Here is a 54,884-nt window from a genome sequence, read left to right as displayed (position 1 = left end):
GTGCAGAAGGCCACCGCACTGGTACCGCTGGCCCTGCTCTCAGCAGCCTGGACCGCCAGCCTCGCGAGTGTCGGGGGCATCAGCACCGCGTCCGCGGGCTTCCAGGCCGACCCCCACCTGCCGGACGGCACGAGCGTGCCCACCGAGGCGATCGAGGCGCCCGCCAGCGTCTCGCTGCCCGGCGTGGTCGCGCCGGCGGTGCCCACCGGCAAGGCCACCTCCGTGGTCGCGACGGCCTCGACCAACGGCATCCCGGCCGCCGCCCTGGCGGCCTACCAGCGCGCCGAGACCGTGATCAACTCCGCCGACAAGAGCTGCAAGATCAACTGGCAGCTGGTCGCGGCGATCGGCCGGGTGGAGTCCGACCACGGGCGCTACGGCGGCAACCGGCTCGACGACGACGGCATCGCCCAGCCCGGCATCTTCGGCATCGCGCTCGACGGCACCCGCAACACCGCCCAGATCGCCGACACCGACGCCGGCCAGCTCGACAACGATCTGAAGTTCGACCGTGCGGTCGGCCCGATGCAGTTCATCCCCTCGACCTGGTCGGTGGTCGGGGTGGACGCCGACGGCGACGGCAAGCGCAACCCCCAGGACATCGACGACGCGGCGCTGGCCACGGCGGTCTACCTGTGCTCGGGCAACGACGACCTCTCCAAGGAGGCCGGTCAGCGCAAGGCGGTCCACCGCTACAACCACAGCGACGAGTACGTCGACCTGGTGCTGTCGATCATGCAGGCCTACGCCGAGGGCGACTTCACCTCGGTCCCCAACAGCACCACCTCGGCGGCCATGTTCGTGCCGGAGGTGACCGCCCCGACCCGCCCCGCGCGCGGCGCCGCACCGGCACGTCAGCCCGGGCGAGGCGGCGACAACCTCGTCGCCCAGCCGCCGAGTCAGTCCTCGGAGACGCCGCAGACGTCGCCGCAGCCTCAGCAGCCGAGCCGCCCGCAGCAGCCGGCGCCCTCGCAGCCCGCGCCGAGCAAGCCGCCGAAGGCGGGTCTCCCCCCGATCGTGAAGAACCCCGGCCAGGTCATCACCGACCCCGGCCAGGCGATCGAGGACACGCTGACCTGGACCGAGGCCCGCGCCCAGTGCATCGCACGGGGGCTGACCACGCTCGACCTGGGCGCGCTGACCCGCTGCATCACCGAGATCCTGGCGCCCTGAGCGCGCTGTGCCTCACCCCGGCCCGGAGGCCGGGGTGAGGCAGGCTCAGCGGCGGCTGAGCAGGCGCGCGGCCTCGGCGGCCCAGTAGGTGAGCACCACGTCGGCGCCGGCTCGGCGGATCGAGGTGAGCGTCTCCAGGATCGCCGCCTCGCGGTCGATCCAGCCGTGGGCGGCGGCCGCCTCGACCATCGCGTACTCGCCGGAGATGTTGTACGCCGCGACGGGGACCGGTACCGCGTCGCGCACCCGGCGCAGCACGTCGAGGTAGGCCAGGGCCGGCTTGACCATCACCATGTCGGCCCCCTCCTCGACGTCGAGCAGGGCCTCGCGCACGCCTTCGAGGGCGTTGGCCGGGTCCTGCTGGTAGGTGCGCCGGTCCCCCTCGAGGCACGAGTCGACGGCCTCGCGGAAGGGGCCGTAGAAGGCGGAGGCGTACTTCGCGGAGTAGGCCAGGATCGAGACGTCGCTGGCACCGGAGGCGTCCAAGGCGGAGCGGATCACCCGGACCTGCCCGTCCATCATCCCGCTGGGGCCGACCATGTCGACACCGGCCGCGGCCTGCGCGAGCGCCATCTGCGCGTAGATCTCGAGCGTGCGGTCGTTGTCGACGGCCCCCTCGGAGTCCAGCACGCCGCAGTGGCCGTGGTCGGTGAACTCGTCGAGGCACAGGTCGCTCATCACGGTGAGCGCGTCCCCGACCTCGGCCACCACGTCGGTGATCGCCAGGTTGAGGACGCCGGCCGGGTCGAGGGCACCCGAGCCGGTTGCGTCACGGGTGGCCGGGATCCCGAACAGCATCACCCCGCCCAGGCCCAGCTCGGCGGCCTCGTGGGCGGCGGCGAGGAGGCTGGAGCGGGTGTGCTGGACGACGCCGGGCATCGAGCTGATCGGACGCGGCTCGTCGGCGTCCTCGCGCACGAACAGCGGCAGCACCAGCTGACGCGCCTCGAGGCTCGTCTCGGCCACCATCCGGCGCAACGACGACGTCCGGCGCAGGCGGCGCGGGCGCAGGACCGGGCCCTCGACGGGGCCCGGTCCGGTGGGGTACTCGACGACCATCAGCGATCAGCCCCCGTACGTACCCCCGCGCTCACGAGGAGGTCGCCTTGCGCCGCGTCGAGGGCTTGCGCTCCGAGGGGCGCGTGACCGGCTGGTCGGACTCCAGCAGCGCGGCCCGGCGGGTGGCGCCGAAGTCGGCCAGTGCGTCGGCCAGCACCTCGACCGAGGGCGAGGGGGCCAGCACGTCGACGCGCAGGCCGTGCTCCTCGGCGGTCTTGGCCGTGGCCGGGCCGATCACCGCGATGACCGTCGAGGGGTGCGGCTTGCCGGCGATGCCGACCAGGTTGCGCACCGTCGAGGACGAGGTGAACACGACCGCGTCGAACTTGCCGGTCTTGATGGCGTCGCGGGTCGGCGCCGGCGGCGGCGTGGCGCGCACGGTCCGGTACGCCGTGACGTCGTCACACTCCCAGCCGAGGTCGACCAGGCCGGCGACGAGGTTCTCGGTGGCGATGTCCGCGCGCGGCAGGAAGACCCGGTTGATCGGGTCGAGCAGCTCGTCGTAGGGCGGCCAGTCGGCCAGCAGCCCGGCCGCGGACTGCTCGCCGGAGGGCACCAGGTCCGCGCGCAGACCCCACGCCGCGATGGCGGCGGCGGTCTTGTCGCCGACGGCCGCGATCTTCAGCCCGGAGAACGCCCGCGCGTCGAGGCCGTACTCCTCGAACTTCTCGCGCACCGCGCGCACCGCGTTGACCGAGGTGAAGGCGATCCACTCGTAGCGGCCCTCGACCAGGCCGCGCACGGCCTTGTCCATCTGCTGGGGGTTGCGCGGCGGCTCGACCGAGATCGTCGGGACCTCCTCGGGCACCGAGCCGTAGCTGCGCAGCCGCTGGGAGAGCGTGCCGGCCTGCTCCTTGGTGCGCGGGACGAGGACCCGCCAGCCGAAGAGCGGCTTGGTCTCGAACCACGACAGCGTCTCGCGCAGGTTGACCACGTCGCCGATCACCGTGACCGCCGGCGGCGCGATCCGCGCGGTCCGCGCGTCGACGCCGATCCGCTCGAGCGTCGAGGTGACGGTCGCCTGGTTGGTGGTGGTGCCGACCCGGGTCATCGCGACCGGGGTGCGCGGGGAGCGTCCGGCCTCGATGAGCGCCTGGGCGACCTCGGCGATGGAGCCGACCGCCGAGAGCAGCACCAGGGTGCGGTCGTCGGCGTACTGGCGCCAGTCGACCTTCTCCCCGCAGGTCACCACCGCCACCTCGCGGTGGTTGCGGGTGGTGAGCGGGATGCCGGCGTAGGCCGGGACCGCGCTGACCGACGAGACGCCGGGGACGATCTCGAAGCCGATGCCGGCCTTGACGCAGGCCTGGGCCTCCTCCGGGCCGGAGGCGTAGACGAACGGGTCGCCCGCCATCAGCCGGACCACGCGGGCGCCGGTCTTGGCCCGCTTGACCACGACCTTGGCCCGGGCCGCGTGGGTCAGCGGCTGGCCGTCCTCGCCGAAGCCGCCGTCCACCAGGACGGGGCCCTGCGGGTCGACCTCGTTGCCGTCCTCGTCCAGCACGGGCTCGGGCAGCCCGAGCACGGTGCGGACAAGCGCGGCGTGCTCGGGGACCTCGGTGACGACGACCTCTGCCTCACGCAGCAGCTCGACCGCACGCACCGTGAGCAGCCCGGGGTCGCCGGGGCCGCTGCCCACGAACGACACCCAGCCGCGCAGCGCCGAAGGGGACCCCGGGGCGGGGTTGTGTCCTCCGGTCGTGCCAGGGGCCGACCCGTCGGTGGACGGGACGGAACTGGTGATCTTGCCTCGAGTCATGCGTGCTGCTTTCTCGCTGGTGTGTCGATCAGTTCGGCTGCGCCTTCGGCGAGCATGTCGGTGGCCAGCCGTCTTCCGAGAGCCACTGCCTCGGCCGGGGACCCGGTCGCGGACATTCGAACGGCGAGGCCGCCGTCGGCGGAGAGCGCCACGGCGCGGATCCAGAGCTCGTCGCCGTCCTCACCCTCGACGACCTCGGCCAGGGCACCCACCGGAGCCGAGCATCCGGCCTCCAGGGTGGCGAGCACGGCGCGCTCCGCGTCTACTGCCGTGCGGGTGGCCCGGTCCTCCAGCTGCCCGAGGGCGGCCAGCAGGTCCGTGTCGTCCGCGCGGCACTCGATGGCGAGCGCTCCCTGCCCGGGGGCCGGGAGCATCTGCAGTGGGTCGAGCGACTCGGTGACGACACCGAGGCGGCCGATCCGCGAGAGCCCGGCCCGAGCCAGCAGCACCGCGTCCACCTCCCCCGAGGTGACCTTGCCGATCCTGGTATCCACATTGCCACGGATTCCGACGATCTCCACACCGAGGCCGAGGGCCGCCAGCTGGGCGACCCGGCGCGGCGAGCCGGTGGCGACCTTGGCGCCCGCGGGCAGCTCACCCAGGGTCAGGCCGTCGCGGGCGACGACCACGTCGCGGGGGTCCTCGCGCAGCGGCACCGCGGCCAGCGCGATCCCGGCCTCGCTGCCGGTGGGCAGGTCCTTGAGGGAGTGCACCGCCACGTCGACCTCGCCGCGCAGCAGGGCGTCGCGCAGGGCGCTGACGAAGACCCCGGTGCCGCCCAGCTGGGCCAGCGGGGCGCGGTTGACGTCGCCCTCGGTGGAGACGTGCACCAGCTCGACCTCACGCCCGAGCCGATCGCGGATCAGGTCGGCGACCATCCCGGACTGGGTGGTGGCCAGCAGGGAGGCGCGGGTGCCCAGCCGGACGGGCGGCAGGGTGTCGCGGGATTCGGTGGTGCCGGATTCGGTGCTGCTCATTCCAGTCCCTCCGCTCGGGTGACGGCGTCGACGGCCTCGGGGTCGAGGGCGAAGAGCTCGGCCAGGGCCGCGGCGTAGGACACCGCACCGGTCTCGTTGGCCAATTCCTTGACGCGCACCGTGGGCTCGTGCAGGAGCTTGTCGGCCACCCGCCGTACGGCGTGCAGGACCTCGGCGCGCAGGGCCGGGTCGAGGTCGGGCAGGCGCCCGTCGAGGCGGGCGATCTCGGCGTCGACCACCGAGGTGGCCATCGTCCGCAGCGCCACCACGGTGGGCGTCACGCTGGCCTGGCGGCGGGCCGAGACGAAGGCGGAGACCTCCTGCTGCACGATCCGCCGGACACCGGCGACCTCGCGGCCGGCCTCGGTGTCGTGGAGCTCCTCGGCGAGCTGGCGCAGTCCGATCAGGCTCACCCCGGGCAGCTCGGTGACCAACGGGTCCACGTCGTGGGGCAGGGCGAGGTCGACGAGCACCAGCTCGCGCGCGGAGTCGCCGCGCGCCTGCTCGAGCATCGGGCGGGTGACGATGACGCCGGCGGCGCCGGTGCAGGAGATGACCAGGTCGGCGCCGGCGAGCTCGCCGGCGAGCTCGGCCAGCGGCCGGGTGCGCGCGCCGTACTGCTCGGCGAGGCGCTCGGCCTTGTCGGGCGTCCGGTTGACCACGGCGATGTCGCTGGCCCCCATCCGGGAGACGGTCGAGGTCGCCAGCGCGGCCATGGAGCCGGCGCCGACCACCACGACCCGCTTGCCGACCACGGTGCCGATCCGCACGGTGGCGCGCTCGAGGCCGGCGGTCACCAGCGAGGGCGCGGCGCGATCGATGTCGGTCTCAGCATGCGAACGCTTGCCCACGCGCAGCGCCTGCTGGAAGAGCACGTTGAGGGCCGGTCCGACCGTGCCCAGCTCCTGGCCCAGGCGCAGCGCGTCGCGGGTCTGGCCGAGGATCTGGCTCTCCCCGACGACCATCGAGTCGAGGCCGGCGGCCACCTGGAAGAGGTGGGAGACGGCTCCGTCGTCGTAGTGCACGTACAGGTGCGGCAGCATCGACTCGGTGCTCTCGCCGGCCCGCTCGATCAGCAGCCGGGAGACGTCCTCGACGCTGCCGTGGAAGCGCTCGACGTCGGCGTAGATCTCGAGTCGGTTGCAGGTGGAGATCACCGTCGCCTCGGTGACGTGCTCGCAGCTGGTGAGGTCGTGGATCAGCTTGGCCACGCCGTCGCCGTCGAGGGCGAGGCGCTCCAGCACGGCGACCGGGGCCGACCGGTGGGAGACGCCCACCACCAGGACGCTCATGCGGGCTCCCCGTGGATCGCGGGCTGCATCGACGGCTCAGCCGCGCTCGGCTGGTCCGGCTGGATGGGGGGCTGCATGTCGTGCGGCATTCCTGACTGAAGCGAGGGGGACTTGCGCTGCTGGTGGTAGGCCAGGATCTGCAGTTCCATGGACAGATCCACCTTGCGGACGTCGACGCCGGCCGGCACCGACAGCACGGTGGGGGCGAAGTTGAGGATGCTGGTGATGCCCACGGCGACCATCCGGTCGGCGACCGCCTGCGAGGCGGCGGCCGGCGTCGCGATGACCCCGATCGCCACGCCCTGCTCCACGACGACCCGCTCGAGGTCCTGCAGCGGGCGCACCTCGAGGCCGGCGACGACCTCCTCGTACTGCCCGGGGTCGGCGTCGAGCAGCGCGACCACGCGGAAGCCGCGGGTGCGGAAGCCGGAGTAGTTGGCCAGGGCGTGACCGAGGTTCCCGATCCCGACGATCACCACGGGCCAGTCCTGGGTCAGGCCGATCGCCCGGGCGATCTGGTAGCGCAGGTAGGCGACGTCGTAGCCCACGCCGCGGGTGCCGTAGCTGCCGAGGTGGGAGAGGTCCTTGCGGAGCTTGGCGCTGTTCACGCCGGCCGCCGTGGCGAGGTCCTCACTGGAACAGGTGGCGGTGCCCTGGTCGGCGAGGGCCGCCAGCGCCCGCAGATAGATCGGCAGACGAGCGACGGTCGCCTCGGGGATGTCCCGTGCGTCTGGGGAGGTCGGTGGGGTCACTGCTCTCGTCTCCAGCCGCACGAGACCGGCCTGGCAGTTTCCGGTCGTGGCGCCGTGCAGCCAGATCACTGTAGGAGTTTGTGAACGTGAGAACAAACCGAGCGGCGCTCAGGCCTAGCACATGTGAGATGACCCACCCGAAGTGGGTCCCCGTCTCAGCTGATGGGCGCCGCGCCCGCCGAACTCACCCGCGCAGAGCCGCCCGGAGCCGGTCGGCGCTGACCCGCCAGAAGTCGTGCTGACGCCCGTCGACGAGCGTCACCGGGACCTCCTCGCCGTAGCGGTGCTCCAGCGCGGGGTCGTCGTCGACGTCGATCTCCACGAAGCTCTCGCCCAGCTCGGCACAGACCTGCTGCACCACGGCTCTGGCCTCGTCGCACAGGTGGCAGTCCTGGCGGGTGTAGAAGGTGACGCGGGGCTGACCCGCGGGAGCGTCCGGCTCGGTCATGACACCAGCCTGACACAGCCGCGACGCTCGGCGCGCGAAGGTCGATCCCGCTACGCTCCCCCACGTGACACCCCCGCCCGGCGACAAGCACAAGCACCCGCTCCCGCGGGACCTGCGCCTGCGCTCGACCCTGGCCGGCGAGGCCGCCGCCTCGGCGGCGGAGGTGGAGAGCGCGCTGCTCACCCCGGCCGACCCGGGCGCCGCGGCGTTCTTCGACGTCGACAACACGATCATGCAGGGCGCGAGCATCTTCCACCTCGCCCGCGGCCTGCACCGTCGGCAGTTCTTCACGACGCGCGAGATCCTCGGCGCGGCATGGAAGCAGACCTACTTCCGCCTGGTCGGGGTCGAGGACCCCGTGCACGTCGCCCAGGCACGCGCCTCCGCGCTCTCCTTCATCGCCGGCCACACCGTCGAGGAGCTCGAGTCGCTGGGCGAGGAGATCTTCGACGAGGGGATGTCGCACCGGATCTGGCCCGGCACCCGGGCGCTGGCCCAGATGCACCTCGACCAGGGCCAGCGGGTCTGGCTGGTCACCGCGGCCCCGATCGAGATCGCCTCGATCATCGCGCGGCGCCTGGGCCTGACCGGCGCGATGGGCACGGTCTCCGAGCACGCCGACGGCGTCTACACCGGCCGCCTGGTGGGCGACCTGCTGCACGGCCCCGCCAAGGCCGAGGCGATCCGGGCGCTGGCCGAGCGCGAGAGCCTCGACCTGAGCCGGTGCTCGGCGTACAGCGACTCCGCCAACGACCTGCCGATGCTCGACCTGGTCGGCCACCCGGTGGCCATCAACCCCGACGCCCGCCTGCGCAGCCACGCCCGCGCGAACGGGTGGCGGATCCGCGACTACCGCACCGGCCGCAAGGCCGCCCGCCTCGGGCTGCTGGCGGGCGGCCTGGCGGGCGCCACCAGCGGGGCCGTCGCGGCCGGACTGACCCTGCGCGCACGCCACCGTCTCCTGCGCTGACCTGCACAGACGCGGCCCGGAGCCCGGCTCCCCCGGGGGCTGGACAATTGCCGTCGCTCGGTTCCCAACCGGACCTGCGCGACCTACCCTGTAGGCGGGCTTCCGGGGAGGGGCCTCAGGGGGAGGGTTCCACCATGCAGGCACGAGGCGACCTGGCTCGCGGGCTCGAGTCCCTGCGCGCCGCCGTGGCCGCGGCCCTGTGCGACCCCGTGCCGGTACCGGCCGGGCAGCCGGGCGGCGGGCCGCGCGGCCCGCGCGCGTCGCTGGCCTGGACCGCGCTGCTCTCCGAGGCCGCCGCCCGCGACGTCGAGATGCACTCCCCCGACTCGGCTCCGGGCTCGTCGGACTACGACGACGCCGAGCTGGCCGCGTCCTCGGAGGACGACGCCGCCGAGCGCAGCCGGCTGATCGCCCTGGTGGAGCTGGCCCGGCAGGGCGACAAGGACGCCTTCGGGCTGCTCTACGACCACTACCACGGCTCGGTCTACCGTTTCCTGTTCTACCGGACCCGCTCGGTGGCCCTGGCCGAGGACCTCACCTCCGAGACCTTCTTCCGCGCGCTGCGCAGCATGAGCAGCTTCCGTTGGCAGGGCCGCGACTTCGGCGCCTGGCTGATGACGATCGCCCGCAACCTCACCACCGACCACTTCAAGGCCGGGCGCACCCGTCTCGAGCTGACCACCGATGACATGGGCCAGCACGACGACGCGACCGAGGGGCCGGAGACCGCCGTGCTGGCCAGCCTCACCAACGAGGCGCTGCTCCTCGCGCTCAAGAAGCTCCCAGGCGAGCAGCAGGACTGCCTGGTGATGCGCTTCCTGCAGGGCATGAGCATCGCCGAGACGGCCGCGGTCCTCGGCCGCAGCGACGGCGCGGTGAAGCAGCTGCAGCTGCGCGGCGTCCGCAACCTCGCCAAGCTGATGCGCGAGGGGATGCGCGACTGATGGGCGCCCCGGTCGAGACCCCGCTCACAGCCCGCGCGCGCCGCGTAACCTCGCGCCGGCGCGCGTCGTTGAGGTGCACGTGGACGACCGCGGATCCCGGCACCTGTGCCGGGCCCCGGCCGGGGAGCACCACTGCAACGACAGGACTGACGGCATGACACCCGCGTGGACGACGCGCCGACGCGCCGACGAGTTCGAGGCCTCGCTCGAGGGGCGCCCGAGCGACCGCCCCGACGACGCCCGCTATGCCGAGCTGCTCGAGGTCGTCTCGGCCGTGCGCTCGCTGCCCCGCCCCGAGCCCCGCCCCGAGTTCTCGGCGTCCCTGCGCGAGCGACTGATGGCTGAGGCCGACACCGTGCTGGTGCCCCGCGACCGCTCGGTCGAGGAGCGCCTCGCCCTGCCGGTGCGCGACCGCAGCCGGCGCGACCGGCGCCTGGCCGTCGCCGCCGGGGCGTTCGTGCTGGTCGGGGCGACGAGCTCGATGGCCGTGGCGTCGCAGGACGCGCTTCCGGGCGAGACCCTCTACCCGGTGAAGCGGGCGATCGAGGAGGTGCGCACCGACATCACCCTCGACGACACGTCCCGGGCGCACGCGCTGCTCGACCGGGCCACCGACCGGCTCGCCGAGACCACGAGGCTGGCCGCGCAGAACCCGGACGCCCTTGACTCGGCCACGCCCCTGACCGACTTCACCGACCAGGCACGCCGCGGCTCCGCCCTCCTGCTCGAGCAGTACGACGAGACCGGCGACGAGCAGCTGATCACCGACTTGCGGGACTTCACCGCCACCAGCATGTCGTCCCTGGAGCTGCTGGAGGCCAGCCTCCCGCGAGAGGCCGCCCCGGCGCTGCGCGCCGCGGCGCAGGCCGTGCAACAGATCGACGCCCAGGCCCTGTCCGCGTGCCCCACCTGCGGCCAGGCCGTGGTGGTGATCCCCCAGGACCTCTACGACGCCGGCCAGGACCCGGCCGAGGACCCGCGGCCGAGCGCCGAGGCCACGCCGAGCGACGCGCCGCGACCGCCCAAGGCCTCTCCCACGGTGCGGGTGCCGGACTTCGCCCCCGAGGCACTGCCTCCGGGGAGCATGACCGGCCCCTCCGGCGCCCCGGCACCCACCGGCGCTCCGGGCCCCCAGCCGGCGCCCCCGTCGGCGGGGACGACCGAGCGCCCGGGCCCGCTCACCAGCCTCCTGGGCGGTGGCGCCGACCCCTCGAAGAGTCCGCTGGGCGGTCTGCTGTCGCCGGTCACCGAGGCGGTCGACGACCTGACCGCCGGGCTGGGACTCGATCTCGGCCCGCTGCTCGGACAGCCTCCGCGGAGCCCGAAGCCCGCACCGCGGGGCCCCTCGCCCTCTCCCTAGCCGGGAGTCGGAGTCGGCGCGGTAGCCGCCGGGTCGGTTCCGCCTCAGCCGAAGACCGACGGGCGATCCATCAGCAGCCGGTAGAGGGTCTGCTGGATGGTCTCGCGCACCTGGTCGGTCACGTTGAAGACCAGCATCGGGTCGTCGGCCGCTCCGGCCTCGTAGCTGTCGGTGCCCACCGGCTCGCCGAACTCCATGATCCACTTCGACGGCAGTGGCACCAGCCCCAGCGGGCCGAGCAGCGGGAACGTCGGCGTGATCGGGATGTAGGGCAGGCCGAGCACCCGGGCCAGGGTGGGCAGCTGTCCGACCATCGGGTAGATCTCCTCGGCGCCGACCACCGACAGCGGGATGATCGGCACGCCGGTGCGCAGCGCTGCCGAGACGAAGCCGCCGCGTCCGAAGCGCTGCAGCTTGTAGCGCTCGGAGTAGGGCTTGCCGATGCCCTTGAAGCCCTCGGGCCACACCCCGACCAGCTCGCCGCCGGCCAGCATCCGCTCCGCGTCGGCGTTGCAGGCCAGGGTGGCCCCGCTCTTGCGGGCCAGACTGCTCACCGCGGGCAGCCGGAAGACCAGGTCCGCCCCCAGCGGGCGCAGGAAGCGCCCGGTGTGCTCGTGGATGGTGGCCATCGTCATCAGCCCGTCGACGGGCAGGGTGCCGGAGTGGTTGGAGACCACCAGCGCGCCGCCCTCGATGGGGATGTTCTCGACGCCGCGCACCTCGATGCGGAACCACTTCTCCGCGATCGGTCGCAGCGCGGCGAGCAGGAAGCGCTCGGTGAGCTCGGTGTCGAAGCCGTACTCGTCGACGACGTAACCACCGCTCACCCGTCGCCGCAGGAAGGCCAGGAAGCGGGCCAGCTGCGGCTCCCACTGGTCGCCCCAGACCTCGCGGGAGGCGTGCTGGAAGGCATCGAGCCAGTCCCCGACGGGGATTCCCGTGGTCGGCTGGCGGTCCTTGGCGGTGACCGGCTCGCGCACGGTCTCCTGCTCCTCCGCCTCGGTGACCTCGGCGGGAGGCGGCGGGGCGGCTGCTGCCGGCGGGGCTGCTGCTGCCCGGGGGCGGGCGCTCTGGCCGGCCAACCCGCGGGCGGCGCTCGACGGACGCTTGCCCGTGCCGCGCCCGGGCTGGCCCCGGGTGCCGATCGGAATGATCTCGGCGTCACCCATGCGGGCCTCCGGGGTCGGTGTCGGCGAGCGGAGCCATCGTCCGGGACATCCCCGCGAGGAGCCGCTCGGCCGGGTTCTCGGTGGCGAAGGGGGCAGAGAAGTCGGCGAACGCCTCGGCGGTGGTGAAGCGAGGATGGAAGCCCAGTCGCTCGCGCATCCGGGCGGTGTCGACGCCGCGGCCGTAGGTCAGCAGGGCGATCTGCTCGCGGGAGAGCTCCAGCAGCCGGGCCGAGCGCACCACGGAGCCCAGCCGCTCGAAGGCGAAGCCGGGGACCGGGACCGAGGGGCGACCCAGCCGGCGCACCGCCTGGGAGAGCAGCAGCACCCCGTCACCGGCGACGTTGAACGTGCCGGGGGTGCCGGCGCGTACGGCGTGACCCAGCGCCTCGAGCAGGTCCTGCTCGTGCAGGAACTGCAGGCGCGGGTCGTGGCCGAGCACGGTGGGGATGACCGGGAGCCGGAAGTAGGCGGCCGTCGGACTCGTCACGTGCGGGCCGATCACGTTCGCACACCGCAGCGTGGTGACGCTGACGTCCGGGCGACGGCGCGCGAAACCGCGGACGTAGCCCTCCACCTCGAGGGCGTCCTTGGCGTAGCCGGAGCCGGGAACCCGCTTGGGCTCCATCTCCTCGGAGAACATCGCCGGATCCCGGCTGCTCGCGCCGTACACCGTCGTCGTCGACTTCACCACGAGCTGCCGCAGGCCGGGGGCCTTCTGGCAGGCGGCGAGGAGCTGCATCGTCCCGATGACGTTGAGCTCCTTCATCGAGTGCCGACCCCCGGCTGGGCCGGGGGTCGAGATCACGCTCATGTGGACGACGGTGTCGACGTCCTCTTTGGCGATGATCTTCGCGATGACGGGGTTGCGGATGTCGGCCCGGACGAACGAGACATCACCGATGTCCCCTCGCGGGGGGACGACATCCACGCCGATGACCCGGTCGATCGCCGGGTCTGCGGCCGCGGATCGCGCGAATCGCCTACCGAGGTCCCGTGAGACCCCGGTGACGAGCACGACCCTGGCCACGGACCGGCTACTTGCCGAGCTTGCGGCGCTGCACGCGCGTCTTCTTGAGCAGCTTGCGGTGCTTCTTCTTGGCCATGCGCTTGCGCCGCTTCTTGATGACAGAACCCACGGGGAAACCTTTCACGTCTGCGTCACTCCGGCCGGTGCCTGGAGAACCCCGACAGCCTAGCCGCCGGTGCCCGCCGAGCAGAATCGAGCGTGCCCGTGCTCACCATGTGGCACCGGACACGGGGCCTCAGCCGGCGTCGAAGAAGCTCTTGCGCAGGTAGTTGTGCACGTCCTCCTCGACCACGCGGAACGATCGTCCGACGCGCACCGCGGGGAGCTCCCCGTTGTGGACGAGCCGATAGACGGTCATCTTCGAGACGCGCATCATCGTCGCGACCTCGGCAACGGTCAGGAACCTCACCTCGGAAATGTCCCCGGACGAGCTGCCAGCCATGGTGCACCGCACTTTCCTGCAGCGCGCCCCGAGCTTCCCCGCTCGCGGACCGTCGCGCCGTCGTCGTGAGAATAGGGCCTGATGTGACTCCTGGGGAAGAGGACGACTCAGAATTTGTCCGCGCTGCGGCGTGTCGAGTTGCTTTGCGGTCAGACGGGGACGGGGCAACGACCGGTCAGGGCAGCGGATCCAGACCGTGCAGCGGGAAGACCTGAGTCCTGGTCGCATTGATGGCCCGGTCCAACCAGGTCTCCGGGTCGTAGCCCTCGGCCCAGCTGCGGTAGGCCGGCGTCCGCCCGTCGGTGAGCCGGTGGGGCGCGGTGCGGCCCAGGCTCCTGGCCACGTGGTCGCGCCAGTCCCCCGGGGTCTCGGTGCGCGGATCCAGCGGACGGCCACCGACGATGGCCAGCAGGTGGGTCCAGGCCCGCGGCACGACCTCGACGATCGCGTAGCCCCCGCCGCCGGTGGCGACCCAGCGTCCCTGCGCCACCTCGTGGGCCAGGTCGTGCAGCGCCAGGTACGTCGCGCGCTGGCCGTCGACGGTCAGCATCAGGTGGGCCAGCGGGTCCTCGATGTGGGAGTCGCAGCCGTGCTGGGTGACCAGCACCTCGGGCTTGAACTCGCGCAGCAGCGGCGGCACCACCGCGTGGAAGGCACGCAGCCAGCCGGCGTCCGAGGTGCCCGGCGGCAGCGCCACGTTGACCGCGGTGCCCTGCGCCTCGCGACCGCCGAGGTCCTGGGGGAAGCCGGTGCCGGGGAACAGCATCTGCCCGGTCTCGTGCAGCGAGATCGTCAGCACCCGCGGGTCGTCCCAGAAGATCCGCTCCACGCCGTCGCCGTGGTGCACGTCGACGTCGACGTAGGCCACCCGCTGGGCGCCGGAGTCGAGGAGGTGCTGGATGCCCACGGCGACGTCGTTGTAGAGGCAGAACCCGCTGGAGCGGTCGCGCATCGCGTGGTGCAGCCCGCCGGCGATGTTGACGCTGTGCAGCGACTCCCCGCTCCAGACCTGGCGGAACGCCTCCAGGCTGGCGCCGACGACGTGGGCCCCGGCCAGGTGCATGTCGGGGAAGACCGGGTTGTCGTCGCTGCCGAGGCCGTGCTGGAAGTCGGCCCCACCGTGGCGGCCGCAACGCTCCAGCGCCTCGATCAGGGCGGGGTCGTGCACGGTCGCGATCTCGTCGGAGCTCGCCATCGGCGCCGCGACGAGCCGCAGGCCACCGGGCCCGGTGACCCCGAGCTGGTCGGCGAGGCGCATGGTGAGGTCCACCCGCACCGGCGACATCGGGTGGGTAGGACCGAAGTCGTACTCCGTGAGGCTCTGGTCGAAGACGACCGTCGCACGACCTTCACAGCCTTCCATGCCGGCGACCCTACCCCCGGATCCGCGCCGCGTGCGGGTGCCGCGGCGTACGATGCGCGGGTGCCCGACCTCGCGACGTCCCAGCCGACGTCCCCCGCCCTCACCTGGTGGCTCGCCTGACCGGCGGACCACCTGCTCGAGCACGCACCTCGACACCACGGCCGCCTGCGGGCGGCCGTTCGGCATCCTCACCGGCACCTCCCGCGGGCACGATTCCCAGGAGAACCACATGATCACCGCTCCCCTCACCCGCACGCGGACCCTGTCGCTACTCAAGCCCAGCGGCGGACTGACCCTGGGCAACCTGCTCGGGGCGCTGCGCCCGATGGCGCGCGCCCAGGACGAGCAGGAGGGGTTCTACGGCGTGGCCGACCTGCACGCGCTGACGGTGCCGCACGATCCGGGGCGGCTGCGCGCCCTGACCACCGAGCTGGCCACGATGATGCTGGCGGTCGGGCTGGAGCGCAGCACGCTCTTCGTGCAGAGCCAGGTCAGCGCCCACGCCGAGCTCGCCTACCTGCTCGAGTGCACCGCGCACACCGGGGAGCTGGGCCGGATGATCCAGTTCAAGGAGAAGGGCCGCGAGCAGCCCGCGACCAGGGTCTCGCTCTACACCTACCCGGTGCTGATGGCCGCCGACATCCTGCTCTACCGCCCGGCGCGGGTCCCGGTCGGCGCCGACCAGCGCCAGCACGTGGAGCTCACCCGTGACCTCGCCCAGCGGTTCAACAACACCTACGGCCCGGTCTTCACCGTCCCGGAGATCACCACCCCACCGGCCGGGGCCAGGATCATGGACCTGCAGGACCCGACCACCAAGATGGGCAAGTCCAACGCCGACGGGGCCGGCGTGATCCGCCTGCTCGACCCGCCCGACGTCGTACGGCGCAAGGTGGCGCGCGCGGTCACCGACTCCGACACCGGCGCCGAGGCCGTGCGCCACGACCGCGAGACCAAGCCGGGCGTGACGAACCTGCTCGAGATCCTCACCGCCTGCGGGGGCAGCGCCGACGGCATCACGACGTACGGCGCCCTCAAGCAGGCCGTGACCGATGCCGTGATCGCCGAGCTCGAGCCGCTCCAGGCGCGCTACGTGGCCCTGTCCGCGGACCTCGCCCACGTCTCCAACGTCTTCGGCGCCGGCGCCGCGCACTGCCGCACCGTCACCGCCCCCGTGCTCTCCGCCGCCAAGACCGCCATGGGCCTCGTCTAACCGCCCCGCCCCGCCCCGCCCCCGCGCGCCGCGCGCCGCGCCCCCGCGCGCCGACGCCCATGTAACGCGGGGTTATGCCCACTACCGCAGCGTCACAACGCCGTGGCAGTGGGCATAACCCCGCGTTACAGCCCGCGGCCCGGGCGCCGGCGGGGCGGCGAGGCGGGTCAGGAGCCTTCGGCGAGGGCGCGGGAGCGGTCGCGCGCGGCCTCCATCGCGGTGAGGAAGGCGGCGCGCACCTTGTGGTCCTCGAGCTCGCGCAGCGCGGCGGCGGTGGTGCCACCTGGCGAGGTGACCTGCTCGCGCAGCACCGTGGGGTGGGTGCCGGTCTCGCGCAGCATCTTGCCCGAGCCGACGACGGTCTGGATGACCAGCTCGGTCGCGGTGGCCCGCGGCAGGCCGAGGTGGACACCGGCCTCGATCATCGACTCCACGACGAAGAACACGTAGGCGGGTCCGGAACCGGAGATCGCGGTGACCGCGTCCTGCTGGCGCTCCGGGATGCGCAGCACCTTGCCGGTCGAGGCCATCAGCGACTCGGCCTCGGCGAGGTCGGCGTCGTCGCAGTGCGAGCCCGGCGAGATCGCCGCCATCCCCTCGTCGACGAGGGCGGGGGTGTTCGGCATCACCCGGACCACGGCCACCCCCTCGGGCACCCGCGCCTCGATGAACCCGGTGGTGATGCCGGCGGCCAGGGAGACCAGCAGCTGGCCGGGGCGCAGCTCGGGGGCGATCTCGGCGAGCACGTCGGCCATGTCCTGCGGCTTCACCACCAGCGCGAGGGTGTCCGCGCGGCGGGCCGCCTCGAGGTTGTCCACGACCGCCACGCCGTAGCGCTCCTCGAGCTCGCGGGCGCGCTCGGGGCGCTTCTCGCCGACCAGCAGCTGGTCGACGCGCCGTCCGGCCCGGACCAGGCCGGAGAGCAGGGTCTCCCCCATCACTCCGGCGCCGATGATCGCGGTCTGCTTCATGTGCCCCACTCTCCGCCGACGCCCGGCGTCGGTCTCCGGTGACCGGCGGCGGCGCCGTCGGTCGGTCAGTCCTTGCTGATCAGCGACCTGAGGAAGAACCCCACGTTGCGCGGCCGTTCGGCCAGGCGCCGCATCAGGTAGCCGTACCACTCGCGACCGTAGGGGACGTAGACCCGCACTGTCTCACCGGCCTCGACCAGCCGGCGCTGCTCCTCGGGGCGGATCCCGTAGAGCATCTGGAACTCATACGACCCCTGCGCCCGGCCGAACCGGCTGGCCAGCGCGCCCGCGATGCGCAGCAGGCGCGGGTCGTGGGTCGCGATCATCGGGTAGCCCTGCCCCGCCATCAACACCTTGAGGCAGCGGACGAAGGAGCGGTCCACCTCGAGCCGGCTCCCGAAGGCGACCTCCTCCGGCTCGTTGTAGGCGCCCTTGCACAGCCGCACCCGCGAGCCCTCGTAGGCCAGGTCACGGCAGTCGGCCTCGGTACGGCGCAGGTAGGCCTGCACCACGGCACCGGTCTCGGGGAAGTCCTTGCGCAGGTCGCGCAGGATCGCCAGCGTGGAGTCGGTGGTGCGGTGGTCCTCCATGTCGAGGGTGATCGTCGTGCCGGCGTTGCGGGCGGCCCGGCAGATGGTCCGGGCGTTCTCCAGCGCCACCCGGTGTCCCCCCTCGGGCGCGACCTCTCGGGGCAGCGCCTGGCCGATCGCCGACAGCTTCAGCGACACCTCGGCGCTGCGCGAGAGACCCCGCTTGGCGAGCTGGTCGAGGAGCTGGAGGTAGGCATCGACGGTGGCGGTGGCCTGAGCGAGCTCCTCGGTGTCCTCGCCCAGGTAGTCGAGCGAGACCTGCAGCCCGTCCTCGGCCAGCTGGGCGGCCACCTCGACCGCCGCCTCGAGCCGTTCCCCGGGGACGTAGCCGCGGACCACCCCGGCGGACGCGGGAAGGGTGGTGACGAGACGCTTGACCCGGCCGCTGCGCGCGAGCAGCAGCAGGGGCTGGCGGAGCACGGACATGGTCCTCCCTGGAGGCGAGGCCCGCACCGTCGCGGGGCCACCGCCACAGGCTACGCCGTACGGCGATGCCGGGGGCGCCGCCGAGGCTCAGGGCGTCGCGGTGACAGCGAGGTGCTGGCGGGCGAACTCGAGCGACTCGATGAGGTCCCGCTCGCGCTCGGCCCGGTCGGCGGCCCGCCGGGTGTTGATCTCGAGGACCACGTGGCCGGCGAAGCCGCTGCCGCCCAGCTCACGCAGCAGCTGCGCCGCGGGCATCGTGCCGCGCCCCGGCACCAGGTGCTCGTCCTTGGCCGAGCCGGTGCCGTCGGTGAGGTGGATGTGGCGCAGCCGCGCCCCGAGCCGCTGCGCCATCGCCATCGGGTCGTCGCGCGCGATGGCGGCGTGGGAGAGGTCGAGGGTGGTGTTGCGGTAGTCCTCCTCGGAGGGGTCCCGGCCGGGCAGGTACATCTCCATCCCGCGGCGCTGCGAGGCACGCCAGGGGTACATGTTCTCGACGGCGAAGGCGATCCCGGTCGACTCCTCGAGGGAGGCGATCCCCTCCACGAAGTCGCGCGCGTACTCGCGCTGCCAGCGGAACGGCGGGTGCACGACGACCACGTCCGCGCCGACGCTGTGAGCCATCTCGGCCGAGCGGTCCAGCTTCCCCCAGGGGTCGGTCCCCCAGACCCGCTGGGTGAACAGCAGACACGGGGCGTGCACCGCGCACACGGGCATCTCGTGGTGCTCGGAGAGCTGCTGGATCGCCGAGGTCTGCTGACTCAGGGCGTCGATGCCCACCATCACCTCGACGGCGTCGTAGCCCAGCGTCGCGGCGTAGGCGAACGCGTGAGCCGTCGACTCCGGGTAGACCGAGGCTGTGGAGAGCCCGACCAGGGAGTTGCTGCTCACGCGACCACCGCCTCAGTCCAGGAATTCCAGTCGGTCGAATCGATCGAGGATCAGGCCCTCGCGCAGCGCCCACGGGGAGATCTCCAACGCGGGGAGGTCGAAGATGTCCATCACCGCCTCGGCCACCAGGGCTCCGGGGACGATCTGGTGGGCACGGCTCGGCGAGACGCCGGGCAGCGCGCAGAGCTCGTCGTAGGGCATCGCGATCAGCTTGGGCAGCCACGGCGCCAGCGCGTCGGCGCGCAGGGTGCGCGTAACGAGGGGCCCCTGGTCCGAAGGCGCCGCGCCGCAGATGCGCGCCAGCGAGCGGAACGTCTTCGAGCTTCCCGCGGCACGGTCGGGAGCGCCGTCGCGCAGCAGGCGGCCTGCGTCGCGGGCGATGGTGGCGCGGATCGTCCGGCGCAGCGAGCGGACGGTCTCCTCGTCGGGGCTGCCGTGCGGGAACCACTCGCGGGCCAGTCGGGCGGCGCCGAGCGGTACCGACCACGCCACGGCCGGTGACTCGTCGGTGCCGCCGGCGATCTCGAGAGAGCCGCCGCCGATGTCGAACACCGCCAGCCGACCGGCCGACCACCCGAACCAGCGGCGTACGGCGAGGAAGGTCAGCCGCGCCTCATCGGCCCCGGAGAGGACCTCGATCCGCACGCCGGTGCGCTCGTGCACCTCGTCCAGGACGGCGTCGGCGTTCACGGCGTCGCGCACCGCCGACGTCGCGAAGGACAGCATCTCCTCGCAGCCCTTGTCCTCGGCCACGAGCACCGACTCGGCGGCGAACGCCGTCAGCGCGTCGATGCCGGTCTGCGAGACCGCGCCGGAGTCGTCGAGGTGCTCGGCCAGCCGCAGCGGCCGCTTGTGGGAGTACGCCGGCAGCGGGGCCGCGCCACCGTGGGCGTCCACCACCAGCAGGTGCCCCGTGTTGGAGCCGATGTCGAGCACGCCCAGACGCATGCCTCCACGCTAGCCCCTGGGGGGAAGTAGGTTGGCGGTGTGCCCGAAGTCGACCTCGTCTTCCCCCGTGCCTGGATCGAGTTCGCCGATCCCGCCGACGACGCCCAGGTGTTCCGCTGCGACCTGACCTGGCTCACGTCGAGCTACACGTGCATCTTCGGCCAGGGCTGCCCGGGGATCTATGCCGATGCCCCGGACGTCGGCTGCTGCACGCTGGGGGCGCACTTCTCCGACGCCGACGACGAGGAGCGCGTCGCGTCGTACGTGGCCAAGCTCGACGACGTGCTGTGGCAGCACCGCCCGGGCGACGCGCCGCCGACCCGCGAGCAGTGGGTCGAGGTGGACGACGAGGGCGAGCGCAAGACGCGCACCATCGAGGTCGACGGCCAGCGCGCCTGCATCTTCCAGAACCGGCCCGACTTCCACGCCGGGGCCGGGTGCGCCCTGCACGCGCTGGCGTACGTCGAGGGCCGCAACCCGCTGGAGACGAAGCCCGACGTCTGCTGGCAGCTGCCGATCCGGCGCACCTTCCGCGACGTCGAGCGCCCCGACGGCACGGCGTACACCGAGGTCTCGATCGGGGAGTACGACCGCCGCGGCTGGGGCTCGGGAGGCCACGACCTCGACTGGTACTGCTCGGGCAACACCGAGGCGCACGTCGGCGTCGAGCCGGTCTTCGTCACCAACGAGCCCGAGCTGGTCGAGCTGATGGGCCGCCCCGCCTACGACGAGCTGGTGCGCCACTGCGAGGCCCACCTGCGCTCGCGCTCGGCGCTGGCGCTGCACCCCGCCGACCCCCGCTGACGCCGGCGCACGTCGTACCGCTCCCCCGGCCTCGGTTCCCTGCCCGACCGCCCACCCCCTCCGTTGGGGACCAAACGGTGAGGAATCCCGACTTCGGCACGCCGTTGGGGACCAAACGGCGACCCCACCGCCAACTCGGAAAAATGTGTGCCTACTCCCACAATTCTGTCTCGACGTCAAGAGACCAGACCCCGATGTGACGAGCCAATCAGTACCGGTAAACAATGTTCACATGCGCCTGGACCACCTCTCCTTCGCCGCCGGGCCGGACGGCCTCGCCAGCACCGCTCAGCGCCTCGGGGGGCTGCTCGGCCGGGAATTCGTCGACGGCGGTGTGCATCCCCGCTTCGGGACCCGGAACATGACTTTCCCGCTCGGGGGTGACACCTACCTCGAGATCGTCGAGGCACTGGACCACCCCGCGTCGGACAAGGCCCCCTTCGGCCAGGCCGTCCGCGCCCGCTCCGCCCTGGGCGGCGGCTGGCTCGGCTGGGTGGTGGCCGTCAAGGACATCGCCACCGTCGAGCAGCGTCTGGGCCGCGAGGCGGTGCAGGGCAACCGGCACCGCCCCGACGGCACCGAGCTGCGCTGGAAGCAGATCGGCGTGCACGGCCTGATCGCCGACCCGCAGCTGCCGTTCTTCGTGGAGTGGGAGACCCCCGCCGAGCTGCACCCCGGCGCCGGGGCCGGGGCCGACTACACCCTCGCCTGCCTGGAGATCGCCGGCGACCCGCACCGGGTCAGCGAATGGCTGGGCGAGACCGTCGAGGCTCCGCTGGAGGACATCAAGGTCGATTGGGTCGCCCCGAACGGCACGCCCGGCATCCTCGCCGCCCAGATCCACACCCCCGGCGGCCTGGTCCGGATCTGATGTCGTCGCCCGGTCACCCGACCGGGGTGGCCGGTCCGCGGTGAGTCGCCCGGCCGGCCTGCCCGCCGGCGCTCACCCCAGCCCGAACATCTGGCACCACACCGCCACCTACGAGCTGGAGAACCACGCCGTCGACCCGGAGCGGCGCATCGAGGCCGCGATGGCCGAGGTCGCCGGCTGGCAGGGGCGCACCCTCCTCGATCTCGGCTGCGGGACCGGCTTCCACCTCCCGCGCTGGGCCGAGCAGGCCACCCGCGTGTACGGCGTGGAGCCTCACCCCGACCTGGCCGCGCTGGCCCGGCGCCGTACCCGCCGACTCGACCGGGTGACGGTGCTCCAGGGCACCGCCCAGGACATCCCGCTGCCCGATGCCAGCGTCGACGTCGTGCACGCCCGGTGGGCCTACTTCTTCGGGCCCGGCTGCGAGCCGGGGCTCGCCGAGCTCTCCCGGGTCGTACGACGTGGCGGCAGCGCGTTCGTGATCGACAACGACGCCACCCGCTCCACGTTCGGGGGATGGTTCCGGCGCGGGTACCCCGAGATCGACCCGCTCGCCGTCGAGCGCTTCTGGTCGTTGCACGGCTGGTCGCGCACCCCGCTCGACGTCCGCTGGAGCTTCGCCTCGCGCGCGGACCTGGAGAGCGTCGTGCGCATCGAGTTCACCGCCGACCTCGCCGAGGAGCTGATCGCCGAGCACGCCGGGCTGGAGGTCGACTACGCGGTGAACCTGTGGTGGCGCCACTTCTAGCGACCGCCCGCAGCTGACCCGAAGGGCGGGCGCTCAGCTGGAGCCGCGCACCGCCAGCGTGGGGGCGAGCAGCACTCCGCGCGAGCGGATCGGCGGATGGCCCAGCAGCCGCTGCAGGGCGGCGACGATCTCGACGGCCACCTGCTCCAGCGGCTGGCGCACCGAGGTCAGCCCGGGGGTCATCACCTGCGCCACCTGGGAGTCGTCGAAGCCGACGACCGCGACGTCCTGTCCGGCGCGCAGGCCGCGCTCGGCGAGCGTGTGCATGACTCCCATCGCCAGCGTGTCCGAGGCGCACATGAAGGCCGTGGGCCGGGCCTCGTCGAGCAGCACCGAGGAGGCCTCGCGACCGCTGGAGACGGTGTCCTCGACCCGTGACGCCAGGCCGGTGGTGGGCAGCCCGCGGTCGTGCAGGGCGCGTGCCCAGCCCAGCCGCCGGTCCTCCCCCAGCCGGGAGTCCTTGCGCCACCCGATCCAGGCGATCCGGGTGTGCCCGCGCTCGAGCAGGTGCCGGGTCCCGAGCTCGGCGCCCACCGCGCCGTCGACGTCGACCCACGGGTGGGTCGCGCCCGGCTGGTCCCAGGGCCGACCGAATGCCACGAACGGCGCCCTGCGGGCCTCCAGCCACTCGGCCTGGGGATTGCCCAGGAACGTGTCGGTGGCGACGAAGGCGTCCACCGCGTTGGAGCGGAGCAGGTCCTCGTAGCCCGCCACCGGGTCGTCGGGGTCGCCGGCGAAGAGCAGCACGTGGTACCCGGCCACCCGCGAGGTCTCGACCAGGGAGTGCACGAACCGGTCCATCGCGGCGTTGGCGGTGTGCTCCTGTCCGGGGGCATACCGCAGGCCGATCAGGTGGGAGGTGCGGGTGCGCAGGTTGCGCGCCGCCCGGTTGGGCGAGTAGCCGAGCTCACCGATCACCGTGCGGACCCGCACCAGGGTCTCGGGGCGCAGCAGGTCGGGGTTGTTCAGGGCGTTGGACACCGTCTGGCGCGAGACTCCCGCGCGCTCGGCGACGTCTGCCAGGGTGGGCGGCACGCCGAGGGACACGCGTGAGCCGCTGCGTGACATCCCCACCCCTTGATCGTTCCAATCGATGCTTCTGGCGCAACTATCGGCGTTGTCGCGGCCCTCGTCAACAGCTGTCCCGGCCGTGCCACGTCACACCTGGGGACGACGCGCTCCGGGCTGTCGGCGCCATGTCCTAGCGTGCCTGTCATGAGCAGAGCCACCGCCAAGACCCGCACCCGTCCGGCCTACCGCTGCGCCGAGTGCGGGTGGGAGACCGCCAAGTGGGTCGGCCGCTGCGGAGAGTGCCAGGCCTGGGGCTCGGTGGCGGAGACCGCCGTCGTGGCCACCCGATCCGCGGCCGGGCCCGTCACCACGCCGGCGGTCCCGATCGGGGAGGTCTCGGTGGCGGAGTCGCAGTTCCGCTCCAGCGGGGTCCCCGAGCTCGACCGGGTGCTCGGCGGCGGGCTGGTGCCCGGCGCCGCGATCCTGCTCGCCGGCGAGCCCGGGGTCGGCAAGAGCACGCTGCTGCTGGAGGTGGCCGCCCAGACCGCCCGCCTGCGCCAGCGCACCCTCTACATCACCGGTGAGGAGTCGGCGTCGCAGGTGCGGCTGCGCGCCGACCGCACCGGGGGCGTCCAGGATGAGCTCTACCTCGCCGCCGAGACCGACCTGGCGGCGGTGCTCACCCACATCGAGGAGGTCCGCCCGACCCTGATCGTGGTCGACTCGGTCCAGACCATCAGCGCCTCGAGCGTGGACGGGGTCCCGGGCGGGGTCACCCAGGTCAAGGAGGTCGCCGCGGCGCTCATCCGGGTCGCCAAGACCCGCAACATCACCACGGTGCTGGTCGGCCACGTCACCAAGGACGGCACCATCGCTGGGCCCCGCGTCCTGGAGCACCTGGTCGACGTCGTCCTGCACTTCGAAGGCGACCGCAACTCCCGCTTCCGGATGGTGCGGGCGATGAAGAACCGGTTCGGCCCGGTCGACGAGGTCGGCTGCTTCGACCTGTCCTCCGAGGGCATCACCGCGGTCACCGACCCGACCGGGCTCTTCGTGGAGAACCATCAGCAGCAGGTGCCCGGGACCTGCGTCGCGGTGACGATGGAGGGGCGCCGTCCGCTGCTGGCCGAGGTGCAGTCCCTGGTCACCCACAGCGCGGCCGAGCGTCCCCGTCGTACGACGTCGGGGCTGGACTCCTCCCGCGTGGCGATGGTGCTGGCGGTGCTGCAGCAGCACTGCGGCATCCGGCTGCACAGCCACGACGTGTTCGCCTCCACCGTCGGCGGGGCCAGACTGGTCGACCCCGCCAGCGACCTGGCCATCGCGGTGGCGCTGGCCTCCGCGACGTACGGCGAGCCGGCCCCGCTCGGAGTCGCCGCGATCGGGGAGATCGGCCTGGCCGGTGAGCTGCGCCGGGTGCGCGACCTCCCCCAGCGCCTGGCCGAGGCCGCCCGGCTCGGTTTCCGGGTCGCGGTGGTCCCGGGAAGCCACGAGAAGAAGGTCCGCAGCCCCGAGTCGTGGACCGTCGACGGCATGCGGGTGCTCGACGTGCCCAACGTCGCCTCGGCGCTGCGACTCCTGCATCTCGCAGGTCCCCGCCCCACGGGCCCGCGTCCCCTAGACTGACGCCGGCGGCGGAGGTCTGCTGCCGCATGCTTACAGGAGATCGGGGACGTCGTGGTCGGCATCGAGCGTTCCGAGGACACGCTGCGTCTTCGGGCCACCCTGGCGTCGATCGCCCCCGGCACAGCGCTGCGTGACGGCCTGGAGCGGATCCTGCGCGGACGCACCGGCGCGCTCATCGTGCTGGGCCTGGACAAGACGGTGGAGTCCATCGCGACCGGCGGGTTCACCCTCGACGTCCCGTTCACCGCCACCGGGCTGCGCGAGCTGGCGAAGATGGACGGCGCGATCATCCTGGACAAGGACGTCACCCGCATCCACCGCGCGGCCGTCCACCTGATGCCCGACCACACCATCCACTCCGAGGAGACCGGCACCCGGCACCGCACGGCCGACCGGGTGGCCAAGCAGACCCGGTTCCCGGTGATCTCGGTGTCGCAGTCGATGCAGATCATCGCCGCCTACGTCGGCGAAACCCGTCACGTGCTGGAGGACTCCGGCCAGATCCTGTCGCGCGCCAACCAGGCCCTGGCCACCCTCGAGCGCTACAAGATGCGTCTCGACGAGGTGTCCAGCACGCTGTCTGCCCTGGAGATCGAGGACCTGGTCACCGTGCGCGACGTCGCGGTCGTGGCGCAGCGCCTCGAGATGGTGATCCGGATCGCACGCGAGATCGAGGACTACGTGCTCGAGCTCGGGACCGACGGACGCCTGCTGTCGCTGCAGCTCGAGGAGCTGGTGACCGGCGTCGACGCCGAGCGCGAGCTGGTCATCCGCGACTACCTCCCGGCCGGGCGGCGCACCAAGAGCCCCGAGACCCTGCTCAACCGCCTCGAGTCGCTCTCCGCGACCGACCTGGTCGATCCCGCCTCGGTCACCCGGGCGCTGGGGCTGGGCGCCAGCGAGCACCTGGACGGCGCGGTGGCGCCGCGCGGCTACCGGCTGCTGGCCAAGGTCCCCCGGCTGCCGAGCACGGTCGTGGACCGCCTGGTGGAGCACTTCGGGACCCTGCAGAAGCTGCTCTCGGCCGGCATCGACGACCTGCAGGCCGTCGAGGGCGTGGGCGAGCTGCGCGCGCGCAGCGTGCGTGAGGGGCTCTCCCGGCTCGCCGAGTCCAGCATCCTCGAGCGCTACGTCTGAGCCTGGCTCGCCCGGCCGCGAGCTTGCGCCGACTCGGCGCTCCTGCGTGCCGAGTTCACGCCGACTCGGCGCTCCTGCGCGGCGAGTTCACGCCGACTCGGCGGGGGTCAGCGGTTGGGCTCTACGGCGCCGGAGGGGCGCGCGCCGGGGCGGCGGGTGCCGGTGGAGGAGTCGGTGCCGGGCTGGTTCGAGCCGGTGCCCTGCGAGGCACGCGGACGGTTCGGCGAGGGCTTCGGGGTGACGGTGCGGGTGACGACGGCGCCAGCGGGGGCCTCGAGCTCGAAGTAGGCCTCCGAGGGCTCGCCGGCCAGGGCCGCGGCCTCGACGTGGTAGCCGCCGGGCATCGCCCACTCGGTCAGCACGCTGCACTCGGCGTCCGAGCGCCGCCCCGACCAGCGCACCGCGATCTTCGCGGGCATCTCCTTGCGCACGATCAGGTCCTTGGTGGGGATCGCCTGGGGGCAGTGCCGGCTGAACCAGATCTCGTCGGGGCCCGAGGTGATCTTCACGGTGAGCGTCTGGGACGAGACCCGCCAGGTGCAGGCCTCCGCCTCCCGGGTGGTCAGCTCCAGCGCGAGCAGGCTCTTCTTGCCCGCCTCGATCTTGCCCACCACGGGCGTGGCCACCACGTCCTCGTCGACGCAGGGGCCGTCCGGCTGGGCCGGCGTGGGCTTGACCGAGGCCGCCTGGGAGGCCCGGGGACCGCTCGCGCCGCTCTGGTCCGAGGAGCTCTGCGGGGTCTCCTGGGTGGCGGAGGGATCCGCGGCGACCGGGGCGGCCTCGGGCTCCGAGGAGGCGTCGCTGCCCGACCCGAGCACCCGCGCGATCCCGGCCACCAGCAGCACGGCCACGGCGAGCAGGACCAGGCGGCGGGTCCAGTAGACCCGCGCGGGGAGCGGACCCCGAGGACGGGTCAGAGCTGTCATGGACGACACGGTATCTACCCCGAGCACGACGGTGGTGGAGCCACACCGCACGGGTGGCGAGCCCGCGCCGCCCGGGTGGCGTCGCCGCCCCTACGATCGTCGCGATGAGCGAGCTGCACGCCCCGGTCCTGCGCTGGTACGACGAGAGCGCCCGCGACCTGCCCTGGCGTCGCGCCGACGCCAGCGCCTGGTCGGTGATGGTCTCGGAGTTCATGCTCCAGCAGACCCCGGTGGCCCGGGTGCTGCCGGTCCACGCCGAGTGGCTCACTCGCTGGCCGACCCCGGCAGCGCTGGCCGCCGAGCCGCCGGGCGAGGCGGTCCGGGCCTGGGGACGACTGGGCTACCCGCGCCGGGCCCTGCGCCTGCACGCCGCGGCCACCACCATCCTCGAGCGCCACGGCGGCGCGGTCCCCGCGTCGTACGACGAGCTGATCGCGCTGCCGGGCGTGGGCGACTACACCGCGGCGGCGATCGCGACGTTCGCCTACGGCCGGCGCCACGTCGTGCTGGACACCAACGTCCGCCGCGTCCTGGCCCGGACGCTGCAGGGCGCCGAGCACCCCGCCGCGGCCGTCACCCGGGCCGAGCGCGAGCTGGCCGCCGGCGTGCTCCCGGCCGCTGAGCCCGAGGCGGCCACCTGGTCGGTGGCGGTGATGGAGCTCGGGGCCCTCGTCTGCACCGCGAAGGCCCCCCGCTGCGGGGACTGCCCGGTGGCGGAGCTGTGCGCCTGGCGGGCCGCCGGCTACCCGGCGTATGACGGCCCGGCGCGTCGGGTCCAGACCTACGCCGGCACCGACCGGCAGTGCCGCGGCCGGCTGCTCGCGGTGCTGCGCGACAGCGAGGCGCCGGTGCACCGCTCGCGCCTGGAGGCGGTCTGGTCGCCCGAGGTCCAGCGCGAGCGGGCGCTGGTCAGCCTGGTCGCCGACGGGCTGGTCGTCGCCGGGCCGGGCGAGACCTACGCCCTGCCGTGACGAGCTGCCCCGACGCACTGCCGTGACGCCCAGAGGCACTACTGCCCGCACGCCGTGAAATGCGGCCGGCGCCGACCTCCCACAGGAGGCCGGCGCCGGCGACAGCACTCGGGGGGCTACTCCCCCTCGGGCGACTTCTTGATGTCGACCGGGCCGTCGGTCTCGTCCGAGGCCGACTTCTCGCCCTTGCCCAGGTCGATGGCGGCCGTCTCCAGCGGGGGCAGGTCGGGCAGCGCGCCGACCTTCTGGCCCTTGAAGGTGAACGTCGCGGACGGGCCCTCGCCCTCCACGTCGACCAGCACGATCTGACCGGGACCGACCTCGCCGTAGAGCATCTTCTCGGCCATCACGTCCTCGATCTCGCGCTGGACCGTGCGCCGCAGCGGGCGCGCGCCGAGCACCGGGTCGAAGCCCCGCTTCGCCAGCAGGTCCTTGGCCGGCTGGGTCAGCTCCAGCGACATGTCGCGGTCCTTGAGGCGCAGCTCCACCGAGGCGATCATGTTGTCGACCATCGCCACGATCTGCTCCTCCGAGAGCGGCGGGAAGACCACGATCTCGTCGACGCGGTTGAGGAACTCGGGCCGGAAGTGCTGCTTGAGCTCCTCGGAGACCTTGCTCTTCATCCGCTCGTAGGACGACGCCTTGTCACCCATCTGGTTGAAGCCCAGGTTGACGCTCTTGGCGATATCGCGCGAGCCGAGGTTGGTCGTCATGATGATGACGGTGTTCTTGAAGTCCACGACCCGGCCCTGCGAATCGGTCAGGCGACCTTCCTCGAGGATCTGCAGCAGCGAGTTGAAGATGTCCGGGTGGGCCTTCTCGATCTCGTCGAAGAGGACGACGGAGAACGGCTTGCGGCGCACCTTCTCGGTGAGCTGGCCGCCCTCCTCGTAGCCGACGTAGCCGGGAGGCGAGCCGAACAGTCGCGAGACCGTGTGCTTCTCGCCGAACTCGCTCATGTCGAGCTGGATAAGCGCGTCCTCGTCGCCGAAGAGGAACTCCGCCAGCGTCTTGGACAGCCAGGTCTTACCGACACCGGACGGGCCGGCGAAGATGAACGAGCCGCCGGGACGCTTGGGGTCCTTGAGCCCCGCCCGGGTACGACGGATCGCCCGCGAGAGCGCCTTGACGGCCTGGTCCTGGCCGATCACGCGCTTGTGGAGCTCGTCCTCCATCTTCAGCAGACGGGTGGACTCGGCCTCGGAGAGCTTGACGATCGGGATGCCGGTCGCGACCGCGAGGACCTCGGCGATCAGCTCCTCGTCGACCTCGGCGACGACGTCCATGTCGCCCGCGCGCCACTGCTTCTCGCGCTCGGCCTTCTTGGCGATGAGCTGCTTCTCCTCGTCGCGCAGACGCGCGGCGGCCTCGAAGTCCTGACCGTCGATCGCCGCCTCCTTGCGCTGGCGGACCTCGCCGATCTTGTCGTCGAACTCGCGCAGGTCGGCCGGCGCCGTCATCCGGCGGATCCGCAGCCGCGAGCCGGCCTCGTCGATCAGGTCGATGGCCTTGTCGGGCAGGAACCGGTCGGAGATGTAGCGGTCGGCCAGCGTCGCCGCCGAGACCAGGGCCTCGTCGGTGATCGTGACCCGGTGGTGCGCCTCGTAGCGGTCGCGCAGGCCCTTGAGCATCTCGATGGTGTGCGCGATCGACGGCTCGGCGACCTGGATGGGCTGGAAGCGGCGCTCGAGGGCGGCGTCCTTCTCGAGGTACTTGCGGTACTCGTCGAGGGTGGTGGCGCCGATGGTCTGCAGCTCGCCGCGGGCCAGCATCGGCTTGAGGATGCTGGCGGCGTCGATCGCGCCCTCGGCCGCGCCGGCCCCGACGAGGGTGTGGATCTCGTCGATGAACAGCACGATGTCGCCGCGGGTGCGGATCTCCTTGAGGACCTTCTTCAGCCGCTCCTCGAAGTCGCCGCGGTAGCGCGATCCGGCCACCAGCGCGCCGAGGTCGAGGGTGTAGATGTGCTTGTCCTTGAGCGTCTCGGGCACGTTGCCCTTGACGATGTCCTGGGCCAGCCCCTCGACGATCGTCGTCTTGCCGACGCCGGGCTCGCCGATCAGGACCGGGTTGTTCTTCGTGCGCCGCGACAGGATCTGCATGACGCGCTCGATCTCCTGGCCGCGCCCGATCACCGGGTCGAGCTTGCCCTCGCGGGCCGCCTGGGTCAGGTTGCGCCCGAACTGGTCGAGGACCAGCGAGGAGGACGGCGCCTCGGCGCCACCACCCTGCGGGGCACCGGCCGCGGCGCTCTCCTTGCCCTGGAAGCCGGAGAGGAGCTGGATGACCTGCTGGCGGACCCGGTTGAGGTCGGCGCCGAGCTTCTGCAGCACCTGCGCTGCGACACCCTCGCCCTCGCGGATCAGGCCGAGCAGGATGTGCTCGGTGCCGATGTAGGAGTGACCGAGCTGCAGCGCCTCGCGCAGGGACAGCTCGAGCACCTTCTTGGCACGGGGCGTGAAGGGGATGTGACCACTGGGGGCCTGCTGGCCCTGACCGATGATCTCCTCGACCTGCGCGCGGACAGCCTCCAGGGAGATGTCCAGGCTCTCGAGGGCCTTGGCGGCGACGCCCTCACCCTCGTGGATGAGCCCGAGCAGGATGTGCTCGGTGCCGATGTAGTTGTGGGAGAGCATGCGGGCCTCTTCCTGGGCCAGCACGACCACCCGGCGGGCTCGGTCAGTGAACCGCTCGAACATGTGCGCTCCTCAGGCATGGAGTTCCTTGAAGTGGGCGATCCACTTCGCGTCGTGAGCGGCCCCAGTGGGACGCCCTCACGTGAGGGAACAACTTCTCCACAAGCCTACGTGTTCCCCCAGAACAGCAGGCGCCGGTCCGCTGTCAGCGAACAGCGGACCGTGGTGGGAAACGGCTCAGTGGGCCGCGTCGTACGCCTCGCGCACCTCGGAGGAGACGCGGCCGCGCTCGGGGACCTCCCAGCCGTTCTCGCGCGCCCACTCGCGGATCTCCTTGGCGCTCGGGCCGCCCGCGGACGTGCCGGACCCCGAGCCGGAGCTGCGTCGTCCGCGGCGGGGCGAGGCGCTGAGCTTGCGGGCGTGGCCGACGTACGTCGCCAGGGCCTCGCGAAGCGCCGTCGCGTTCGCGTCGTTCAGGTCGATCTCGTAGGAGGCGCCGTCGAGGCCGAAGGAAATGGTCTCGTCCGCCTCGGTACCGTCGATGTCGTCAACGAGCTGAATACTGACCTTTTGCGCCATTGCTGACTCCCTGAATCGGTCGAATGAATATCCAGTGAATCATGCCACACGGCACTCTGCCCATTCCTATGGAATACGCGGTGCCCGTGATCAGGAGTTACGCAGGAAAACCAGCTCGAGGCCGCGCAGCGTCAACCACGGGGAATGCGCGGTGAAACACGCGCATTCGTCGAGCACCACCGGGGCGAGGTAACCGGTGGCAATCACGTGCACGTCAGCCGTGGCCGCACCGAGCTCACCGATCATGCGCGCGACGATTCCCTCCACCTGCGCGGCGACACCGAAGAGCATTCCCGACTGCAATGCCTCCACGGTGTTCTTCGCAATCACGGTGCGCGGGCGCAGCAATTCCACCTTCCGCAGCTGCGCGCCGCGGCGTCCCAACGCCTCCAGGGAGATCTCGATCCCGGGCGCGATGGCGCCGCCGACGTACTGTCCCGCGGCACTGACCACGTCGAAGGTGGTGGCGGTCCCACCGAAGTCGACGACGATCGCCGGTCCCCCGTGCAGCGTCGCGGCCGCCAGGGCGTTGACGATCCGGTCGGCGCCGACCTCACGCGGGTTGTCCATCAGGATCGGCACCCCGGTGCGCACCCCGGGCTCCACGACGACGCTCGGCACGTCCGCGAACCGGCCGGCCAGCATCTCGCGCCACTCGTGCAGCACCGAGGGGACGGTGCTGCACACCGCGATCCCGTCCAGGAGGACGCCGGCCGGCCCGCCGCCGCGCAGCGCCCCGGGCGCGTCGGCGAGGAGCCCGCTGAGCAGGACCGCCCACTCGTCGGCGGTGCGCCGCGCGTCGGTCCCGACCCGCCAGTGCGCCAGCACCTCGCCGTCCTCGACCAGCCCCAGCACCGTGTGGCTGTTGCCGATGTCGGCGGCGAGCAGGCTCATCGCCGGGTCCCGGGCATGCTCAGCGGCCGGCTGCGGTGAGGTCGCCGCGGACCAGCCCGGTGCCGGGCAGCGCCTCGGCCGGGTCGGAGCCGGTGCCGATGATGGCGTTGTCGGCGTCGACGAAGACGACGTGCGGCTGCAGCTCCTTCGCCTCGGCGGTGTCCATCTGGCCGTAGCCGATCAGGATGACCACGTCGCCGGGGTGGACCAGGCGGGCCGCGGCGCCGTTGATGCCGATCACTCCCGAGCCGCGCTCGCCGGCGATCGTGTAGGTCTCGATGCGGGCGCCGTTGGTGACGTCGACGATGTGGACCAGCTCGCCGGCCAGCAGGTCGGCGGCGTCGAGCAGGTCCTCGTCGACGGTCACGGAGCCGACGTAGTGCAGGTCCGCCTGGGTCACCGTCGCGCGGTGGATCTTGCTCTTCATCATGGTGCGCAGCATCAGTGCACTTCCCTCGTCGCTGGCTGGTCGGCCGTCTCGTCACGGCTCGTCTGGTGGTGGCTGTGGTCGCCCGGGTTCTGGTCGGGCTGGGCGGTCTGGTCGGGCTGGGCGGTCGGCGAGGCTCCCAGCAGGAGCGGCATGTTGTCGAGCAGCCGGGTCCCGCCCACCCGGGCGGTGATCAGGATGCGCGCCTGCGTCCTGGCCGGCACCGGGACGGGCAGCGGCGTCAGGTCGGGCGCGGTGATCGTCAGGTAGTCGAGGTCCACGCCGTGCGACTGGCGCAGCACCGCGCGGGCGGCGGCGTAGGCCGCGTCCAGGCCCTCGGCGGCGGCGTCCTGGGCGGCGAGCAGGGCGGCGGACAGGTTCAACGCGCGGCGGCGCTGCTCGGCGTCGAGGTAGCGGTTGCGCGAGCTCATCGCCAGCCCGTCCTCCTCGCGGCGGGTGGGCCCGCCGACGACCTCGACCCCCAGACACAGGTCGCTCACCATCCGGCGCACCAGCACGAGCTGCTGGTAGTCCTTCTCGCCGAAGACCGCGACGTCGGGACGCACCAGCCCCAGGAGCTTGGCGACCACGGTGAGCACCCCGCGGAAGTGTCCGGGACGCGCGGCGCCCTCCAGGACGTCCGCCAAAGGGCCCGGGTCGAGGGTCACCTGGGGCGGACCGCCGGGGTAGACCTCCTCCACGCTCGGCGCGAACACGATGTCGGCTCCGGCGCCGGCACACACCTCGAGGTCGGCCTCCAGGGTGCGCGGGTAGCGCTCCAGGTCCTCACCGGGGCCGAACTGCATCGGGTTGACGAAGATCGAGACCACAACCGGACCGTCCCCGACGCGCTCGCGGGCGCACCGCACCAGGCTGGCGTGACCGTCGTGCAGCGCACCCATCGTGGGCACGAGGCCGACGCGGCGGCCCGCGGCTCGATGCTCGGCGAGCAGGGCGGAGAGCTGCTCGCGGGTCTCCGCGAGCACAGGGGCGGCGCTCATTGCAGCTGCGCTCCCCGCTCCGGGGCCTCGACCGGGCCAGCGAGGGCGTCGGCGTCGACGCCGAGCAGCTCGGCGATCCGCGCCGCCCGGATCGGCAGCAGCCGGCCGTCGAGCACCGCGCGGCTGAGCGTGGCGCGGCCCATCGCGACGTACGACGCCAGCGTGTGCGGGGCATTGGCGGTGAGGTCGGCCAGGTGCGCGCGCACGGTGTTGACGTCGCCGCGCACGATCGGGCCGGTCAGCGCGGCGTCACCGTGGGTGAGCGCGTTGTCCAGGGCCGCGTTGAGCAGCGGGCGCAGCGTGTCCGCGGGGCTGTCGGCGCCGGCGGCGGCGAGCATCTCCATCGCCTCGCTGACCAGGGTCACCAGGTGGTTCGCGCCGTGGGCGAGGCCCGCGTGGTAGAGCGTGCGGCGCTCCTCGGGCACCCACATGGCACGTCCCCCGAGGTCGTCCACCAGCGCTTCGGCGAGGCCACGCTCGTCGGGTCCGGCGGTGACGCCGAAGACGCAGCCGGCGAGCCGGTCGAGGTCGAGCGCGGTGCCGGTGAAGGTCATCGCCGGGTGCAGCGCCACCGGGCGCGCGCCCACGGCGAGCGCGTCGGCGAGCACGGCGAGGCCGTGCCGACCGGAGGTGTGCATCACCAGCTGGCCCTCGTGGATGGCGCCACTGGCGCTGAGCGTGGCGACGACGTTGGGCAACATGTCGTCGGGCACGGTGAGCAGCAGCAGGTCGCAGTCGCGGGCGACCGCGGTGGGCTTGGCGTTGGCGACGCCCGGCAGCAGCGCCGAGATGCGTGAGAGCGAGGCGTCGGACTCACCGGCGGCGGCCACGATCTCGTGACCGGCGGTGCGCAGAGCGGCAGCGAGGACCGCACCGACGCGACCTGCGCCGATGACCCCCACCCGAAGCGGGTGCGTCATGGACCGAACCTTTCGTTCCCGTCCCGCCGACCACCCTCCGTGCGGAGGGCCGGTATGGGTACCGGACGTGTGCTCGAGTTGTGGAAGGACTCCGGCTGGCGCCCTCGTCCCCGAGTTCAACGAGGAATGTACGCCTCCGCATTCCCCAGGGGAACCGGCCGGGAGGTGACCTGGGTAACGCGGCCGTCATCGTGGTGTCACCCGGGCGACGCGGAACGGCCCCGCCCGAGGACCGCCGACCCGCCGTCGCGGACGTAGGGTCTGCGGGCATGAGCACCACGAGTCTGGGGATGCCGGGGTTGCCGGCGCCCACGGAGCCCACCTGGAAGCAGGCCTGGGACCGTGCCTCGTTCGGCCCCGAGGGCTTCCTGCGCAGCCACCCGCCCGCGTTCACCCGGGACCGGGAGGCGCTGATCGGGCTGGTCGAGCGCGAGGATCCCAGCGAGCTCGTCCTGCTCGGGTCCGCGGGGATGCTCGCCCCCGACCTCGCCCGCGCCCTGCCTGGGCTGGCCACCCGCTTCGACCTCCCGGCCGGCTTCGCCGGGCTGGTCCTCGCCGTCGACTGGCTCAACCACGTGCCGACTCACGTGGTGGCCGTCGACGAGGCGGGCTTCCCGCGGCTGGTCCACGTCGACCCGCTGACCGGGCGCGAGCGGCTCGGGGCACGGCTCAACGAGACCCGCGTCCCGCAGAGCATCGGAACCTGGCTGGCCGACTGGTGGCCCCTGGCCGACGACGGCCCCGGCGCCAGGGCCGAGGTGGGCACCGGGCGCGACGCCGCCTGGCGCGACGTCGTACGCAGCCTGGCCGGCGGGCGCGCGATCGCCGTGGAGAGCGGCCACCTGGCCGGTCAGCGGCCCCGGCTGGGCACCCTGCGCTGCGTGCGCCGCGCCGGCCCGGTGATCCCCGACGGGGAGCGGGAGCTGGTCGCCGACGTCGCGCTGGACGCGGTCGCCCACGCGACCGGCGGCGAGGTGGTCCTCGACGGTGCGCTGACCCGCGTGGTGCTCGACACCCGCTGAGCCGCCCTGCTGCTCAGCGCCCCGCGGCGGGCTCCGGCGCTGCGGTCCCCCGGGCGACGCTCACCACGACGTCCCCCAGCCGCACGGTGACGTGCTCGAGGACGACGCCCGGCGGCAGGTCCAGCCCGTCGCGCGCCAGCACGGCCATCGGCACGCCGGAGAGCTTGGCCGCGCACTCCGCCCGGGTCCAGCGCTCCCAGAAGCGCTCGACTCCGAGCCGGCGGCCCAGGGCCGGGGGCACCGGGCGCGCCACCTCGGCGTCGATCGCGATGCCCTCGCTCGGCCCGGTCCAGGCCACGCAGCGCCCGTCGTGCAGGTGCGAGCGACGCTGCGAGGAGACCAGCGTCTCGGGCCGGCCCACCACCAGGTGGGCCAGCGCGCCGGCCTCGTCGAGGGCCTCAGATGGAGCCGGCACCGTCGATCACGAGCGACTGGCCGTTGATGTTGGTCTGCTCCAGCAGCAGCATCCGCACCACCGGGACGACGTCCTCGGGGGTCGTCATCCGCCCGGACGGGGTGCGCCGCAGGATCTGGTCGAGCTGGGTCTGCCCGAGCACCGCGGACATCTCGGAGGCGAAGAACCCCGGCGCGACGGCGTTGGCCAGCACCCGGCCGCTGAACTCGCGGGCGAACGCCCGGGTCGCCGCGTCGAGGCCGCCCTTGGTGGCCGAGTAGGCGACCAGGCCGGGGTAGCCCCGCTGCCCGCAGATCGAGGTGACGTTGACCAGACGGCCCCGGCGGCCCTTGGCCAGGAGCCGGCGCAGCACGAAGCGGGTCAGCAGCAGCGGCGCGGTCAGGTTCGTCGCGATGATCTGCTCGATGCGCTCGGGCGAGGTGTGCACGTGCAGGGAGTCCTGCCCGATGGCGGCGTTGTTGACGAGGCCGTCGATGACGCCGAGCTTCTCCTCCACCTGCCGCACGAAGGCCTGCGTCGCCGCGGTGTCGGTGATGTCCACCGACCCGAACAGCGAGGTGTCCGGGTACTGCTCGGCCAGCGCCTCCAGCTCGGGGGTGACGGTGCGGGCGAAGGCCGCGACCTTCACCCCGCGGGCCAGCAGGTCGGCGACCATGGCGAGACCCAGGCCTCGCGAGGCTCCCGAGATGAGGACCACCTCGGCGGTGGGGAACTCGTCACCGGCGGTGCCGGTGGCGGTACTGGGGGTGGTCTCAGACATCGCTCTTCAACGTCTCCTTGATCGGGATCTGGTCACGGAAGCGGAACCGCCGGGGCACGCCGTGCTCCGGCAGCCGCGGGCGGCACCACGCCACGAGCTCCTGCTCGAGTGCCGCGGTGTCGCCGGTCGGCTCGGCCGGTACGACCTCGGCCTGGACGAGCTGGCCGACGAGCGGCGCGCGCCGGCCGGTGACCCGCGCCCAGGCCACGCCGGGGTGCGCCATCAGCACGTTGCGGACCACGCCGGCAGAGACCTTGGCCCCGCCCACGTTGATCTCGTCGGAGTCCAGACGGCCGGTGATCAGCACCCTGCCGTCGACCCGCTCGACCCGGTCTCCGGTGTGCACCGGCCCGTCCAGGCCGGCGCCGTGGTGCGGGGAGGTGATCACCAGCTCGTCGCCCACGACGTCGATGACCGGGCGGCCCGGGACCGAGCGCCCCAGCCACTCCTCGGGGAAGCCGGCACGACCGTCGTGCACCACGATCGAGGCGCCCACCTCGGAGGAGGCGTAGATCCAGGAGATCCGCGCCTGCGGGAGCACCTCGCGCAGCTGGTCGATGATGGCCTGGTCGACCGGCTCTCCCCCGAGCGTCACCTGCTGCAGCGGCACCCGGGCGAGCCCGTCGGCCTGCCCCATCAGGGTCTGGCGCCAGAAGGTGGGCGTGCCGGACGCCGCGCTGACGCCGTGCTCCGCCGCCGCGGCGGTCCAGGCGTCGAGGTGCCCGGGGTCGACGACCAGCAGGTCCTGCCCCGGCTGGGTCAGGCCCAGCGTCACCACCTGCCACCAGGCGTAGGTGCCCGGGGAGTAGGGACACAGCCAGGTCCGCGGTGCCTGGGAGCCCGCGACGGTGGTCAGCGAGGCCAGGGTGTGGCCGATCCGCTTGGGCCGGCCGGTGGAGCCCGAAGTGAGCAGCCACAGCCGCCCCGCCTCGCCCGTGCGGGGGTGGTCCGGCTCCTGCTCGCGGCTGCCGGCCAGCCGGAAGCCGGCGGAGGTGAGCTCGACGGCGAGGCCGTCCTCCATCCGGCCGGCGGCGACCACCAGCAACTCGCCGCCGGTACGCGCGTGGGCCCACACCCACGGCAGCGCGTCGAGGCCGTTGCCGACCACCGCCGCGACCGGAGGGTTCAGCGCGACGTCGTCCAGCTCGCCCCAGGTGGTCACGGCGCCGGTGCGGGCGTCGATGATGCGGTTGCCCGCGCCCGCCGCGGCCACGCCGTCAGCGCCGGCCGTCACGAGGACTGGAGCTCCTCGAGGAGGTCCAGGACATCCTTGACGGTCACGATCTGGCGCAGCCCGGAGGCCTCGAAGTTGAGCTCCTCGTCGGTCTCGTCCTCCACGCGCAGCGCCAGCTCGGAGAAGTCCAGGGAGCGGAAGCCGATCTCGGACAGGACAGCCGACTCGTCGGCCGGCAGCGTCTTGCCCTGGGCAGTGAGCACCGCAGTCATCAGGTCACGGATCTGCTCACGGGACAGTGCGTTCATGGCACGCAGACTAGCGTGGCAGACTCGACGCCATGCTTCGCCCTGCCCTCGATGGTGACCTCGAGACGATGCTCGAATGGCGTAACCAGCCGGCGAACCGGGAGGTGAGCAACCACGCCCACGTGATCGGCCTCGAGGAGCACCGTGCCTGGTGGCAGCGTGTGCAGGAGGACCCCACCCGGCGGGTGCTGGTCTACCGCGCCGGCGAGCGCGACCTGGGGGTGGTCAGCTTCTTCGACATCACCGGCTCCAGCGCCGGCTGGGGCTTCTACCTCGACCACGAGTCCGTCACCGCCGAGGGCCTCGCGCTGACCGCCTGGATGGCGGTGATGAAGGAGGCGACCGACTACGCCTTCGACGAGCTCGGCGTCGACGTGCTGACCGGCGAGGTGCTGGCCCACAACGAGGCGGTGCGGATGATGAACCGCCGCTTCCGCTTCACCGAGGGCGAGCCCACGACCCGTGAGGTCGACGGACGTAGCATCACCGTGATCCCGATCGAGTTGCGACGCGAGAACCGTCGCGGAGGAGGCAAGCGATGACCCCGCGCGAGGTCCGCATCGGCGACATCCCGGTGGGCCCGGACCACCCGCCGTTCGTCATCGCCGAGATGTCGGGCAACCACAACGGCGACAAGGGCCGCGCCCTGGAGATCGTCCGCGCGGCAGCCGACGCCGGCGCGCACGCGCTGAAGATCCAGACCTACACCGCCGACACGATCACCCTCGACGTCGACAGCCCGCGCTTCCGGCTCTCCGCGGACCACCCGCTGTGGCCCAACCGCCGCCTGCACGACCTGTACGTCGAGGCGCACACCCCCTGGGACTGGCACGAGGAGATCTTCGATCTGGCCAAGAGCCTGGGGATGATCGCCTTCTCGGCGCCGTTCGACCCGACCGCGGTCGACTTCCTGGTCGGCCTGGACGTGCCGGTGCTCAAGTCGGCCTCCAGCGAGATCACCGACCTCCCGCTGATCCGCGCCATCGCCGCCGCCGGCCGGCCGATCATCATCTCGACCGGCACCGCCACGATGGGCGAGATCGACGCCGCGGTCCGCGCCGCCCGGGAGACCGGCAACGAGCAGGTGATCGTGCTCGGCTGCACCGCCTCCTACCCGGCGCCGCCCGAGGCCTCCAACCTGCGCTCGCTGCCGGTGCTGCGCGACGCGCTGGACGTGGTGGTGGGCCTGTCCGACCACACCCTGGGGATCGGCGCCTCGGTGGCGGCGGTGGCGCTGGGCGCCTGCGTCATCGAGAAGCACCTCACCCTGGACCCCGAGGACGGCGGCGTGGACTCGGCGTTCTCGTTGAGTCCGGAGCAGTTCCGGCTGCTGGTCAGCGAGACCCGCACCGCCTGGCAGGCGCTGGGCGAGGCCACCGTCGGGCCCAAGGCGATCGAGGCCGAGGGGCTGCGCTTCCGCCGCTCGCTCTTCGTCACCCGCGACGTCCGGGCCGGGGAGCGGGTCACGGCCGACAACGTCCGCTCGGTGCGGCCCGCCGACGGCCTGCCGCCGGACACCTTCCGGATCGTGGAGGGCCGCACGTTCGCGGTGGACGCCGCGATGGGCACCCCGCTGAGCTGGGACCTGCTGGCGGGCCCCGTCCAGGGCTGAGCCGCCCGGCTCAGCCCTGAGCCGCCGGGCGGCGCTTGAGCCGCACCAGCCAGTCGATGGCGCGCGGCGCCCTGGCGCCACCGGTCGCGACCCGGGCCCGCACGAACGTCGGCTCCTCGAGCTCGGGGAGCCGTACGACGTACCGGCCGTCCTCGCCCGGCCGGACGGAGACCGGCTGCACCGGGCTCCCGGTCAGGGAGACCGCGTCGACCTGGACCGTCCCCCGGGTCAGGCGTCGGTCGACCACCCGCTCACCGAGGTTCCGCACCCGGTGCAGGGGCTCGACCAGGCGCGCCCCGCGCCCGGAGGCGACCTCCCGCGGCTCACGCAGCCGAGGCCAGATCGCGAGGCTGACCGGGCCCGGCCGGCTGCCGGGGTTGACCACGAAGAAGCCGGGCTGCGCCTTCACCAGGGCCGCCCGGTGGGCCTGCCTGCCTCCGGAGATGTCTCCGGGCGCGGGCTCGGGGCCGATCGGCTCGAAGCCGACGCTGCGGATGCACACGCCGATCGCGGAGTCCTCGAGCAGGTCCTGCTCGGCCCAGGCCGGGATCGCCCCCGGGGTCTCGAAGCCGATCATCACGATGCCGGATCCGTCGATCTCCTCGGCCGGGAGGTCGAACTGGACGTGCCCGCGGGCCACCGGCTCGCCGGGCTCGCGGCGCAGCACGATGGCCGCACGCGTGCGTCCCTGCGCGCTCACCTCGAGCAGCCGGTGCTTGCCGAACTCGTCCTCCAGCACCGGCTCCCCGACGTCGTCGAGGTGCGCGTGGCGCCACATGATCGTGGAGTTCTCGTCGACCAGGAAACGGATCGTGACGCGCACCCCGGCGCCGGGGTTCTCCAGCCGCAGTCCCAGCATCGCCACCCGCCGCACCAGCCGGGCGAGGCGGTATGGGGCACGGTTCGCGCCGTCCAGCATGCACAGCGCCAACGAGTCGCCCCGCTCGGCGACCTCAGGGACGACGAGCGGCTGGACCGGGTCGTCGAACTGGGTGTCGAGGTCGATGGAGCTCAGGCGGTAGGTCACAGCGCACCCACCGGGGCCAGAGCGTCGCTGAGCTGCTCGGGCGGCAGCTCGAAGTCGACACGCGTCAAGAAGGGGTCCCTTCGTCTCCAGAGACGGCGCACCCCGACGAACGCCGGCTCGGCGTCGGTCTCGACCTGCAGCATGTTCACAGACAGCAGGTTGAACAGCTCGTCTCCCTCGCCGACCTGCCACTGCTGCACCAGCCCGGAGGCGATGTCGGTGGCGGAACGGTAGAACCAGGCCCAGAGCCGGGCGCGCTCGACCTGCTCGGGCGAGATCAGGTCCTCGCCGCGCAGCAGGGCCTGCAGGTGCTGGCCCAGGGTCTCGAAGTACTCCTCGCGGCTGGAGACGACGGTCGTGAAGCCGCAGGAGCTCCACTCCGACCAGCCGGTCTGCAGCGCCGGGATGCCCAGGGCGGGGTACTCGTTGCTGACGCTGCCGCGCACGGTGAGGACCAGGTCGGTCAGCGCGGTCAGGAAGTTCTTGCTCAGATCCAGGCTGAGCATGAACTTCATGTGCGGCTGGTCGGCGTAGCGCGCGGCCACCCGGTCCATGAACCCGGAGGAGTCGTAGAGCGCCCGGTGCGGGTGGTCGAGGAACAGCCAGCTCACCTCCGGATGCTCCGCGGCGAACCGGGCGGTCTCCTCGAACCACTCGCCGAGGTCGTCGAAGGTCTCCATGTTGGTCCCCAGTGCGTCGGAGACCGCGTGGTTGAAGACGGTGACGATCGGCTTGTCCGGGTCCAGGCCGGTGCGGCGGGCGGCGTAGGTGCGCAGCACCGCCCGGTCGTCGGCGCTGTGCAGGTCGACGCCGGAGAAGCCACGACCCGCCCGCCACCACGCGGGGCGGCCCAGCGTCGCCTTGGCACGCCACGTGGTCAGCTCCGCGCCGCGGTAGACCAGCTCCCGGTTGGCCCAGATGTGCTTCTCGAAGAACTCGCCGATCTGCTCGGTCAGCGTGGCCCGGACCGCCGCCTTCGGATCGTGCTTCTCGGGGAAGATCGCGTAGGCCTTCAACCCGCCGGTCGACTGCGGGAACAGGACCGGTACGTCGTGGCGGAGCGCGGCCTCGGTCGCCAGGCCGAAGTTGTTGTAGTCCACGTGGCTCGAGACGAGCGCCACCACGTCCAGGTTGGTCAGCAGGGCGTCGTAGACCTTGGCGAACTCGGTGCTGCGGCGCTGCACCTGCAGCCGCTTGGCCTCGAGCTCCGCGGAGCCGTCGAGGCGCGGCACCCGGGCCATCCGGCAGGCGGTGGCGTAGACGACCCGCTCGAACTCGGCCGGGTCGATCCCGGGGTCGGGGAGGTCGCCGCCCAGGTCGACGCCGGCCACCGTCAGCTCGGTCGGGTCACCGGCCACCCGGGCATCCACGAGGCTGTGCACGTCGAAGATCTCGTCGGCCCCGTAGGCCCGGGCCAGCTGGCTGATCTCGTCGAGGTTGAAGTAGGTCCACACGACCTGGTTCCAGTCCTCGTCGGCGCCGCTGTAGACCACGATCCGGGCGGGCTCGATGCGTCGCAGGGCGTTGGCGATGGTGAGGTTGCGCAGCGTGACTCGCAGGTCCTGGCTCATCGCCTCGACCAGGATCACCCGGTCGCCGGCAGGCAGGACGTTGTGCTGCCAGAACTGCGCAGCCACCTTGCAGAAGGGCTGGAAGTTTGTCAGTTCGCGCACTTCACTCTTATATCAGCCGGGACCGCCGGTGCCTGCGGCCCGGGCGGCTAGATCAGCGGCCCCTTCGGGTGGTAACCGGGGGGCACCAGCTCCTTGTCGACGGCGATCGGCTCGCGCTCGGGGACCTGGTCCCCGCGGTCGATCCACCGATGGGCCGCAGGCGCTCCCCGGTCGCGCCACCGCGCCGCCAGCCGGCGCCCCAGCGCGCGAAACCACAGCACCCGGCTGCCGATGCGGTACTCCGGCGAGGCGCTCAGCGCCTCGGCCCGCGCCCGGGCGGCGACCGCGGCGCGCTGTCGCTGGTGGATCCGGACCAGGAGCCACTCCAGCTGCTCCTCGCGCTGCGTCAGCGCCTGCTGGTAGCCGGCCAGCTGCTCGGCCAGCTCGGTGAACGCCTCAGGCGTGGCTCCGGCGCCGGTGCCCGAGAAGTCCGGCACCGGCTCCCCCGCGGGCCGCAGCCGTGCGTCGAGCGCGAGCGCCGCGCCGAAGAGGGCGTCGTCCAGCGCGAGGCCGGCCGCGGCCAGCAGCGACGCGGCCACGGTGCGGGGCGTCGCCGAGCGGGGCCAGGGGTGGCGTCCACCCTGGGCGACCAGGGCGGAACCGGCGACGAGCGCCATCCGGCCCAGTGCCACGTCCAGGGGCGCGCTCGCGTCGGCGACCCGGCTGCGATCGAGCGCGGCGAAGCCGGCCTCGGTCTCGACGACGTTGTCGAAGGTCAGCGCCACCCTCTCGGCCGGCACCTCCCCCACCGGGGCCAGCCATCCGGCGAAGGCGCGGACCAGCTCGGCGATGCCCGCGCGGTCGTGGGCCGAGGCGAGGTCCGCGAGACGGACCGACAGCGGCAGGCCGGAGGGGACCACCCCGGCGAGCCGGGCGGGCTCGCGCCGCACGCCGGGGGCCCAGGCGTAGGGGCCGGGGTCGGTCACCGGCTCGGCCACCCACTGCTCGCCGGTCCGGGTGATCCGGACGGCCAGGGACGGCTCGCTCGACCGGGTCGGCTGGGCGGCCAGCAGCACCGTCGCGTCGGGCTCACGGGTGACCTCCCCGCGCCGCAGGTGCAGCACCCACAGCGGCGCCACCTGGGCGCCGAGCCCGTGGCGCAGCAGGGTCCGCGCCGCGATCGCCGGGTCCTTGACCGGGATGTCCTGGCCGACCCCCACGGCCGCCGCGCGGCCGACCAGCGTGGCCAACACCGGGTCGTGGCGTCGCTGCGCGAAGATGCCCTGGGGCGCGGCCAGCAGCGGCTCGGTGCGCTGGCCGTAGCAGGCCCAGGCCTCGACCCGGGCCAGCCCGTGCCGGGCCCGCGCGTGCTCGGTGAGCTCGTCCAGGCTCAGCGGCACCTGCTCGTGCGAGGCCACGCCGGCCGGCCAGTGGCTGTTGTCGTGGCGGTCGTGTCCGGGCAGCGTCAGCAGCCGGCCGACACCGGCGTCGTTGGCGACCCCGACGTAGAGCTCGCCGTCCGCGCCCAGCAGGTCGGTCAGCTCGGTGAGGCAGCCTGCCCAGGACCGCGCCGGCTCCTCCGCGCTGTGCAACCGCTCGATGCCGTCGAGGGCGACGACCGCGTCGTAGCCGGCCTCCGGCCGGGCCAGCCTGCCGATCGGCCCGCAGTGGACGCGCACCGTGCTCGGCAGCTCGGCGCAGAGGCGCTCGGCGTCGGGCAGCGAGCGGACCACCACGTCGGCCCGCTGGAACTGGGCGGCGACCTCGGCGACCACCTCGGCGTCGTGCGGGCCGGCGACCAGCACGTGGCCGCGAGCCCCGCCGAAGGCGTGCAGCAGCTCCGCGGCGACCCGGCCCCGCAGGGGCCCGAGCTCCCCGTCGAAGTCCGACCAGGTCAGCATCTCCGCCCCGAGCAGGGTGATCCCCGAGAGCTCCTCAGCGTCGAGCATCGTCACCGTGTTCTCCTCCGTGTCTGCCTCGGCGCTCACGCGCGCCGCTCCGGCCTGGTCCAGCTGAACGCCTCCATGATCTCGGCCGGCGTCCGCACGTGGCGCAGCCCGAGCTCGTCGCGGGCGACCTCCTCGGCCAGCGCGCGCGGCACGTGCTCCTGGTGCAGCTCTGGCCAGCTGCGCTGCTGTCGCTCGATGCCTCCGTAGACGGAGTGCTCGCCGGCCAGCACCATCGGATCACCGTAGACGCCGACCTCGCAGCCCACCGAGGCGCCGTAGAGGATGGCCGACCCCAGCCTGTTGGAGACCACCCGCCGGTGTGCCCTCAGCTCGGCGTACTGCTTGTAGAGGAAGAGTCGGTCGGTGCCCCGGTGCGCGAAGCCGCGCAGGCCGTGGGTGATGACGCGGCAGCCGCCCTCCTCGTAGACCCGGCGGATCTCCGCGTTGTCGTAGTCCATCCAGTACAGGCAGACGGTGAGGGGACCGTCCTCGACCTCGCGCAGCCGCCGCAGCATCGCCGTGTGGTCGCCGACCACCTCCTGGGCCTCCCACCCGTGGAAGGGGTAGAAGATGGTGCCCTCCCGCTCGCCGGTCGGGGCGTCGGCGTAGGCCCGCAGCTGCGGGAGCGGGCCTCGCTCGGCGCGAGCCAGCAGGTAGGCCCAGGCCGACCCGATCACCTCGTAGTTGCGTCGTCCCATCGCCCAGCCCCGGCGCAGCACCGAGTCCGACCAGACGAACAGCGGCGCCCCCGGCACGAACTCGGTGCCCACCGCGAAGCCGTCGTGCAGGTTCCACCCGTGCTGGAGGTAGCCCCAGATCATCACCGGGAACGGGATGTCCACGTAGTCGGCGAAGACGTGGGCGTGGCCGTAGTAGTGGTTGGCGGTGTGCAACTGGCTTCCCTTCCGGTGACGCTGGCTAGGCCGATGACGCTGGGGGACGGTCCGAGAACCTCAGGCCGAGGCACGCGTCGACGACGCGCTCACGCCCCCGTCCGTCGACCTCGCGCCAGACCGCGCTGCGAAGCCGCGCCCGCTCGTCGGGCGAGGCGAGCGACTCGCTGAGCAGCGAGACGGCCTCGCCGGGCGCCTCTCTCAGCGCGCCAAGATAGCCCAGCCCCACGGCGAGCCGCTGGTCGACGACCCGCTCATAAGACTGCGCCTGGTTGTCCACGACGGCGATCAGGGCGCAGGCCGCGCCGAGGCAGAAGAGCTCCCACGTCGATGTGCCCGCGGCACCGACCACCAGGTCGGAGGCGACCACCAGCTCCGCCAGTTGGTCGGTGGGGTCGATCACGGACAGCCGCTGACCGGGGCCGACCCGCCCGGCCAGCGCGTCCAGGGCAGGGGCCAGGTCGGCCCGGCCGCGCACCACCGTCAGCTCACAGGGCCGGCCGGTGGCCAGCACCGCCGCCGCCAGCACCGGAGCCGCCCCGTAGGCGTCGGTCCCCCCGAAGACCGCCAGCACCCGCGGCACCGGCGACCCGGCCTCCTTCGGTCGCCGCGAGATCTCGGCGGGCCGGTGACGGCGGACCTCGTCGCGCATCAAGGCGTAGCGCAGGCCGGCCAGCCGCACCGCTCCCGGCAGCAGCACCGGCCGGTCCAGCTCGGCGCCGATGTTCTGGTCCAGGTAGAGATCGGCGACCCGCCCACCGAGCTCACCGTCCACGAAGGCGAGCAACGGGGCGCCGAGGCCGCGCATCGCGTCGTACGTCGAGGGCGGGAGCAGGTAGGAGTCCACGACGACCAGCGCCGGCGCGACCTCGCGGACCAGCCGGGCGTGCGCCTCGTCGCCGTGCACGGCCGGGACGTGGGCGATGCCGCGCGACTCCAGCTGGCGGCGGGCGAGCGGCACCTCGGCGACGTCGGCGCAGAAGAGCACCCGCAGGCCCCGGGCCAGGAGCTCCTCGCTGAGGGCGACGCAGCGCATCAGGTGACCGACACCTGTCGTCGTCCCGACATCGCACCGCACCAGCACGTCCGCAGGCGTCACCGGCGACACCGTCCACCTCCGCAATCGCGACGAGGGCGCCACGATACCCTCTGAAGCGTTGCATGACGGCGATCCCGACGGTCGCCGATCCAAGGGAAGGTACGCACAGCATGTCGATTCTCCAGGGCGCCAGCATCCTCGTGACGGGAGGCACCGGCTCCTTCGGCAAGGCGTTCATCGCCTACGCCCTCGAGAACCTGAACCCCGCTCGGCTGGTGGTCTTCTCGCGCGACGAGCTCAAGCAGTACGAGGTCCGCCAGCTGTTCAAGGACGACCCGCGCCTGCGCTGGTTCATCGGCGACATCCGCGACGAGCGCCGTCTGCTCCGGGCCATGCACAACGTCGACTACGTGGTGCACGCCGCGGCCCTCAAGCAGGTCGACACCGCGGAGTACAACCCCTTCGAGTTCGTGCAGACCAACGTCGTCGGCTCGCAGAACGTGATCGAGGCCTGCATCGACAGCGGCGTGAAGAAGGTCGTCGCGCTGTCGACCGACAAGGCGTCCTCGCCGATCAACCTCTACGGCGCCACGAAGCTGACCGCGGACAAGCTCTTCGTGACCGGCAACCACTACGCCGCCGCCTACGACACCCGCTTCGCCGTCGTCCGCTACGGCAACGTGATGGGCAGCCGCGGCTCGGTGATCCCCTTCTTCCGCCGCCTCGCCGAGACCAGCCAGTCGCTGCCGATCACCGACCTGCGCTGCACCCGGTTCTTCATCACGCTCCCCCAGGCCGTGCAGATGGTCGTCGACACCTTCGACATGATGCAGGGCGGCGAGCTGCTGGTGCCGCGGATCCCGTCGATGAAGGTCACCGACCTCGCCCAGGCGATCGCCCCCGGCGCCCCGATGCACGACGTGGGCCTGCGTCCCGGGGAGAAGCTCCACGAGGAGATGATCTCCCCCGAGGAGGGCCGACGCGCGGTCGCGGTGCACGACGGCAAGTACTTCGTGATCCAGCCCGACCTCGCCACCTGGGGCTACCGCCCGCCGGTCGGCGCCGAGCCCGTGGGCCCCGGCTTCGCCTACCGCTCGGACACCAACGACCAGTGGCACACCCAGGAAGACATCCGCAGGATCATCGAATCGGAGCTGTGAGCGTGCTTCCCTACGGACGCCAGTCGATCGCGGACGAGGACGTCGAGGCGGTCGCCGAGATCCTGCGCGGCGACTGGCTGACCACCGGTCCTGCCGTGACCGCGTTCGAGGCGGAGCTGAGCCGCCTGTCCGGGGGGCACCACGCGGTCAGCTGCACCTCGGGCACCGCCGCGCTGCACATCGCCTACTCGGCGCTCGGCGTCGGGCCCGGTGACGAGGTCGTCACCACGCCGATGACCTTCGTCGCCACCGCCTCGGGGGCGGCGCTGCTGGGCGCGAAGATCGTCTTCGCCGACGTCACCGAGGACACCGCGCTGCTCGACCCGGCGGCGGTCGAGGCGGCCGTCACCGAGCGCACCAAGGTGGTCGCGGCCGTCGACTACGCCGGCCACGCCGCCGACTACGACGCGCTGCAGCCCATCGCCGAGCGCGTCGGCGCCCGCACGCTGGCCGACGCCGCGCACTCGGTGGGCGGCACCTACAAGGGCCGTCCGGTGGGCGACCTGGCCGACGTCACCACCTTCTCGTTCTTCCCGACGAAGAACCTCACCACCGCCGAAGGCGGCGCGGTGATCGCCAAGGACGCCGAGGTGGCCGACCGGGCGGCGAAGTTCCACAACATCGGACTGGTCCGTGAGCCCGAGCGGCTGCGGATGCCCGACGAGGGCCCCTGGCACCAGGAGGTGCACGCGTTCGGCCTCAACTACCGGCTCACCGACGTCGCCAGCGCCCTGGGCCTGTCGCAGCTGCGTCGGCTGGCGTCGTTCACCCGCCGCCGCGCGGAGATCACCGCACGCTACAACGCCGCCCTGGCCGGGGTCCCCGGCCTGCGCGTCCCGGTGCAGAGCCCCGACGTCGACCCGGCCTGGCACCTCTACGCGGTGCGGGTGCTGGACGGGCGACGCAAGGAGGTGTTCGTGCGGATGCGCGAGGCCGGCATCGGCGTGCAGGTCAACTACATCCCGGTCTACTGGCACCCGGTCTTCGAGGACCTGGGCTACCGACGCGGGATGTGCCCCCACGCGGAGCGCTTCTACGCCGAGGAGCTGTCCCTGCCGATGTTCCCCGACCTCACCGACGCCGACGTCGACCGGGTGATCGAGACCCTCGTCGGGATCCTCGGATGAGCCGGCTGACCGGGCGCCGGGGCATCATCACCCAGGCTCGGATGACGAGCACCCGGCTGCCGGGCAAGGTCCTCCACGAGGTGGCCGGCAAGACCCTGCTCGAGCACCACCTCGACCGGCTGCGCGCCAGCGGCCTGGACACCTACGTCGCCACCACCACGAACGCCGCCGACGACCCGATCGTCGAGGTCGCGCGCGAGCGCGGCGTGCCGGTCTTCCGGGGCAGCGAGCACGATGTGCTGGGCCGCTACGCCGGCTGCATCGAGGAGTTCGAGCTGGGCACGGTGGTGCGCGTGACCTCCGACTGCACGCTCGTCGACGGCGCGCTGATCCGGACCGGCGTCGACCGGTTCGTCGCCGAGGACGACCCCGACCTGTACCTGGCCAACACCCTGCAGCGCAGCTTCCCGCGCGGTTTCGACTACGAGGTCTTCGCCGGCCGCACGCTGCTCGAGGCCGAGCGGGCGGCGCAGCTGCCCGCGCACCGCGAGCACGTCACGCCGTACCTGTACGAGAACGCCTCGGGGCGCACCCGCCTGCTCAACCTGCCCTGGCCCGAGGACCGCTCGGCCTACCGGGTCACCCTCGACACCCCCGAGGACCTGGAGCTGATCCGGATCCTGCTGGAGGAGTACGACGCGGCGTCGCTGGACTGCGGCGAGATCATCGCGGTCCTCGACGCCCACCCCGAGCTGGTCGCGATCAACGCCCACGTGGAGCAGAAGAAGCTGCACGGCTGAGCGCGTCAGCCGCCCAGCGCGGCCACCTGCTCCTCCAGCACCCGCAGCCGCTCCTCGTAGCGCGACGCGGCGCTGATCCGGGCACGCACCCGGGCGTGCTCGGCGCGGACGTCGGCCAGCACCTGCGCCACCTCGGCCGGCTCGGCGTCCCCGGTCAGCGGGGCGGGCGGCTGCGCCTGCAGCTGCGCGACCCGCTCCTCCAGCGCCGCCAGCTGAGGGGAGACCCGAGCCAGCTCGCGCTCCAGCTCCGCGATCCGCTCGTGCTGTCGGTTCAGGCGCTGGGTGACCTGGTCGGGTCCGCGCGTGGCCCGGCCGAGGCGTCGCCGTACCCGGGCGACGGCCCTCCTGGCCGCGCTGGCCTGATGCTGCTCCACGGTGTCTCCTCCTCCAAGCGGTGCGCCGGTCTCAGCGCAGGAACGTCACGGTCCGGTCGTCGACCCACGAGCGCATCAGCAGCGCCTCGCGGTCGATGCGGTGCTCGCGTCCCACCGGCGCCTCGTCGCCCCACTGGTGGCGCCACGAGGTCTGGTCGGGGTCGTCGAGGAACGAGAAGCCGGTGAGCACGATCTCGGCGTCGGCGAAGAGCGTCACCGCCAGGTAGGCGGCGGTCAGGCCGGTGGTCGGGGCCAGCCGCTGCGCGCGCCAGTCGTCGCCGAGCAGCTGGTTGAGCCGGGCGGCGACCTCCCGGTTCGGCAACGGCACCAGCCCCAGGTCGCTGGGCCAGGAGGCCGGCCACATCTCCGGGTTGCCGTACATCCGCATCGGCTCCGCGAGTAGGTAGAGGCGCTCGGGGTAGCGGTCGAAGAGGAACTTGGTGGCCAGGGTGATCCGGTTCCAGACCACCACGTCGACCCGGGCGCCCTGAGCGCGCGGCCCGCCGGGCCCGTCCATCACGAAGCTGTTCACCCGCAGCACCAGGTCGGCGGCGTCGATGGCGTCGGCGCGGGCCTCGTCGGGGCTCAGCGGCGCGTTCCCGACCACCGCGACCCGGCGCACCGGGCGGTGCCGGGCGTAGGCGAGCATCAGCTCCCGCAGGGTCTGCAGCGCCGGCTCGAGGGACGGCGAGGCCACCGCCGGGTCAGTCACGCGGCCCACCGCGACCGCCGCCGCGAGGGAGCCGGTCGCGCAGCTGCGCGGCCCGGTGCCGGACCCGCAGCCGGCGGCGCGCGGCCCGGGCGAGGCGGCGCGGCGCGGGCACGGCCAGCTCGGTCTCCAGCTCGGCGATGCGGACCTGCTGGCGCTCGGCGCGCTGGCGCAGGTCGCGCTGCTCGCCCTGGCGCAGCTCCAGCACGTCGGCCAGCGCCCGGGCGGCCACGTCGAGCACCTCCGCGGGCTCGGGCTGGGTGACCACGCCGAAGGACCCGTCGTCCGGGCGCAGGTCGGCCTCGTCGCCGACGACGTGCAGACCCGCCTCGCGGATCTGCACGATCCACTCCTCGGCGGTGGTCTCACACCACGGGCGCAGCTCGGTCGGCACCCGCAGCGGGGCGCCGTCCTGACGTTGCAGCACCCGCTGGGCCAGGTACTCCTTGGCCAGCGGCCCGTAGCCCTGGCGCGGGGAGGGCAGCCGGTCGCCGAGGGCGAGGTTGACCCGGCGCAGCAGGTCGGCCTGGGCGTGGCCCAGCGAGCGGTTGCTGGTGGCCTGCGCGACGCCCAGCCCGCGCGGGTCGACCCCGAGCACGGAGCAGAACCGGTCGAGCAGGCTGCTGGAGCCGGGGCCGCGCGAGTGCGGGGAGGTGACCAGGTGCAGGCGCTCGGGAGGCACCACCGCGCCCCAGTTCGCCAGCACCCGGCCGAGGTCCTGGTTGCGCCACAGGTCGGCGGCCGCGGGCGCCCGCGCCACCACGTCGTCGAGGAACTCGGCGTAGGTGTACGTCGCACGGGCCTGGATACGCTGCTGCCAGGCCGAGGGCAGCTGGCGGGCCAGGTCGCGGGCGGTGACGATCACGTGCACCTCGAAGTCGCGCAGCAGCGCGAGCAGCGGCGCCGCCTCCTCGGGCGTGGTCGGGGCCAGCGCCTCCTGCGAGATCAGCACCCGCTGCGCGCGGGTCTCGCCCGCCTGGGTGCCGAGGCGCTGCAGCACGGTGTGCGCCCGCGGGTCGTCGTACTCCTGGATCAGGCCACGCACGGCCAGCGCCAGGTGGAACTGGTCGACGCGGCGCGCGGGCAGCATCACGAGCCCCTGGTCGGCCAGCGCCTCCTGGTTCGACCACAGGACGTCCTGGAGGAACGACGTCCCGGTCTTGGGCAGTCCGACGTGCAGGTAGCAGCGGCGCACCGCGCCCGTCTCGTGCTCAGGCACGGGAGCCCCGCTGTGCTGTCGACCCGGAGACCATGGGCCGAACCCTACCGGCCGCCGCCGCGGCCCCGGTCACCTCCGCCTCAGAGCAGGCCCTCCTCGGCGAGGAAGTCCCGCGCGACGTCCTGGGGCTTCTCGCGGTCCACCGAGACCCGCACCAGCAGCTCGGCCATCGTGTCGTTGTCGAGGGCGCCCATCAGCTCGTTGAGCGGAGCCTCGATGTCCGGGTGCTCGGCGAGGAACTCGCTGCTGAGGAGCGGGACGAGGTTCTGCGCGGGCTGGATGCCCTTGTCGTCCTCGAGCATCACCAGCCCCTGGCTCTCCAGGGTGCCGTCGAGGGTGCCGGTCTGCCCCAGCTGGGACTCCCCGTCCAGCACCGACTTGTAGGTCTGTGGCGAGGCGAACCCCAGCGGCAGCACCTTGGTGACGTCGATGCCGTAGACGTCCTGGAGGCCGGCCGCACAGTCGGCCCGGTCCGCGCAGTCGGAGTTGGCGGCAAGCACCACGGACTGGCTCTGGAGGTCGGAGAGCCGGGTGACGTCGTTCTCCTCGCTGTACTCCTCGGTGACGAAGTAGGCGTTCTGCGAGGTGGCCGCGGAGGGTTCGAGCAGGGTGAGACCCTTCTCCTCGAGCAGCGGGGTGACGTTGTCGATCGTCTCCTGGGTGTCGGAGGTGGTCAGCGGTTCGGCGGTCTCGCCGTTGACGAGGGTGTTCAGGTGGTCGGTGATGCCCCCGACGTACTCGGGGGCCAGGTCGACCGCGGCGGGCATCTCCGTGACGTAGGCCGACCGCTGGTCCACGGCCTTGGTGGTGACGTCGTAGCCGGCGTCCTCGAGCAGCTCGGCGTACATCGCCGCGACCAGCGCCGCCTCGTCGAAGGCCTGGGTGCCGATCGTCACCGAGCCGGCATCGGCCGCCGGAGACGAGGACCCCTCGTCTCCGGCGAGCTCGTCGTCGGCGCAGCCGGCGGCGAGCACCAGCGTGCCGGCGGCCAGGAACGCGGTCAGCGTGCGTCGGATCGTCATGCGGTTACCACCTTCTGTGTACGGCGGCCGGGGGCCGCGCGCTGGACCAGGGACGAGGCGACCTCGAGGAGCAGGGCGACCACCGCGACCACGATCGCCCCGGCGACTGCCTGTCCATAGAGGTTACGGGCGAAGCCGTCGGTGATCACCCGACCGAGACCGGGCCCGGCGACCAGCGCGGCGATGGTGGCGGTGGCCCACAGCTGCACCAGCGCCATCCGCAGCCCGGCGCCGATCAGCGGCAGCGCGAGGGGCAGCTCGATGCGGACGAACAGCTGCACCCCGGTCATCCCCATCCCTCGCGCGGCCTCCACCACGTCCGCGGGCACCTCGCGCATCGCGACGTACGCCTGGGTGATCACCGGCGGCAGCGCGAAGAGCATCAGTGCCAGCAGGGTCGCCATCCCCGCGCGGCCGTACGGTCCCAGGGTCGCGGTCCCCGGCCAGTCCGCGGCCACCAGCAGGGCGAGCAGCGCGAAGGTCGGGACCGCGCGACCGACGTTGGAGATGTTGATCGCCAGCAGCCCGCCGCGGCCGAGGTGTCCGAGCCACAGCGCGAGGGGAAGGCCCACGGCCATCGCCATCAGCAGCGCGGTGAGCGTGACCAGCAGCTGCTGGACGAGCAGCTCCAGCATCCCCCCGTCGCCGCTCCAGTGCGACCACTCGAGCAGGTAGTCGGCCGCCCCGCGCAGCGTGCTCATCCGCGCACCCCGCGGGTCCACGGGGTGAGCAGCCGCTGCAGGGCGACGATGAGCAGGTCGAGGAGGACGGCGATCAGCACGCACAGCACGGCCGCGGTGAGCAGCTGGGCCCGGAAGTCGGTGGCCACCCCGCTGGCCAGCAGGTTGCCGAGCCCGCCGTAGGACACGACCGTGCCGACCGTGGTCAGCGCCACCGTCGAGACCGCGGCGACGCGCAGCCCGGCCATCATCACCGGCAGCGCCAGGGGCAGCTCGACGCGCAGCAGCCGCCGCGACGCGGAGTAGCCGAGCCCGGTGGCCGACTCCCGGACGTGGTCGGGCACGGAGGTCAGCCCGTCCAGGACCGCCCGGACGAGGATGGTGAGCGCGTACAGGGCAAGGCCGATCACCACGGTCGTCGCGCTGAGGCCGGTGAACGGCACCAGCAGCGGGAACAGCGCCAGCGACGGCACCGCGTAGATGCCCGACGCGGTCGCCAGCAGCGTGCCCTCCAGGCGCTGGCTGCGGCGGGCGAGCAGGGCGAGCGGCAGCGCGAGCAGCACGCCGAGGGCGAGGGCCGAGGCGGTGATCGTCAGGTGCTGGGTGGTGGCGTCGACGAGCTCGGGGCGCCGGTCGACCACGTAGTCCCAGCAGACCCAGTCGTTGACCAGCCGGCTGTAGCAGCTCGGCTCGTCTCCGGGCGCCGGCGCCGCCTGGGTCAGTAGGGTCACGCCATGGACGCTACCGAAGTCCCGATGATCCGGCTCTCGGGAGTGAGCAAGCGGTACGGCGATGGCCCCCCGGCCGTGCGCGAGCTCGACCTGGCCGTGGCCCGCGGTGAGCTGGTCTGCCTGGTCGGGCCGTCGGGGTGCGGCAAGTCCACCACGCTGAAGATGATCAACCGGCTGATCGAGCCGAGCACCGGCACCATCGAGATCGACGGCCACGACGTCACCCACCAGGACCCGGTCCGGCTGCGTCGCGGGATCGGCTACGTCATCCAGCAGGTCGGGCTGTTCCCGCACCAGCGGGTGATCGCGAACGTGATGACGGTGCCGCTGCTCTACGGGGAGTCCCGGGCCACCGCGCGAGCGCGCGCCACCGAGCTGCTCGAGCTCGTCGGCCTCGACCCGGCGACGTACGCCGAGCGCTATCCGCACCAGCTCTCGGGCGGTCAGCAGCAGCGCGTCGGCGTGGCCCGGGCGCTGGCCGCGAACCCGCCGGTGCTGCTGATGGACGAGCCGTTCGGCGCCGTCGACCCGGTCGTGCGCACCCGGCTGCAGGAGGAGTTCAAGAGCCTGCAGCGCGACCTGGGCAAGACGGTGGTGCTGGTGACCCACGACATCGACGAGGCGGTGCGGATGGGCGACCGGGTGGGGATCTTCGCGGCGGGCGGCCGGCTGGCGCAGCTCGCCACGCCCGCGGAGCTGCTGGCGCGCCCGGCCGACGACTTCGTGGCCGACTTCGTCGGCTCCACCCGGGGGCTGCGCCGGCTGAGCGTCACCCGGATCGACCCGCGCCACCTGGAGCCGCTCGAGGGCGTGCGCGCCGGCGACCTCGCCGCGGCCGTGGACGCCGACGCGACCCTGGAGGACGCGCTCGCACTGATGCTGCGCGACGACCGCGCCGTGGTGGGCGTCCGGCGGGGCACGCAGTTCATCGGGGTCCTCACGCCGGGCGGCATCCACCGGGCGCTGCGGGCCTCGCTACGCGCCCCCG

At 72.9% G+C, this 54,884-nt stretch carries 56 protein-coding genes (2 of these 56 cut by a window edge); 18 read left to right on the top strand and 38 right to left on the bottom strand.

The features are described 5' to 3' along the window. A protein-coding gene (locus AC6EH9_RS13220) for a lytic transglycosylase domain-containing protein (protein ID WP_498423760.1) crosses the window boundary here: on the top strand, nt 1-1,173 show its 3' portion. The gene continues 24 nt to the left of window position 1, outside the view; the window shows 1,173 of its 1,197 coding nt (coding positions 25-1,197); the start codon falls outside the window, past its left edge; the stop codon is at nt 1,171-1,173. A gap of 45 nt (nt 1,174-1,218) precedes the next feature. On the opposite strand, the gene hemB is transcribed toward AC6EH9_RS13220, so the two are convergent. The 6 genes from hemB to AC6EH9_RS13190 form a co-directional block, all read right to left on the bottom strand. After that, the gene (gene hemB / locus AC6EH9_RS13215; protein WP_498423758.1) at nt 1,219-2,232 is read right to left on the bottom strand and encodes a porphobilinogen synthase; all 1,014 of its coding nucleotides are present in this window, start codon (nt 2,230-2,232) and stop codon (nt 1,219-1,221) included. A gap of 31 nt (nt 2,233-2,263) precedes the next feature. Beyond that, nucleotides 2,264-3,991 (bottom strand): bifunctional uroporphyrinogen-III C-methyltransferase/uroporphyrinogen-III synthase, encoded by a 1,728-nt coding sequence (locus AC6EH9_RS13210; RefSeq protein ID WP_498423755.1) that lies wholly within the window; start codon nt 3,989-3,991, stop codon nt 2,264-2,266. Then, on the bottom strand, nt 3,988-4,968 hold the full coding sequence (gene hemC, locus AC6EH9_RS13205; protein ID WP_498423753.1) for a hydroxymethylbilane synthase: 981 nt from the start codon (nt 4,966-4,968) through the stop codon (nt 3,988-3,990). The genes AC6EH9_RS13210 and hemC overlap by 4 nt, the downstream gene beginning before the upstream one ends. Then, nucleotides 4,965-6,260: a glutamyl-tRNA reductase gene (locus tag AC6EH9_RS13200; RefSeq protein ID WP_498423751.1), complete on the bottom strand. Its 1,296-nt coding sequence runs from the start codon at nt 6,258-6,260 to the stop codon at nt 4,965-4,967. The genes hemC and AC6EH9_RS13200 overlap by 4 nt, the downstream gene beginning before the upstream one ends. Continuing rightward, nucleotides 6,257-7,027 (bottom strand): redox-sensing transcriptional repressor Rex, encoded by a 771-nt coding sequence (locus tag AC6EH9_RS13195; RefSeq protein ID WP_498423793.1) that lies wholly within the window; start codon nt 7,025-7,027, stop codon nt 6,257-6,259. Before AC6EH9_RS13195 ends, AC6EH9_RS13200 begins: the two co-directional genes overlap by 4 nt. A 169-nt stretch (nt 7,028-7,196) precedes the next feature. Next, a complete protein-coding gene (locus tag AC6EH9_RS13190) occupies nt 7,197-7,460 on the bottom strand; it encodes a glutaredoxin family protein (RefSeq protein WP_498423750.1) in 264 nt (87 codons plus the stop codon). 64 nt (nt 7,461-7,524) lie between these two features. Between AC6EH9_RS13190 and AC6EH9_RS13185 the strand changes: the two genes are divergently transcribed. From AC6EH9_RS13185 to AC6EH9_RS13175, 3 genes are all read left to right on the top strand, one after another. Next, nucleotides 7,525-8,430, top strand: a complete 906-nt coding sequence (locus AC6EH9_RS13185; protein WP_498423749.1) for an HAD family hydrolase — start codon at nt 7,525-7,527, stop codon at nt 8,428-8,430. 134 nt (nt 8,431-8,564) lie between these two features. Continuing rightward, complete coding sequence (locus tag AC6EH9_RS13180) at nt 8,565-9,374, top strand: sigma-70 family RNA polymerase sigma factor (protein ID WP_498423747.1); 810 nt, start codon at nt 8,565-8,567, stop codon at nt 9,372-9,374. A gap of 154 nt (nt 9,375-9,528) precedes the next feature. Further along, complete coding sequence (locus AC6EH9_RS13175; protein ID WP_498423745.1) at nt 9,529-10,734, top strand: DUF5667 domain-containing protein; 1,206 nt, start codon at nt 9,529-9,531, stop codon at nt 10,732-10,734. Nucleotides 10,735-10,778: 44 nt separating this feature from the next. Here the strand turns inward: AC6EH9_RS13175 and AC6EH9_RS13170 are convergent, their stop codons facing one another. The 5 genes from AC6EH9_RS13170 to AC6EH9_RS13150 form a co-directional block, all read right to left on the bottom strand. Beyond that, nucleotides 10,779-11,903, bottom strand: a complete 1,125-nt coding sequence (locus AC6EH9_RS13170; protein WP_498423743.1) for a lysophospholipid acyltransferase family protein — start codon at nt 11,901-11,903, stop codon at nt 10,779-10,781. Further along, the gene (locus AC6EH9_RS13165) at nt 11,896-12,918 is read right to left on the bottom strand and encodes an NAD-dependent epimerase/dehydratase family protein (protein WP_498423791.1); all 1,023 of its coding nucleotides are present in this window, start codon (nt 12,916-12,918) and stop codon (nt 11,896-11,898) included. Before AC6EH9_RS13165 ends, AC6EH9_RS13170 begins: the two co-directional genes overlap by 8 nt. 19 nt (nt 12,919-12,937) lie before the next feature. Continuing rightward, a complete protein-coding gene (locus AC6EH9_RS13160; RefSeq protein WP_008356322.1) occupies nt 12,938-13,039 on the bottom strand; it encodes a 30S ribosomal protein bS22 in 102 nt (33 codons plus the stop codon). Between the two features lie 126 nt (nt 13,040-13,165). Further along, nucleotides 13,166-13,372, bottom strand: a complete 207-nt coding sequence (locus tag AC6EH9_RS13155) for a helix-turn-helix domain-containing protein (RefSeq protein WP_498423741.1) — start codon at nt 13,370-13,372, stop codon at nt 13,166-13,168. 175 nt (nt 13,373-13,547) lie between these two features. After that, complete coding sequence (locus AC6EH9_RS13150) at nt 13,548-14,735, bottom strand: acetoin utilization protein AcuC (protein WP_498423739.1); 1,188 nt, start codon at nt 14,733-14,735, stop codon at nt 13,548-13,550. A gap of 229 nt (nt 14,736-14,964) precedes the next feature. Here AC6EH9_RS13150 and trpS point away from each other — a divergent pair, with 229 nt between their 5' ends. After that, the gene (gene trpS / locus AC6EH9_RS13145; protein ID WP_498423737.1) at nt 14,965-15,948 is read left to right on the top strand and encodes a tryptophan--tRNA ligase; all 984 of its coding nucleotides are present in this window, start codon (nt 14,965-14,967) and stop codon (nt 15,946-15,948) included. Between the two features lie 167 nt (nt 15,949-16,115). On the opposite strand, the gene proC is transcribed toward trpS, so the two are convergent. From proC to AC6EH9_RS13125, 4 genes are all read right to left on the bottom strand, one after another. Beyond that, a complete protein-coding gene (proC, locus tag AC6EH9_RS13140) occupies nt 16,116-16,919 on the bottom strand; it encodes a pyrroline-5-carboxylate reductase (protein WP_498423736.1) in 804 nt (267 codons plus the stop codon). Between the two features lie 65 nt (nt 16,920-16,984). Further along, nucleotides 16,985-17,935 carry a proline dehydrogenase family protein gene (locus AC6EH9_RS13135; protein ID WP_498423735.1) on the bottom strand — a complete coding sequence of 317 codons (951 nt, stop codon included), beginning with the start codon at nt 17,933-17,935 and terminating at the stop codon, nt 16,985-16,987. Between the two features lie 87 nt (nt 17,936-18,022). Continuing rightward, nucleotides 18,023-18,823: a sugar phosphate isomerase/epimerase family protein gene (locus AC6EH9_RS13130; RefSeq protein ID WP_498423733.1), complete on the bottom strand. Its 801-nt coding sequence runs from the start codon at nt 18,821-18,823 to the stop codon at nt 18,023-18,025. A 12-nt stretch (nt 18,824-18,835) separates the two neighbouring features. Next, nucleotides 18,836-19,771 (bottom strand): Ppx/GppA family phosphatase, encoded by a 936-nt coding sequence (locus AC6EH9_RS13125; RefSeq protein ID WP_498423732.1) that lies wholly within the window; start codon nt 19,769-19,771, stop codon nt 18,836-18,838. Nucleotides 19,772-19,810: 39 nt separating this feature from the next. Here AC6EH9_RS13125 and AC6EH9_RS13120 point away from each other — a divergent pair, with 39 nt between their 5' ends. The 3 genes from AC6EH9_RS13120 (at nt 19,811) to AC6EH9_RS13110 (ending at nt 22,194) form a co-directional block, all read left to right on the top strand. Next, complete coding sequence (locus AC6EH9_RS13120; protein ID WP_498423730.1) at nt 19,811-20,575, top strand: DUF3109 family protein; 765 nt, start codon at nt 19,811-19,813, stop codon at nt 20,573-20,575. Between the two features lie 232 nt (nt 20,576-20,807). Then, nucleotides 20,808-21,446, top strand: coding sequence for a VOC family protein (locus tag AC6EH9_RS13115; protein ID WP_498423729.1), 639 nt, complete (start codon nt 20,808-20,810; stop codon nt 21,444-21,446). 40 nt (nt 21,447-21,486) lie between these two features. Continuing rightward, complete coding sequence (locus AC6EH9_RS13110) at nt 21,487-22,194, top strand: class I SAM-dependent methyltransferase (protein ID WP_498423727.1); 708 nt, start codon at nt 21,487-21,489, stop codon at nt 22,192-22,194. A gap of 33 nt (nt 22,195-22,227) precedes the next feature. On the opposite strand, the gene AC6EH9_RS13105 is transcribed toward AC6EH9_RS13110, so the two are convergent. Then, the gene (locus AC6EH9_RS13105; RefSeq protein WP_498423725.1) at nt 22,228-23,262 is read right to left on the bottom strand and encodes a LacI family DNA-binding transcriptional regulator; all 1,035 of its coding nucleotides are present in this window, start codon (nt 23,260-23,262) and stop codon (nt 22,228-22,230) included. A gap of 147 nt (nt 23,263-23,409) precedes the next feature. Between AC6EH9_RS13105 and radA the strand changes: the two genes are divergently transcribed. Both radA and disA read left to right on the top strand, forming a co-directional pair. Next, nucleotides 23,410-24,831, top strand: coding sequence for a DNA repair protein RadA (gene radA / locus AC6EH9_RS13100; RefSeq protein WP_498423724.1), 1,422 nt, complete (start codon nt 23,410-23,412; stop codon nt 24,829-24,831). Nucleotides 24,832-24,882: 51 nt separating this feature from the next. Next, the gene (disA, locus tag AC6EH9_RS13095; protein ID WP_498423722.1) at nt 24,883-25,968 is read left to right on the top strand and encodes a DNA integrity scanning diadenylate cyclase DisA; all 1,086 of its coding nucleotides are present in this window, start codon (nt 24,883-24,885) and stop codon (nt 25,966-25,968) included. A gap of 107 nt (nt 25,969-26,075) precedes the next feature. Here the strand turns inward: disA and AC6EH9_RS13090 are convergent, their stop codons facing one another. Next, nucleotides 26,076-26,894, bottom strand: coding sequence for a hypothetical protein (locus tag AC6EH9_RS13090; protein ID WP_498423721.1), 819 nt, complete (start codon nt 26,892-26,894; stop codon nt 26,076-26,078). A 104-nt stretch (nt 26,895-26,998) separates the two neighbouring features. Here AC6EH9_RS13090 and AC6EH9_RS13085 point away from each other — a divergent pair, with 104 nt between their 5' ends. Next, complete coding sequence (locus tag AC6EH9_RS13085; RefSeq protein ID WP_498423719.1) at nt 26,999-27,865, top strand: iron-sulfur binding domain-containing protein; 867 nt, start codon at nt 26,999-27,001, stop codon at nt 27,863-27,865. A gap of 116 nt (nt 27,866-27,981) precedes the next feature. Here AC6EH9_RS13085 and AC6EH9_RS13080 read toward each other — a convergent pair whose 3' ends face one another. From AC6EH9_RS13080 to AC6EH9_RS13055, 6 genes are all read right to left on the bottom strand, one after another. Further along, the gene (locus AC6EH9_RS13080; RefSeq protein WP_498423718.1) at nt 27,982-30,564 is read right to left on the bottom strand and encodes an ATP-dependent Clp protease ATP-binding subunit; all 2,583 of its coding nucleotides are present in this window, start codon (nt 30,562-30,564) and stop codon (nt 27,982-27,984) included. Nucleotides 30,565-30,738: 174 nt separating this feature from the next. Further along, nucleotides 30,739-31,080 carry a histone-like nucleoid-structuring protein Lsr2 gene (locus tag AC6EH9_RS13075; RefSeq protein WP_498423716.1) on the bottom strand — a complete coding sequence of 114 codons (342 nt, stop codon included), beginning with the start codon at nt 31,078-31,080 and terminating at the stop codon, nt 30,739-30,741. 90 nt (nt 31,081-31,170) lie between these two features. Next, nucleotides 31,171-31,974 (bottom strand): type III pantothenate kinase, encoded by an 804-nt coding sequence (locus AC6EH9_RS13070; protein ID WP_498423714.1) that lies wholly within the window; start codon nt 31,972-31,974, stop codon nt 31,171-31,173. 19 nt (nt 31,975-31,993) lie between these two features. Continuing rightward, on the bottom strand, nt 31,994-32,416 hold the full coding sequence (panD, locus tag AC6EH9_RS13065) for an aspartate 1-decarboxylase (RefSeq protein WP_498423713.1): 423 nt from the start codon (nt 32,414-32,416) through the stop codon (nt 31,994-31,996). Beyond that, nucleotides 32,416-33,402: a pantoate--beta-alanine ligase gene (gene panC / locus AC6EH9_RS13060; protein ID WP_498423712.1), complete on the bottom strand. Its 987-nt coding sequence runs from the start codon at nt 33,400-33,402 to the stop codon at nt 32,416-32,418. The genes panD and panC overlap by 1 nt, the downstream gene beginning before the upstream one ends. Beyond that, the gene (locus AC6EH9_RS13055; protein ID WP_498423711.1) at nt 33,399-34,322 is read right to left on the bottom strand and encodes a Rossmann-like and DUF2520 domain-containing protein; all 924 of its coding nucleotides are present in this window, start codon (nt 34,320-34,322) and stop codon (nt 33,399-33,401) included. Before AC6EH9_RS13055 ends, panC begins: the two co-directional genes overlap by 4 nt. A gap of 269 nt (nt 34,323-34,591) precedes the next feature. Here AC6EH9_RS13055 and AC6EH9_RS13050 point away from each other — a divergent pair, with 269 nt between their 5' ends. Next, entirely contained in the window at nt 34,592-35,344 is a 753-nt protein-coding gene (locus AC6EH9_RS13050; RefSeq protein ID WP_498423709.1) for a class I SAM-dependent methyltransferase, read from the top strand. Nucleotides 35,345-35,357: 13 nt separating this feature from the next. Here the strand turns inward: AC6EH9_RS13050 and AC6EH9_RS13045 are convergent, their stop codons facing one another. The 4 genes from AC6EH9_RS13045 to AC6EH9_RS13030 are packed head-to-tail and all read right to left on the bottom strand — an operon-like array spanning nt 35,358 to nt 38,001. Then, nucleotides 35,358-35,759 (bottom strand): hypothetical protein, encoded by a 402-nt coding sequence (locus AC6EH9_RS13045; protein ID WP_498423708.1) that lies wholly within the window; start codon nt 35,757-35,759, stop codon nt 35,358-35,360. After that, on the bottom strand, nt 35,743-36,519 hold the full coding sequence (locus AC6EH9_RS13040; protein ID WP_498423707.1) for an SDR family NAD(P)-dependent oxidoreductase: 777 nt from the start codon (nt 36,517-36,519) through the stop codon (nt 35,743-35,745). Before AC6EH9_RS13040 ends, AC6EH9_RS13045 begins: the two co-directional genes overlap by 17 nt. Next, entirely contained in the window at nt 36,512-37,753 is a 1,242-nt protein-coding gene (locus AC6EH9_RS13035) for an AMP-binding protein (protein WP_498423706.1), read from the bottom strand. Before AC6EH9_RS13035 ends, AC6EH9_RS13040 begins: the two co-directional genes overlap by 8 nt. Continuing rightward, nucleotides 37,750-38,001 carry an acyl carrier protein gene (locus AC6EH9_RS13030; protein ID WP_498423705.1) on the bottom strand — a complete coding sequence of 84 codons (252 nt, stop codon included), beginning with the start codon at nt 37,999-38,001 and terminating at the stop codon, nt 37,750-37,752. The genes AC6EH9_RS13035 and AC6EH9_RS13030 overlap by 4 nt, the downstream gene beginning before the upstream one ends. Before the next feature lie 32 nt (nt 38,002-38,033). On the opposite strand from AC6EH9_RS13030, the gene AC6EH9_RS13025 reads away from it, so the two are divergent. After that, nucleotides 38,034-38,543 (top strand): GNAT family N-acetyltransferase, encoded by a 510-nt coding sequence (locus tag AC6EH9_RS13025; RefSeq protein WP_498423704.1) that lies wholly within the window; start codon nt 38,034-38,036, stop codon nt 38,541-38,543. Continuing rightward, nucleotides 38,540-39,613 carry a pseudaminic acid synthase gene (gene pseI, locus AC6EH9_RS13020; RefSeq protein WP_498423702.1) on the top strand — a complete coding sequence of 358 codons (1,074 nt, stop codon included), beginning with the start codon at nt 38,540-38,542 and terminating at the stop codon, nt 39,611-39,613. Before AC6EH9_RS13025 ends, pseI begins: the two co-directional genes overlap by 4 nt. A gap of 10 nt (nt 39,614-39,623) precedes the next feature. Here pseI and AC6EH9_RS13015 read toward each other — a convergent pair whose 3' ends face one another. Genes AC6EH9_RS13015 through AC6EH9_RS12995 form a run of 5 tightly spaced genes read right to left on the bottom strand, consistent with a single transcriptional unit; the run spans nt 39,624 to nt 46,194 of the window. Continuing rightward, nucleotides 39,624-40,640, bottom strand: coding sequence for a hypothetical protein (locus AC6EH9_RS13015; RefSeq protein WP_498423701.1), 1,017 nt, complete (start codon nt 40,638-40,640; stop codon nt 39,624-39,626). After that, the gene (locus tag AC6EH9_RS13010; protein WP_498423699.1) at nt 40,637-42,313 is read right to left on the bottom strand and encodes a hypothetical protein; all 1,677 of its coding nucleotides are present in this window, start codon (nt 42,311-42,313) and stop codon (nt 40,637-40,639) included. Before AC6EH9_RS13010 ends, AC6EH9_RS13015 begins: the two co-directional genes overlap by 4 nt. A 47-nt stretch (nt 42,314-42,360) precedes the next feature. Next, nucleotides 42,361-44,241, bottom strand: coding sequence for a hypothetical protein (locus tag AC6EH9_RS13005; RefSeq protein ID WP_498423697.1), 1,881 nt, complete (start codon nt 44,239-44,241; stop codon nt 42,361-42,363). Further along, nucleotides 44,238-45,095, bottom strand: a complete 858-nt coding sequence (locus tag AC6EH9_RS13000) for a hypothetical protein (protein WP_498423695.1) — start codon at nt 45,093-45,095, stop codon at nt 44,238-44,240. The genes AC6EH9_RS13005 and AC6EH9_RS13000 overlap by 4 nt, the downstream gene beginning before the upstream one ends. Before the next feature lie 25 nt (nt 45,096-45,120). After that, nucleotides 45,121-46,194: a PseG/SpsG family protein gene (locus AC6EH9_RS12995; protein WP_498423694.1), complete on the bottom strand. Its 1,074-nt coding sequence runs from the start codon at nt 46,192-46,194 to the stop codon at nt 45,121-45,123. 110 nt (nt 46,195-46,304) lie between these two features. Here AC6EH9_RS12995 and pseB point away from each other — a divergent pair, with 110 nt between their 5' ends. Genes pseB through AC6EH9_RS12980 form a run of 3 tightly spaced genes read left to right on the top strand, consistent with a single transcriptional unit; the run spans nt 46,305 to nt 49,161 of the window. Continuing rightward, complete coding sequence (gene pseB, locus AC6EH9_RS12990; protein WP_498423693.1) at nt 46,305-47,294, top strand: UDP-N-acetylglucosamine 4,6-dehydratase (inverting); 990 nt, start codon at nt 46,305-46,307, stop codon at nt 47,292-47,294. Further along, entirely contained in the window at nt 47,291-48,421 is a 1,131-nt protein-coding gene (locus AC6EH9_RS12985; protein ID WP_498423691.1) for a DegT/DnrJ/EryC1/StrS family aminotransferase, read from the top strand. Before pseB ends, AC6EH9_RS12985 begins: the two co-directional genes overlap by 4 nt. Next, nucleotides 48,418-49,161, top strand: coding sequence for a cytidylyltransferase domain-containing protein (locus AC6EH9_RS12980; RefSeq protein ID WP_498423689.1), 744 nt, complete (start codon nt 48,418-48,420; stop codon nt 49,159-49,161). The genes AC6EH9_RS12985 and AC6EH9_RS12980 overlap by 4 nt, the downstream gene beginning before the upstream one ends. A gap of 5 nt (nt 49,162-49,166) precedes the next feature. Here the strand turns inward: AC6EH9_RS12980 and AC6EH9_RS12975 are convergent, their stop codons facing one another. The 6 genes from AC6EH9_RS12975 to AC6EH9_RS12950 form a co-directional block, all read right to left on the bottom strand. After that, a complete protein-coding gene (locus AC6EH9_RS12975) occupies nt 49,167-49,535 on the bottom strand; it encodes a hypothetical protein (protein WP_498423687.1) in 369 nt (122 codons plus the stop codon). 31 nt (nt 49,536-49,566) lie between these two features. Further along, nucleotides 49,567-50,247 (bottom strand): hypothetical protein, encoded by a 681-nt coding sequence (locus tag AC6EH9_RS12970; RefSeq protein WP_498423685.1) that lies wholly within the window; start codon nt 50,245-50,247, stop codon nt 49,567-49,569. After that, on the bottom strand, nt 50,240-51,463 hold the full coding sequence (locus AC6EH9_RS12965; RefSeq protein ID WP_498423683.1) for a hypothetical protein: 1,224 nt from the start codon (nt 51,461-51,463) through the stop codon (nt 50,240-50,242). The genes AC6EH9_RS12970 and AC6EH9_RS12965 overlap by 8 nt, the downstream gene beginning before the upstream one ends. An 80-nt stretch (nt 51,464-51,543) precedes the next feature. Continuing rightward, nucleotides 51,544-52,485: an ABC transporter substrate-binding protein gene (locus tag AC6EH9_RS12960; RefSeq protein WP_498423682.1), complete on the bottom strand. Its 942-nt coding sequence runs from the start codon at nt 52,483-52,485 to the stop codon at nt 51,544-51,546. Next, entirely contained in the window at nt 52,482-53,186 is a 705-nt protein-coding gene (locus AC6EH9_RS12955; protein ID WP_498423680.1) for an ABC transporter permease, read from the bottom strand. Before AC6EH9_RS12955 ends, AC6EH9_RS12960 begins: the two co-directional genes overlap by 4 nt. Next, on the bottom strand, nt 53,183-53,896 hold the full coding sequence (locus AC6EH9_RS12950; protein ID WP_498423679.1) for an ABC transporter permease: 714 nt from the start codon (nt 53,894-53,896) through the stop codon (nt 53,183-53,185). Before AC6EH9_RS12950 ends, AC6EH9_RS12955 begins: the two co-directional genes overlap by 4 nt. 3 nt (nt 53,897-53,899) lie before the next feature. On the opposite strand from AC6EH9_RS12950, the gene AC6EH9_RS12945 reads away from it, so the two are divergent. After that, a protein-coding gene (locus AC6EH9_RS12945; RefSeq protein WP_498423677.1) for an ABC transporter ATP-binding protein crosses the window boundary here: on the top strand, nt 53,900-54,884 show its 5' portion. The gene runs 26 nt beyond the window's last position; only the first 985 of its 1,011 coding nucleotides appear in the window; it begins with the start codon at nt 53,900-53,902; its stop codon lies off the right edge, out of view.

The sequence above is a fragment of the Nocardioides sp. Z21_20 genome, assembly GCF_059766585.1.
The sequence above is the reverse complement of the archived record's forward strand: the minus strand, read 5'-3'. Positions and strand labels throughout refer to the sequence as shown.

Coding starts and splice junctions, on each gene's coding strand:
- AC6EH9_RS13135 (WP_498423735.1), bottom strand. CDS start 17,935: ATGTCCGTGCTCCGCCAGCCCCTGCTGCTGCTCGCGCGCAGCGGCCGG.
- hemB (WP_498423758.1), bottom strand. CDS start 2,232: ATGGTCGTCGAGTACCCCACCGGACCGGGCCCCGTCGAGGGCCCGGTC.
- AC6EH9_RS13070 (WP_498423714.1), bottom strand. CDS start 31,974: ATGAGCCTGCTCGCCGCCGACATCGGCAACAGCCACACGGTGCTGGGG.
- AC6EH9_RS13040 (WP_498423707.1), bottom strand. CDS start 36,519: ATGTCTGAGACCACCCCCAGTACCGCCACCGGCACCGCCGGTGACGAG.
- radA (WP_498423724.1), top strand. CDS start 23,410: ATGAGCAGAGCCACCGCCAAGACCCGCACCCGTCCGGCCTACCGCTGC.
- proC (WP_498423736.1), bottom strand. CDS start 16,919: ATGAAGCAGACCGCGATCATCGGCGCCGGAGTGATGGGGGAGACCCTG.
- AC6EH9_RS13050 (WP_498423709.1), top strand. CDS start 34,592: ATGAGCACCACGAGTCTGGGGATGCCGGGGTTGCCGGCGCCCACGGAG.
- AC6EH9_RS13105 (WP_498423725.1), bottom strand. CDS start 23,262: ATGTCACGCAGCGGCTCACGCGTGTCCCTCGGCGTGCCGCCCACCCTG.
- AC6EH9_RS13055 (WP_498423711.1), bottom strand. CDS start 34,322: ATGACGCACCCGCTTCGGGTGGGGGTCATCGGCGCAGGTCGCGTCGGT.
- AC6EH9_RS13190 (WP_498423750.1), bottom strand. CDS start 7,460: ATGACCGAGCCGGACGCTCCCGCGGGTCAGCCCCGCGTCACCTTCTAC.
- AC6EH9_RS13210 (WP_498423755.1), bottom strand. CDS start 3,991: ATGACTCGAGGCAAGATCACCAGTTCCGTCCCGTCCACCGACGGGTCG.
- AC6EH9_RS12955 (WP_498423680.1), bottom strand. CDS start 53,186: ATGAGCACGCTGCGCGGGGCGGCCGACTACCTGCTCGAGTGGTCGCAC.
- AC6EH9_RS13155 (WP_498423741.1), bottom strand. CDS start 13,372: ATGGCTGGCAGCTCGTCCGGGGACATTTCCGAGGTGAGGTTCCTGACC.
- trpS (WP_498423737.1), top strand. CDS start 14,965: ATGATCACCGCTCCCCTCACCCGCACGCGGACCCTGTCGCTACTCAAG.
- AC6EH9_RS13030 (WP_498423705.1), bottom strand. CDS start 38,001: ATGAACGCACTGTCCCGTGAGCAGATCCGTGACCTGATGACTGCGGTG.
- AC6EH9_RS12960 (WP_498423682.1), bottom strand. CDS start 52,485: ATGACGATCCGACGCACGCTGACCGCGTTCCTGGCCGCCGGCACGCTG.
- AC6EH9_RS13200 (WP_498423751.1), bottom strand. CDS start 6,260: ATGAGCGTCCTGGTGGTGGGCGTCTCCCACCGGTCGGCCCCGGTCGCC.
- panD (WP_498423713.1), bottom strand. CDS start 32,416: ATGCTGCGCACCATGATGAAGAGCAAGATCCACCGCGCGACGGTGACC.
- AC6EH9_RS13075 (WP_498423716.1), bottom strand. CDS start 31,080: ATGGCGCAAAAGGTCAGTATTCAGCTCGTTGACGACATCGACGGTACC.
- hemC (WP_498423753.1), bottom strand. CDS start 4,968: ATGAGCAGCACCGAATCCGGCACCACCGAATCCCGCGACACCCTGCCG.
- AC6EH9_RS13175 (WP_498423745.1), top strand. CDS start 9,529: ATGACACCCGCGTGGACGACGCGCCGACGCGCCGACGAGTTCGAGGCC.
- AC6EH9_RS13125 (WP_498423732.1), bottom strand. CDS start 19,771: ATGCGTCTGGGCGTGCTCGACATCGGCTCCAACACGGGGCACCTGCTG.
- AC6EH9_RS12980 (WP_498423689.1), top strand. CDS start 48,418: ATGAGCCGGCTGACCGGGCGCCGGGGCATCATCACCCAGGCTCGGATG.
- AC6EH9_RS13085 (WP_498423719.1), top strand. CDS start 26,999: ATGAGCGAGCTGCACGCCCCGGTCCTGCGCTGGTACGACGAGAGCGCC.
- pseB (WP_498423693.1), top strand. CDS start 46,305: ATGTCGATTCTCCAGGGCGCCAGCATCCTCGTGACGGGAGGCACCGGC.
- AC6EH9_RS13090 (WP_498423721.1), bottom strand. CDS start 26,894: ATGACAGCTCTGACCCGTCCTCGGGGTCCGCTCCCCGCGCGGGTCTAC.
- AC6EH9_RS13170 (WP_498423743.1), bottom strand. CDS start 11,903: ATGGGTGACGCCGAGATCATTCCGATCGGCACCCGGGGCCAGCCCGGG.
- pseI (WP_498423702.1), top strand. CDS start 38,540: ATGACCCCGCGCGAGGTCCGCATCGGCGACATCCCGGTGGGCCCGGAC.
- AC6EH9_RS13150 (WP_498423739.1), bottom strand. CDS start 14,735: ATGGAAGGCTGTGAAGGTCGTGCGACGGTCGTCTTCGACCAGAGCCTC.
- panC (WP_498423712.1), bottom strand. CDS start 33,402: ATGAGCGCCGCCCCTGTGCTCGCGGAGACCCGCGAGCAGCTCTCCGCC.
- AC6EH9_RS13080 (WP_498423718.1), bottom strand. CDS start 30,564: ATGTTCGAGCGGTTCACTGACCGAGCCCGCCGGGTGGTCGTGCTGGCC.
- AC6EH9_RS13180 (WP_498423747.1), top strand. CDS start 8,565: ATGCAGGCACGAGGCGACCTGGCTCGCGGGCTCGAGTCCCTGCGCGCC.
- AC6EH9_RS13025 (WP_498423704.1), top strand. CDS start 38,034: ATGCTTCGCCCTGCCCTCGATGGTGACCTCGAGACGATGCTCGAATGG.
- AC6EH9_RS13115 (WP_498423729.1), top strand. CDS start 20,808: ATGCGCCTGGACCACCTCTCCTTCGCCGCCGGGCCGGACGGCCTCGCC.